We start from the raw sequence: 57,521 nt of genomic DNA, 5'->3' as shown, positions 1-57,521 counted from the left end.
CGGACATCGGCGATGTGCACGCCGTCCTGGTTGGTCACACGCGATTCCATGACCACGAATTGCAGGGCCCCGCCCTTTTTCTCGTAGACATCGGTGATGGCGGCATCGAACGTCAGCACGTCACCGGCGTAGGCCATGGCGTGATAGACGAAGGATTGTTCGGCGTGCAGGATCCGGCCGAGGTCGAAATCGACCAGTTTCAGGAACGTGGTCAAGTCACGACCTTCACCTTCCAGGCATTTGAGAAACGTCGGTGGCACCGGCAGGGTTTTGTGGCCAGCGGCAACAGCAGCCGCTTCGTTGGTGTAGACCGGGTCGGTCTCGCCGATTGCCTTGGCGAAGAAGCGCAAACGGCCCTTCTCCACATCGACGCTGAATTTATCGAGCTTGTGCCCGATCAGACTCTTGTCTGCCATTTGCCTCACTCCTCTTGTTGTTATGCGTGCCGGTCCAGGCACGCGCTTGGAAAGACTCAGTTGCGCCCGTACATCGTGACTACGCAGGCGCCGCCCAGGCCGAGGTTGTGTTGCAGGGCGATGTTCAGGCCTTCGACCTGGCGCTTGTCGGCGGTGCCGCGCAGTTGCTGGGTCAGCTCGTAGCACTGCGCCAGACCGGTGGCGCCCAATGGGTGGCCCTTGGAAAGCAGGCCGCCGGACGGATTGGTCACCACCTGACCGCCGTAGGTGTTGTCACCATCGAGTACGAACTGCTCGCCACCGCCGACACCGCACAAGCCCAGGCCTTCGTAGGTGAGCAATTCGTTGTGGGCGAAGCAGTCGTGCAGTTCTACCGCGCGAACGTCCTGCGGACCGACGCCCGCCTGCTCGTAGACCAATTGCGCGGCGCGCTGGGTCATGTGGAAACCGGCGTAGGCAATCATCGACGGCGGATCGAACGACTCGACCGGGTCGGTGACCATCGATTGGGCAAGAATCACCACGTCACTGCGCAGGCCATGCTTCTTGGCGAAGGCTGGCGAACAGATAATTGCAGCCGCCGCACCGCAAGTCGGCGGGCAGGCCATCAGGCGAGTCATCACACCCGGCCACAGCACCTGGTCGTTCATCACGTCCTCGGTGGTCAGGACGTTCTTGAACAGTGCCAGTGGGTTGTTCGCAGCGTGGCGGCTGGCCTTGGCGCGGATGGCGGCGAAGGTTTCCATGCGGGTGCCGTACTTCTGCATGTGTTCGCGACCAGCACCGCCGAAGGTTTTCAGCGCGCGCGGCAGGTCGACGTCGCGGGTCAGGCCTTCCATCACGTGAACCACACTGGCGCGGGTCTGCGGACGGTCATCCCAATGCGACTTGAGGGCGCCGGCCTGCATCTGCTCGAAACCCAGCGCCAGCACACACTCGGCCTGGCCGCTCTGCACCGCGGCGCGGGCCAGGTACAAGGCGGTGGAACCGGTGGAGCAATTGTTATTGACGTTGACGATCGGGATGCCCGTGCGGCCGACTTCGTAGAGGGCGGTCTGCCCGCAAGTGGAGTCGCCGTAGACATAGCCGGTGAACGCCATTTGCACCTTGTCGTAGCCGATGCCGGCGTCCTTCAGTGCAAGGCGTACAGCTTCGGCGCCCATGTCGGTGTAACTGGGGCTTTTGCCCGGCTTGGAGAAGGGAATCATCCCGACCCCGGCGACGACGACTTTTTCACTCATGGATGAATTTCCTTAGGCATACACGTTCGGTTGTCGTACCTGCCGGCCGGCGGGTTCTTGTGGGATTCATCCTAGGTTTGCCCATCGGCACGCTTCGACCGTCGAAGGGATGAAGTTGCGGAGGTAGTGGGAGGCGTTCCAAGGAACGATTGGAGGGAGTAATGCCGAGGTAGTCAGGCGGGGTCAGCCACAAATCCTTGTGGGATCGAGCAAGCTCGCCCCCACAGAAAAGCAAAGGCAAACAGGTGTACTCCCCCACGGCATCCTTTCGAACGATCCCGCACCTACTCCGCAGCATCATCCCTTCGGCGCTCGCTGAAAATCTTCACCACGCCCAGCATTGCAAGAGTCCCTGTCCCCTGACCTACCGAGGATTGAAATGAGCGAATACAGACCCGCGTGGCTAACTGAAGACCTGGCGATCTTCCAGGAATCGGTTCGCCGTTTTGCCGCCGAAGAATTGGTACCCCACGAGGAACGCTGGGCGCAGCAGAAGCATGTCGACCGAGAGACGTGGCTGAAGGCTGGCGCAATGGGCTTGCTGTGCCCCGCCATTCCTGAAGAGTACGGCGGCAGCGGCGGCAGCCACGCCCATAACGCAATCATTGGCTATGAGCTGGCCCGCGCGATCGCGACCAGCCTGGGCACCAATGTGCACAGCGCGATCTGTGCTCACTACATCCTGCGTTATGCCTCTGAAGAGCAGAAACTGCGTTGGCTGCCTAAGATGGCCACAGGCGAAATGGTTGCCGCCATCGCCATGACCGAACCGGGCGCAGGCACCGACCTGCAGAGCGTCAAGACCAAGGCCATCCGTGACGGTGATCAATACGTGATCAACGGTTCCAAGACCTTCATCACCAACGGATCCCAAGCCGACCTGGTACTGCTGGTGTGCAAGACCGATCCGAGCCTGGGTGCCAAGGGCATGTCGATCATCGTGCTGGAGGTCAACGATCTTCCGGGCTTCCGGCGTGGTCGGATCCTCGACAAGATCGGCCAGAAAGGCCAGGACACCTCGGAGTTGTTCTTTGATGACGTGCGCGTGCCGGTGGCCAATTTGCTTGGCCCGGAGGAAGGCAAGGGCTTCGTCCAGCTGATGCAGCAATTGCCCGAAGAGCGCATGTTCATCACCATGAACGCCCTGGGGTCCATGGAGCGCGCGGTCGAAGAGACCATCAAGTACACCAATGACCGCAAGCTGTTCGGCAAGCCATTGCTGGACATGCAGAACACTCGTTTCAAACTGGCGGAAATGCAAACCACCGTGACCATTGCGCGCACATTTGTCTTCGATTGCCTGGACAAAATGGTCAAGCACGAACTCGACCCGACCACTGCCGCCATGGCCAAGTGGTGGTCCTCGACTCAAGCCTGCCAGATCATCGATGAATGCCTGCAGCTGCATGGCGGGTACGGCTACATGATGGAGTATCCGATCGCCCGCCTGTACGTCAACACCCGACCGATGCGCATCTATGGCGGCTCCAACGAAGTCATGAAAGAGCTGATTGCCCGCACCCTGTAACTATCCCCAATCCCTGTGGGAGCGGGCTTGCCCGCGATGACGGAATCGCTTTCGACATTACTGTTGACTGACACACCGCTATCGCGAGCAAGCTCGCTCCCACAGGTTTTTTTTGCGCCTGTGAAAACGAGCACATGCCCATGAACTCAATCCCCGAACCCTTTGCAGCGGCCACCCACGAGGACCGGCCACCCGCCGGCTTCCTGCCAATGGGCCGCGTCGGTTTCGTCGTACATTGCACCGGCCTGTATGTCCACGAAGAACGCTCGGTGCTGGCCGCACGCATCCGCCCCGAGCACCTCAACCCGCTGGGCATTGCCCACGGCGGTTTCCTCGCTACCCTGGCAGACACGGCATTCGGCCGGGCACTGAGACTGGCCACGGCCAGCGAACTGCCGCCAGCGACCATCAACCTGAGCATGGACTACTTGAGCCCGGCCAATCTAGGCGCTTGGGTCGAGGCCCACGTTCAGGTGCATCGGGTCGGCCGCTCGTTGTCTCACGCCAGCCTGGACCTGCTCGATGGCGAGCGTCTGGTCGCCCGGGGCAAGGCGACGTTTATCGCCAACACCCCAAGCCTGCACGGCAAGCGCCGCCAGGACTGATCAAGGCTGCGGGTTGCCAGGGAGTTGCAGTTCCAGGTCGCGGACTTTGGCGATGGCCTCGTCACGCCCGGTGACGCCCAGCTTGTAGAAGATGTTCTTCATGTGCCATTTCACCGTTTCCGGTGACAGGTTCAGTACCCGGGCGATCTTTTTGTTCGGCAGTGCCTGGGCTACCAGGCTGAGCACATCCAGTTCGCGAACGCTGAGTACGTTTGCGGTGCCTGCTGCAGGGGCCTGCTGGTCGTTGCCGTCGCTGGCGCAGGCAATGTCGAGCAGGCGTTGTGCGTAAAACGTCAGCACCGGATCCAGGACCTTTTCGGCCATCAACGCTTCAAGCATCGATGGCACTCCTGGCCATGCATCCAGCAAGCTGCGAACCAGTCCAAGTCGATGTCCCTGGCGCAACGCCTCGATAAGCTGCTCGCGGGCCTCGGTTGGCCGTCCCCTGCCCTGTTCGATCACGGCCATCTGCACGCGCATGGCCACGACCCGACGCCAACGGCGGTTGCTCTGTGAGACATCGATAAGGTCCGGCAAGCGCTCAGCCGCCGACGAGAAGTCTGCGCGGTGCAGGTGCCGCTCAATCTCGGCCCGACGGGCGATGATCCGCACTTCCAGTGGTGTGCCTGATTGCAGCTCACTCTGATGCTGCGCCGTTTGCAGGATCCGCTGCAGTGCACTTTCAGCGCCGGGCTCATCCGCCGTCAGTTGCAACCAACGCATGCGCACCAGCAACGCACAGACCAGCAAGCGGTCCAGGTCATAACGGCTGGCGTATTGTTCCAGGCGATCGAGCCAGCTCAGTGCTTCGGTCTGTCGCCCGGCCAGCCAGTGCGCCATGGCCAGCGTCTGCATGCACTGCAACACCGTGTCGGGGATCGCCACCTGTTCCAGCAGCTTCATCCGCCGCTCAAGTAACAGGCAGGCAGCGTCGAAATCGCCTTGTTCATACAATGCGGTGCCGAGCAAACCTGCGGCCATGGTGCTGACCACGAGGTAAGCCACCCCGTGCTTCTCAGCTTCTTCCAGCACTTCACGGTAAAGATGCTCGGCCTGGGTCGCGCGGCCTTCGAGGGCCAGGCTCATGCCGCTCATGCATCGCCCCAGCAGGCTGCGGCGCGGCGACCCAAGGCGCTCGCCACCCTCGAGAATCTCGCGGGCCTTCTCGAACTCGCCCTGGTACATGTACAGCCAGGCCAGGGTGTTACTGCGTCCGGACCAGGCAAAATCGTCGGCATTGGCAGGGATTGCCAACAGTTCGGGCAAGATCGCCAGCATCGCGCTCGTGTCGTCCTGATGGATCGCCTGACTGCCCTTGAGCACGGTCAGTGCGTGACGCTGCCTGTGGTCGAGTTTTGCGTGATGGTCTTGCAGATGCTCCAGGGTCTGGTCCAGTGCCTGGAAATTGCGCGAGTACAGTTGCAGGTGAGCCATGACGATCTGCAGCCCGAAACGCTCGGCGGTCTGCTCCGGCGGCAAGCCCTTGAGCAATCCGGAGATCTGGCTGAGGTTGCCTTTGGCGAGCAGGTCATAGGCGCAGGCTTCAACGATATCCGCTGCGGCCTCGGAGTCACCCGCGCGCACCGCGTGGCGTACCGCTTCATCAAGGTGTTCATGCTCGGTGAACCAGCCTCGTGCGACGGCATGCAGGACCTGTTCCTGCTGCGGTCGCGCCGCCAGTCGCGCACGCAATACGCTGCCCAGCAGCGGGTGCAGGCGATACCAGGTTTCGCGGTCGTGGCTCTTGACCTGGGTGATGAACAGATTGTCGGCATCGAGACGTGCCAGCTGGATCATCATGCCGGCGATGGCGTGCGGCTGGCCGAGCAGCGTCGCGCACAACGAGGCGCAGAAACGTTCACAGATCGAGACGCAGGTGAGCAGGCGCAAATCTTCAGGCTCAAGGCGCACCAGCACTTCACGTTCGAAATAGTCGGCAAACCCGACCGCATCGCGAATCTGTACCCGGTCAAAGCGCGTCATCTGTTTGGCTTTCAGATCAACCGCAAACAGCTGTAGACCAGCGACCCAGCCATCGGTCAGTTCATGCAGCGTCGCGGCATCACGGGCGTCGATAGCGCCCAGGTGCTCCTGGAGGAAGCGTTCTGATTCGGCGCGTGTGAAGCGCAGGTCGCGCAGATCGAATTCACTGACCTGGTCTTTTGCCCGCAAGCGTGCCAGCGGAAACGGCAAGGCGATCCGTGTGCCGAACACCAGGTGCAGGTTGGGGGGGGCGTAGTCGATCAACCATTGCAACGCCTGGATAATTCGCGGCGCCTGCAAGTGCTGCATGTCATCGAGCATCAGCAGCACTTCACGCGAGTGCTGGGCGATGCCTTGAACCAGGGTGATGACCCAGTGTTCCACGGCCATTTGCTGATTGTCGCGACCGAGCAACACACCTGCGTCGCGAACCTGCTCGGGCACCACTTCAGCCAGGCTGGCTTGCAGGCAATGGCAGAAGCGCCCGATTTCGTCGTCCTCGGCCGCCAGTGACAGCCAGGCGACCTCGAAATTCATCGCCAGCAGTTCCCGGCGCCAGGCCAGCAAGGTGCTGGTTTTGCCACTGCCGGCCGGCCCCTGGATCACCACGCAGCGCTGTCGCCGAACGTCCTGCAGTCGCGCCATCAACCCCTCGCGAGGCACCAGCCGACGAGCCCCGCGTGGCGGGACGAGCTTGGTGTCGGCAATCGACTGATCGGCGTCGATCGAGGAACGAAGATCGGTGTCTTGGGTAGGAGGTAACGACATTGGAGAACGCTTCCGGAATGGCGAGCCAGGCGACAAACGATGCGGGACAGACGGTGTCACGACTGCATGATATTTCGCAGTGCATTGTAGGGCTTCAGCGCGTTGGCTGCGATCTTTTGATCTGGGGATTGTGGGCTTATCCGTTGGTGGGGTTGTGGCGGGTAATGGTTCCGCCCTTACGGCGGGTCACTTGGAAAAGCCCCAAGTAACCAAGGGCTCTTTCCCCAGGCGTACGGCCCCTCGCTTAGGCTCGGGGTACCTTCGCTACGGTATCCATCCGGGGGCATCGCCTCCGGTTTGCTGCGCTGCACCTCCTCTCGATGTGTGCGGCTTCGCCGCACGGCGCTGCGCGCCTCCCCCCAGATGGATACCTTCGCTCAGCCTGCCGATGGGCGTGTGGATCAAGATCAAAAGCAAGAGCACGGCGACCTGACAGTCGGCCTGAGTGGTAAAAGCGGGCGAGGCGACCTGACAGTCGGCCTGGCTTTTCCTGGTGTACGAGTTTCCCCTGTGGGAGCGAGCTTGCTCGCGATGGGGGCGGCACAGCCAACATTTATGGTCCCTGACACACCGCCATCCAGAGCAAGCCCAGTTCACAGGGGTGCTGGCCGTACGCAAAATTTACGGGCAGCCAGATTCACTGTGTAGCGAACCTGCTAGCAATAAAGTCAGGCGCGCCGCAGTTATCCAGGATCGCAGATCAGGCCTCGGGCAAGCCCTGTGGCCACAGCAGCCGAACGGCATCGCCATCTTCGCGATAGGCATGGCAGGTGCCAATGACCCACGAGCGCACGGCGACGACCTGTTCGGTGCTTGTGGCCCTGCGGCGGGCTGCCTCGGCCCGGTAGGTTGAAAACATCGTCTGCATGGCGGTGGAAGCCATGCGTTCGAGTAGTTCGGTCATGTGCGTGCAACCGTTCACGCCACCGACGATGGCCTTCATTTTCTGTTTGAAACCCGCGGCGATTTTCAACCCGGTCAGCCGCGAATACGCCGCTGCGGCTTCGCCACAAAACTGGCTGGCACCGGTGGCCGTTATCGCTGCGATGTGCTGGATCACTAGATCGGCATCAAGGGTCATCACCAGGCGCATGTCATGGATCGCGCCACCGCTGGGAACCCGGTGAAACGGCAGGTCGGTGGGCTCGTTGGTCAAGTCCTGCAAGCGCCCTTCGATGTCGAACAGGCCATCGCTGCGTTGGTAGCCCTTACAGGTGATTTCACGGGTATGCAGCAAAGTCCGGGTAGGCGAATCAGGGGGCGTGGTGGTCATCGATGAAATCCTTCTTTGAACTACTCGATACGCTCAAGAGAACACCGCGCCAGGCGCGGCGCTGCAGATCACTCAGTTTTTGCCATAAAGCGTGACGACGCAGGCCCCACCGAGCCCGAGGTTGTGCTGCAACGCGTGTTGCAGGCCGTCGACCTGACGCGCACCGGCCGAGCCGCGCAGTTGGTGGGTCAGCTCATAGCACTGCGCCAATCCCGTGGCACCCAGCGGATGGCCTTTGCACAACAGGCCGCCGGACGGGTTGGTCACGACCCGGCCGCCGTAGGTGTTGTCGCCATCGAGGACGAATTTTTCCGCTTCGCCGACCGGGCACAGGCCAAGGGCTTCATAGGTCAGCAATTCGTTGTGGGCGAAGCAGTCGTGCAGCTCCACCACACGAATGTCCTGCGGGTCGACGCCAGCTTTCTCGTACACCGCACCGGCGGCGCGTTCGGCCATGTGCGCGCCGACGAAACCGATCATGGTTTTCGGTTCGAACGACTCCACGGGATCTGTCACCAGTGACTGGGCGAGGATCGCCACGTCGGTGCGCAGACCATGTTTTTTGGCAAACGCCGGCGAGCAAATGATCGCCGCTGCTGCGCCGCAAGTCGGCGGGCACGCCATCATGCGGGTCATCACGCCGTCCCACATCAACTGGTCGTTCATCACCTCTTCAGTGCTGACGATTTTCTTGAACAAGGCCAGCGGGTTGTTGGCCGCGTGACGGCTGGCCTTGGCGCGGATCGCGGCGAAGGTGCTCATCTGCGTGCCGTACTTGCGCATGTGCTCGCGGCCGGCACCGCCGAAGGTGATCAGGTTGCGCGGGATGTCGCCGGCGTCGCCACACAGCTCATCCTGAATCGGCAAGTAATCGCCACGGGGCAATGGTCGATCATCGAAGTTGGAACGGGTCGGGCCTGGGCGCATCTGTTCGAAACCGACGGCCAGCGCGCATTCGACCTGCCCGCTTTCTACTGCAGCACGCGCCAGGAACAAAGCGCTGGAGCCGGTGGCGCAGGCGTTATTGACGTTGAACACCGGAATCCCGGTGCGCCCGACCCGATACAGCACGGCCTGGCCGCAGGTGGTGTCGCCGTAGACGTAACCGGCGAATGCCATCTGCACCTTGTCATAGCTCAGGCCGGCGTCGGCCAGCGCCTGGCGCACCGCTTGGGCGCCCATGTCGATGTAGCTTGGGCTCGCGCCTGGCTTGGTGAAAGGGATCATGCCGACCCCGGCTACTAATGCGTTCTGACTCATGGCTAGGTCCTTACTGGTTTGAGGAGTGTCACAGTGCTTGCGCGATGATTTCGTGCATGGCCTTGCCGGTTACCCCGTGATCAAGCGTGGCGTAGGCAATGGAATGAGTGCGTAAACGGCCTTGGGCGGCGCGCAATCGCGAGAGTTCGTCAGCGCATTTGCGCAGGGCTTTACTGGCGTACAGATTGGCGATTGCCGCGTGTTCGGCGCTCAACGGGTGGCGCATGCGCCGGTCCAGGTAGTGATCGACCAGTACGCGCAACGCGACGGCGCGAGCCTTGATGTCGGCGATTTTTTTGCGGGTGTGCGCCAGCTCCCACGAACAATGGCCGCTGGCATCGGGTTGCCGCAGATGAATCAAGGTCAGGTCCAGCAGGTGTTCGAGGCGACTCGCGGCAGAAATCGCTGCCAACAGGCGCTCCTCGTCGCCTGCCCGGTTCAGGTAGTGAAGGCCCCTGCCCGCTTCACCCAGCAGATTGCTCACCGGCACACGTACGTTGTCGAAGGACAATTGAGCGGCACTCGGTTGCAGACTACTTTGCGGGCTGCGGCTGCGTTGCACGCCAGGGCGGTCGGTTTCGACGATGATCAGGCTGATGCCCGTCTCGCCGTCAGTGTCTTCGGTGCGGCAAGCGAGCAGGACCAGGTTGCCGGTCATGCCATTGCCGACCGCGCTTTTACTGCCGTTGATCAGGTAACCGTCGCCGTCGCGCACGGCCTGGGTTTGGATTCTTTTGAGCCCGCCACCAGGTTCGTCGACCGCCAGGGCCAGGACCACCCCGCCGCTGCAGATGCCCGGTAGCCAGCGACGCTTCTGCTCATCGGTAGCCAACTGGGCAATGCACGGTGCGATGATGTCCGAGTGCAACGATAACGCCCGGTCGCAGACCCCGACCCGGGCAAATTCTTCACGCAGCACCGCAGCGTGGCCAAAGTCACCTCCGCCACCGAATTGCGCCGGTAGCGTTACACACAACAACCCTTCACGGCCGGCCTTCAACCAGACCCACCGTTCCACATCTGCGGCATGTTCCCGACCATTGAGCTGAGGCAGGTGTTCGCGCTCGAGAAAGCGTCGCACGGCGCTGCGAAACATTTCATGGTCTTCACGGTAGAGAGTGCGCTCAACGTCCATCCGGAACCTTTGGCCATCGCCCGATTGCATAGGGAAAACGGGATAGCCCGCTCCAATTTGTCGAGGCAATCGTTGCATGGGACCGGGTGGATCGAGAGCCACCCTCACAGGGGGGGCGGGTTTGCAAGACACGGTGCGCGCACCATAATCGGCCGAGCTCATTGCATGACGCTGCGGCTCAACGGTGCGCCTTGAGGGTTGCGTTAGACCATAGTCTCGGGCAAAGGCCAAACGTGGCACTATGGTCGGATTTACAAGAATAAAAAGGTCACGTTGCCATGCGCTAGCGTAAGGCGAGTGGTCCGTAGGGAGGTACTTTCAATGCCAGTTCACTGGGACTACTCAACGGTCGGATCTGCCGGCCCTGGTCTCTCTGCCACCTCGGGTGAGCCGTCAGCCTCAAGAAGTGGCTCCATCAAGTTCGCCAGTCCGAAGTCGGCCGACAGCCACTTGTCGCGTTCGCGCCTGCTAGAGCAAATGGCCAACGCCGATGCGGCCCGCCTGGTCCTGATTCGCGCCGCCGCCGGCTTCGGTAAAACCACGCTCATGCAGCAATACCGCGAGCATTGCCTGACCCGCGGCAAGCAAGTGCTGTGGATCAACCTGGAACCCGCCGATAACGACCTGCAACGGTTCATCAACCTGTTGGACAAGGGCATCGGCGGCCTACTGCCCATGGCTGGCGAGCAGACGCTGCGCAACGATCCACCCAGCGCCGAGGAAATGCTTGAACAACTGGTCAGCAGCGTTTCGCCATTTGCGATCCTGCTCGATGAAGTCGAAGTCATCCAGAATCCCGAGGTGCTCGATTTTCTCCAGCAATTGGTAGAACAACTGCCTTCGGGCAGCGTTGTGGTGATGGCCTCGCGTTCCACTCCGGGTATCGGTCTGGGGCGTATTCGGGCTCGTGGGCAATTGCTGGAAATCCGCCCAGGCGACCTGCGTTTCACCCCTGAAGAAGCCATGGAATTCATTCGCGGCAAGCGGCAAATCCCGCTGCATGACGACGAACTGGCCACGCTGTACCGACGCACCGAGGGCTGGATCGCCGGGCTCTACCTGGCCAGTCTGTCGCTCAAGGACCGGGACGATCACAGCGCCTTTATTGCTTCTTTTTCCGGTTCCAATCTGGAACTGGCCGAATACCTCACCGAAGACATCCTGGCGCGACAAACCGAGGACTGCCGGGTGTTTCTGATGCAAACCAGCATCCTCGAGCAGTTTTGCGTGCCGCTTTGCGAAACGGTGACTGGGCGCAAGGACAGCCGCGCGATGATTGATCACCTCGACCGCACCAACCTGTTCCTGGTGCCGGTCGACAGCCAGCAACAGTGGTTTCGTTATCACCACCTGTTTGCCAGCTTCTTGCGCCACGCCCTGGATCGCCTTTACCCCGGCATGGCGCAAACGCTCCATGAAACCGCCGCACAATGGTTTTTCGACGCTGGGCAACCGATCCCCGGAGTCGAGCACCTGTTCAGCGCCGGGCTTCTCGATGAAGCCGCCGAAGGACTCAATCGCCACCTCGATACCCTGATCGACAGTGGCCGCACGCGCTTGCTGCTGCGTTGGCTGGACCGAATCCCAGAGGCCACTCGCGACCGCTATCCGTCGCTCAATCAAGCCTACGCGTGGCTGCTGGCGAGCACGACCCGCCTCAAGGACGCGATGCAGGTGGCCGAACGTCTGGAGCAACAGTCGGGACCCGACTATGCCTATGTTCCCCAGGTCGTTCAATGCCTGCGCCTTGGGGTGACCGATCAGGCCGAAGACTGTTGCCGCAGGGGCGTCGAATTGCTCGCGCGCATGCCTGCCGACGAAGTGAATTTGTACATAGTGCTGGCCAACTCGGTCGCGATGAACATGGTTGCCAGCGGTCGCTACGATGAGGCGCGTAACCTGTTGTCCAGCGCGTTGCAACGCGACTCACGGGTTCATTCGAGTTTTCTGCGCCACATCTTCCGCGTCAACGAGAGCACCCTGGACTTGATCCAGGGCCGCTTGAGCAGTGCCCTCGTGCGTATGCAAAGCACGCCGGAGCGCCCGCAAACCAACGGCCAACGCAAACCGCACGAAGCCAAGCTGTCGATGGATATCCTGCATGGCTTGCTGTTGTACGAAAACGGCAACTTTGAACAGGCGCAAAGTCATCTCTCACGCTGCCTGTTTTTTGCCAAGCAAGTCAGTTCCCCCGAGAACCAGATCGTCACTCACGTACTGACTGCGCGCATCGCTTACAGCCAGGGCGACCGCACCACCTGGACCCGATGCCTGGTGGAACTCGAACAGATTGGCCGCCAGGTTGGCTCGCGGCGTGTCGAGTGCTCGGCATGGCTGGAGCGAGTCCGCGTAGCGCTGCTCGAGCAGCGCCTGGACACTGCGACGCAAGCCCTGCATTCGGCGGACCTGGCCGGCGATTGGGACCGCCCCGACTTCATCCGGCTCGCCAACGACGTAGATACCCCCAGCATCGCGCGACAACGCTTGCGGATTTTCCAGGGTGAAGGCGCGGCGGCAGCCAAGGCCTTGCGCACGGCAATCGAGCAGGCGCGGCACTGGCAACATCACCGCCGTGAACTGAAGCTGCAAATACTTCTGGCATTGGCATTGGACAGCATTCAGCAGCCGCAAGAGGCCTTTCAGGCACTCAACGAAGCACTGCGCCTGGCCAGCCAGGACGGCTTCCTGGCCACGTTCATTGAAGAAGGCGAGCGGATGGCCGGCCTCCTGCAACGCTGGGCCACGACCGGCAAGGCACGCTGTAAAGAGCTGGGGATCGAGTGCAGATTCGTCGACACGCTGATGCAACATTTGGGGGTCAGCGACGGCAACATGGAAGATGCCCGTACTGACAACGGTGCCCACGAAGTGCTGACCGTGCGCGAGTATCAGATCCTGCAATTACTAGCTGCCGGGCATCGTAACCGCGAAATCGCCGAGAAAGTGTTCCTCTCCGAGTTCACGGTCAAATCCCACCTGCAAAAGATCTACGCGAAACTGGAGACCAACGGACGCACCGAAACCCTGGCCATTGCCCGCTCGCGGGGTTGGATTACCTGAAAGCAGCGCTCATCGCGCGATCCCCCCGCGATGAGCTGGCCAGCATGACTACGGCTTCGCGCGTTCCTTCAAGTGACTGGCCGGAATGGCTACCAGCAACACCACTGCGCCCAGCACCAACACACCGGCGATCACATCGAATGCCAGGTACAAGTCCCCGGTTGCCGATTTGATCGCACCCACTACGACCTGGCTGATGACCCCGGCCATACCACCGATGCAACTGATCACCGCGATGCCCACCGCCGCTGCCGAGGGGGACAGCAAGGCTGGCGGAATGCTCCAGAACAGCGAGAGCGCGGACATTGCGGCGGCGGCCCCGATGCTCATGAACACCACGGATAACAGCAGATGGTCCTGAACCGGCCCCAGCAGCAAGAAGCAGGTGGCGCTGAGCAAAAGGGTCAGGCTCACATGCCAGCGCCTTTCCAGGCGTTTGTCTGAACTGCGGGCCAGCAAGTACATGCCGATCAAGGCGCACATATACGGCACGCTGGCCAGCAGGCCGATGGTTTTAAGGTCATGCACGCCAAATCCGCGAATCAATGTCGGCATCCAGTAAGACACCGTATTGGAACCGCTGTAGATGCAAAAAAACACCAGGCCGGCCACGTACACCCGGGGATTACGCAGCACTTGGGCCAGGGTTGCATGGGCTGTGTCCGCCGGGCGCCCCTGTGCCAGGCCGGCTGCCAGCAGGCTTTTTTCCTGCGCGGTGAGCCAGCGCGCATCGTCCGGTTTGTCCACCAGCCAGAACCAGCCGAACAGCCCCAGCAGTATGGCCGGGATGCCTTCCAGTACAAACAGCACCTGCCAGTCGCGCAGCCCCAGCCAGCCATGGAAGTGACTCATGATGGTCCCGGCGAGTGGCCCGCTGATGATGCCGGCGACCATGGCTGACATCAGGAACACAGCGGTGATGCGTGCACGCAGGGCGGCTGGAAACCAGTACGTCAGGTACAGGATGACGCCAGGGAAAAAACCGGCCTCGGCCACGCCGAGCAGGAACCGCGCGACAATCAACTGATTCGCCGTGGTAACAAACGCCGTGGCCACCGTGACCAGGCCCCACAGCACCATGATGCGAGTCAGCGTGGCGCGAGCGCCTATGCGTTGCAGATAGATATTGCTGGGGACTTCGAACAGGATGTAACCCAGGTAAAAAATGCCGGCACCAATGCCATAGGCAGCATCCGTCAGCCCGATGTCTTCGGCCATGCGCAACTTGGCGAAAGACACGTTCAGCCGGTCGATGGTGTTGATGGCATAGGCCAGCACCAGGTAAGGCAACAAGCGCAGGATGACCTTGCGATAAACCGCGCGGGTTTGTTCGACGGACGCCGGCAGGTAGTGCTCAGCAGCATGACTCATGCGGCTCTCCTTTCTTATGGGTGATCCCCATCCACTGTAGGAGCGAGCGCCCGCTTGCGGCTTGCTCGCGATGGACTCAAGGACAACGCGTTAAACCAGAACAAACGCGTCATCGTTGACGTCCATCGCGAGCAAGCTCGCTCCTACAGTGGATGTGGTGTTTGTTAGAGGGCCCGTTCCAGTTCCGGGACTGCCTCGAACAGGTCAGCCACCAGGCCGTAGTCCGCCACCTGGAAGATCGGGGCCTCTTCGTCCTTGTTGATGGCGACGATGATTTTCGAGTCCTTCATGCCGGCCAGGTGCTGGATCGCACCGGAGATACCGACGGCGATGTACAACTGTGGTGCGACGATCTTGCCGGTCTGGCCGACCTGCATGTCGTTGGGTACAAAACCGGCATCGACAGCAGCGCGCGAAGCACCGACACCCGCGCCGAGCTTGTCGGCCAGCGAATACAGGTATTGGAAGTTGTCGCCGTTCTGCATGCCACGCCCGCCAGATACCACTATTTTCGCAGCGGTCAGCTCAGGGCGATCGGACTTGGCCAGTGCTTCGCTGACGAAACTGGAAATACCGCCATCGTGAACAGCGGCCAAGGCTTCAATGGCGGCCGCCCCACCAACAGCCGCTACCGGGTCGAAACCGGTGGCACGCACGGTGATCACCTTGACCGCAGCGTTCGACTGAACGGTGGCAATGGCATTCCCGGCATAAATCGGCCGCTTGAACGTATCCGGGCTTTGAACCGCGATGATCTCGGAGATCTGGTCGACGTCCAGCGCAGCGGCAACGCGTGGCAGAACGTTTTTGCCATTGGACGTGGCCGACGCCAGAACGTGGCTATAGATGGTCTGCTGCGCGATCACCAGGTTGCTGACCAACGGGGCCACGTTTTCCGGCAGTTGGTGAGCGTAGGCGAGGTTGTCGGCCAGCAGCACCTTGGCCACACCAGGGATTTTTGTGGCGGCTTCAGCCACGGCGCCAGCGTCAAGACCTGCGACCAGCAGGTGGATCTCACCACCGATTTTCGTCGCAGCCGCAACGGTATTCAGCGTGGCCGTGGCCAGCGAGCGGTTGTCGTGCTCAACGATTACCAAAATAGCCATCAGATCACCTTCGCTTGGTTTTTCAGTTTGTCGACCAGTTCTGCCACCGACTTGACCATGATCCCCGCGCTGCGCGTAGCCGGGGCTTGGACGTTGAGGATCTTGTTGGTGGAGCCCGTAGCAATGCCCAGCGCGGCCGGAGTCAGCACTTCAAGAGGCTTTTTCTTGGCTTTCATGATGTTCGGCAAGGATGCATAACGCGGTTCGTTCAAACGCAGGTCAGTGGTCACGATGGCCGGCAGTTGCAGGGATACGGTCTGCATGCCGCTGTCGACTTCGCGCGCAACGATCACCTTGTCACCGGCAATCTCGACTTTCGAGGCGAAGGTGCCCTGCGCGAACCCGGTCAGCGCGGCGAGCATCTGGCCGGTCTGGTTGTTGTCACTGTCGATGGCTTGCTTGCCGAGGATCACCAGTTGCGGTTGCTCCTGATCGACCACGGCCTTGAGCAGCTTGGCCACCGGCAACGAGCTCAGCTCTTCATTGCACTCGATCAGGATGGCGCGGTCGGCACCCAGTGCCAGCGCGGTGCGCAGTTGCTCCTGAGCGGTGCTCGGACCGACGCTTACCACCACGACTTCAGTGGCAATGCCCTGCTCTTTCAGGCGTACGGCTTCTTCCACGGCAATTTCGCAGAAGGGGTTGAGGGCCATTTTGACGTTGGCCAGGTCGATGCCGGATTGGTCCGCCTTGACGCGAACCTTGACGTTAAAATCGACCACGCGCTTGACGGCTACGAGGACTTTCATCAGAGCACTCCAGAAAATATGGGAATCAGCTGTTTTTTGTAGGAGCGAGCTTGCTCGCGAAAAACCTGAGCGCGACGGGTTTATCCAGACAGTACGCGTCATCGTTTACGCCCATCGTCGGAACGCCGCGCGGAGCAGGCTCGCTCCCACAGTTTTTTGTGCAATGGCTGCAATACCTGCGAACCCCTCGCCCACTTGCTCCCTGTGTAACCGAATTGTCCTTGAGTCGTTCGCAAGCAGGCCCCCCCCGCAGTGGGTAGCGGCAATCAGTTCGCCGGTGCAGGTTTCTGCAAGCCCATCAGCGCTTTCTTCACTGCCAGGCTCTGGTAGTTGATGTTGCCGGGGTTCAGGCTGACGCCTTCCTGGAACGGGTATTGACTCAGCGTTGCGAGGAACGTCTTGACCTTGTCCTGGACCGGGACCAGTAACCACGCCTGGTCAGCGGCCCAGCGCTTGGCCATCGGCGATTCCTTGCGCGCGGTCTGGAACGGGTCGGCCAACAGATTGGTCAACACCGGCACATTGGTGACCTTGCGTGACGCGCTGGCGAAATCCCCGGTCATTTGCGCAAACGCCAGCCGCCACTCCCGCCAGCGGATCGCATCGAGATCGCCGCCCATGCTGAAATAGAAATACTCCTCGCGCGGACTTTCCTTGACCTCGCCCTTGAAGAACGGCAGGAAGTTATAGCCGTCCAGATGCACGCGGAACTGCTTGCCGTTGAGTTGGGTGCCCTTGGCTAGGTCCGCCACCAGATTCGGTGCGCCCGCCGCGGCAGCCAGTGTCGGCATCCAGTCGTTGTGGGCAATCAGGTTGTTGGCGTGAGTGCCGGGTTTGAGCACCTTGGGCCACTTCACCAGCAACGGAACGCGATGCCCGCCTTCATTGGAAGTACCCTTCTCCCCCGCGAACGGTGACGTGCCGCCATCAGGCCAGGAGAATTTCTCCGCGCCGTTGTCGGTGGTGTAGATCACGATGGTGTTGTCGGCGATGCCCAGGTCATCCAGTTTCTTCAGCAACTGACCAACCTGCCCGTCATGCTCGACCATGCCGTCCGGATACAGGCCGACGCCGGTCTTGCCATCGGACTCAGGCTTGAGGTGGGTCCAGATGTGCATGCGGGTGGCGTTGAACCAGACAAAAAACGGCTTGTCGGCCTTGTGCGCCTTGTCGATGAAGTTGCCGGTGGCCTGCACCAGTTCATCATCGATGGTTTCCATGCGCTTGCGTGTCAGCGGACCGGTGTCTTCGATCTTGCCGTCGGCGTAGGAATGGATCACGCCGCGCGGTCCGTACTGTTTACGGAACGCTGGGTCCTTGGGGTAGTAGTAGGTTTCCGGTTCTTCCTCGGCGTTCATGTGGTACAGGTTGCCGAAGAATTCATCGAAACCATGGTTGGTCGGCAGGTGCTTGTCGCGGTCTCCCAAATGGTTCTTGCCGAACTGGCCGGTGGTATAGCCCTGCTGCTTCATCGCGTCGCCGATGGTCGGTGCCCAATCGGGTATCCCGTGTTCCGAACCGGGCATGCCGATGGTCAGCAGACCGGTGCGAAACGGGTGTTCGCCCAACGCAAAAGCAGCGCGGCCGGCGGTACAGGACTGTTCGCCGTAGGCATGGGTAAACAGCACACCTTCCTTGGCGATGCGGTCGATGCTCGGCGTTTCATAGCCCATCATGCCCTGGTTGTAGGCGCTGATATTGAAGATGCCGATGTCATCGCCAAAGATGACCAGCACGTTCGGTTTGTCGGCGGCAGAACTGCACAGTGATACGGCCAGCAAGGCACTCGCGACGCTCAGGTCGCGCAGCCGCTGGCATAGCAAACCCCATGATGTAGCCATGACATTGTCTCCCTTATTGTTGTGTGATCAGGTTCGACGAACCTAGGCTTCCTGCATGAGCTCGCTGTACGCCTGCAAATGATGATCATCGTCACCAAACTGGCGGGCGATCATCAGCAGGTGCTTGGCGTGGTGCGACAGCACGTATTCCCAGGTCAGGCCGATACCGCCGTGTAGCTGGATGCCCTGATCGGCGACAAAACGCGCCGCACGGCAAACAACATACTTGGCGGCGGCCAATGTGCGACTACGTTCCAGGCTGTCCGGCTCGTCGGCGACACACGCGGCAAGCAGGGTCATTGAGGTCGCCTGATCGAGTTCGATGTGCATGTCGACCATGCGGTGCTGCAAGGCCTGGAATTTGCCGATGACCTGGCCGAATTGCTTGCGGGTTTTCAGGTAATCAAGGGTCAACGCGCACGTCGCTTCCAGGCTGCCGACCGCTTCTGCGCACTGCGCGGCGATGGCTCGGCCCTGCTGATAGCGCAATGCACCAAGCGCCTTGCCGTGTTCGCCGAGCACCGCGGCGCTGCTGACAAACACCTGGTCCAGGAACACGTCGCAGGCCCGGCGGCCGTCCATGGTCGGGTATTCGCGGACGCTCACGCCCGGAGTCGCCGGATCGACCAGGAACAGACTGATGCCCGCCTCGGCACGGTCATCACCGGACACCCGCGCCGAAACCAGTAGCAAACCGGCGCTCTGCCCGCCCATCACCATCGACTTGCGGCCGCTGAGCGACCAGCCATTACTGACCGCTTGGGCGCGGGTCTGCACATCGTGCAATTGGTAGTGGCTCTGCGGCTCCTCGACGGCTACTGCCAGTTGCAGGCCGGCACTGGCCACTTGCGGCAGCAGTTCGCTTTTTTGCGCAGCGCTGCCGAGTTGATCGATCAAGCCACCGGCGAAAATCACCGATTGCAGCCAAGGCTCCAGGCACAAACCACGGCCGAACTCCTGGGCTACCAGCATCACCTCCACGCCGTTGCCACCGAAACCGCCGAAGTCCTCGGCAAACGGCACCGACGTCAGGCCCAGGTCACCGAGCTGTTGCCAGAACTCGCCACTGAAACCCTTGGCGCTGTCACGAAACTGTTCGCGCTGCTCGAAGCCATAGGCATCACGCACCAGTCGGGCAGCAGTGTCTTGCAGCATTTGCTGCTCTTCTGAAAGTTTGAAGTCCATGATCTGCCCCTTAGAGTTCGAGAATCATCTTGGCGATGATGTTCTTCTGGATTTCAGTGGAGCCGCCGTAAACCGAGGCTTTGCGCATATCCAGGTACTGACAGGTCGACGAGTTGCTGAACTCGCTGTGCAGCAGCTCTCCTTCATAGTCGTAGCCCAACTCCTCCTTGAGGAACGGGTTGGCATAGGCCCCGACCGCCTTGCTCAGCAAATAAGTAATCGCCTGGCGGATCTCGGTGCCCTTGATCTTCAGGATCGAGCTTTCCGAACCCGGCACTCCGCCGTCACGGGCAGAGGCAAGGATGTGCAGGTTGCTCATGCCGATGGCCATCAACTGGATTTCCACGTCGGCGATCTGCGCCCGGAACTGCGGGTCTTCAAGCAACGGCTTGCCGTTGCGTTGTTCAGTACGTGCGACCTGCTTGAGACGCGTGAGCATGGCCTTGGCGATGCCGATCCCGGCGATCGTCGTACGTTCGTGGGTCAACAGGTACTTGGCGCAGGTCCAGCCCTCGTTTTCACGGCCGACCAGGTTGCTGACCGGTACGCGCACGTTATCGAGGAACACTTCGTTGACGTAGTGACCGCCGTCGAGGGTGATGATCGGCCGTACGGTGATACCAGGGGTCTTCATGTCGATCAGCAGGAAAGAGATGCCCCGCTGCTGCTGCGCTTCGGCATCGGTACGCACCAGGCAGAATATCCAGTCCGCCATGTGTCCGGTGGAGGTCCAGGTCTTCTGCCCATTGACCACGTACTCGTCGCCTTCACGCACCGCGCGGGTGCGCAGGCTCGCCAGGTCGGAACCGGCACCCGGCTCGGAATAGCCCTGGCACCACCAATCGTCGCAGTTGAGAATGCGCGGCAGGTAATGCGCCTTTTGCTCTTCGGTGCCGAACTTGATGATCACCGGCCCGACCATGTTCACGCCGAACGGCACGATTCGTGGGGCGCCGGCAACCGCGCACTCTTCATCGAAGATGTGCTTTTGCACAGCACTCCAGCCTGTGCCGCAGTGCTCCACCGGCCAGCTTGCCGCCAGCCAGCCTTTTTCGTTCAAGGTGCGCATCCACAGCACCTGGTCGGCTTTGCACACCGACTTGCCCTGATTGATCCTGGCCGCGATGTCTTGCGGCAGGTGGGCCTTGAGAAATGCCCTGACTTCCTCGCGGAACGCCACTTCCTCGGCACTGAAATGAATATCCATCTGCTACCTCAATGATGAGTCGCCGGCCTGAGGCCGGTCTTGTTTGGGAACGGACGACAGGCCACAGTCACTGGTCGAAAAGAATGACCGAGCGTGCCAGCTCACCACGGCGCAGTTCGTCGAAGGCCTCGTTGATCTGTTCCAGCTTGATGCGCTGCGAGATCATTTCGTCGAGCTTGAGCCGGCCCTGCATGTAGAAGTCGGTCAGGCGCGGCAAGTCCACCGGGAAGCGGTTGGAGCCCATGAACGAGCCCTGGATACGCCGCTCGTGCAGCATGGCCATCGGGTCCAGCTCCAGTTTTACCCCGGGCTTGATCATGCCGATGATCGTCGCGGTGCCGCCGCGGGCCAGCATGCCGAAAGCCTGCTCGGCGGTTTGCTTGAGGCCGATGCACTCGAACGCGTGATGCACGCCGCCTCGGGTCAACTCCAGTACCTGGGCGACGGCGCTGCCGTCCTTGGCGTTGACCACATCGGTGGCGCCAAACTGCTTGGCCAGTTCCAGCTTCGAATCCAGCATGTCGATGGCAATGATCCGCCCGGCACCGGCCAGCGCCGCACCGTTGATGGTCGAAAGGCCGATACCGCCGCAGCCGATCACCGCCACCGTTTCCCCCGGACGCACCTTGGCGGTATTGAACACCGCACCAGTGCCGGTGGTAACCGCACAACCGAGCAGCGCCGCGCGGTCGAGTGGCATGTCACGACGAATCGCTACCAGCGCGTTTTCGTGCACCAGCATCTGCTCGGCATAGGCCGACAGGTTGATGAACTGGGTCATCGGTTTCTGGACGTAGGTCAGTCGCGACTCTTCATCCGCGCGACGCTTGGTGTCCGGCGACACGCACAACGACAGGTGCCCGGTGACGCAATGCTCGCAGTGGCCGCAATAGGCCGACAGGCACGTCACCACGTGATCGCCTGGCTTGACCGTGCGCACCTCTGAGCCCACTTGCTCGACAATGCCGGACGCTTCGTGACCCAGCACCACCGGCATCGGGTACGGATAGGCCCCATCGACGAAGTGCAGGTCGGAGTGGCAAACGCCCACCGCAACGGTGCGCACCAGCACTTCCCGTGGACCGGGTTTGCTGATACCGACTTCTTCAATGGTCATTGGCGAGCCAGGGGCGTGCAGAACGGCAGCTTTCATATTGTTATTCTCTTGTTAAGCAAGATGTGGAGGACGAAGGCGCACGCAGCCAGCGCGTGCGCTATGCCGGTGGGTATCTCAGCGCTTGATCATCGAACCGACAAACTGGCGTACCTGCTCGCTGTACGGCGGGCGCATCGCATCCGGTCCGTCGACCGAGCGCAGCACCGATTTGCCGTGGCTGAAGGTGCGGAAACCGTCGATCCCGTGGTAGCAACCCATGCCGCTGTTGCCGACTCCACCGAAAGGCAAGGTCTCGACGCCGCCGTGGCGCAACACGTCATTGAGGGTGACCCCGCCGCAGGTGGTGCGATTGAGCACGAACGACTCTTCCCCGGCATCGTTGCCGAAGTAGTACAAGCCCAGCGGACGCGGGTGCGAGTTGATGTAGCTGACCACTTCGGCGAAAGACTGGTAGGTTTTGAACGGCAGCAGCGGACCGAAGATTTCGTCCTGCATCACCTGCAATTCGTCACCGGGATTGCGCAACAGGCTCGGCGCCATTTTATGGTGTGGCTGAGCGCTGAAATCTTCATCGGCCGGGTTCAGTTCGATCAGCTCGACGCCGGCGTCGCGTGCCTCATTCAGGTAACCGTGCAGGCGCTCGAAGTGACGAGCGTTGATCAGCGAGGTGTAGTCGGGATTTTCCAGCAGAGTCGGGTACAACGTGGCGACCACTTCGCGAGCCGCTGCAACAAACGCTGCTTGTTGCTCCTCGGGGACGAACACATAGTCCGGCGCCAGGCAGATCTGCCCAGCGTTGTGCAACTTGCCGGTGAGGATTTTAGTGACCGCGACTTTAAGGTCGGCGGTGCGCGAAATGATGGTCGGCGACTTGCCGCCCAGTTCCAGGGTCACCGGCACCAGGTTCTCGGCAGCAGCGCGCATGACGTGCTTGCCGATGCTGCTGGCGCCGGTGAACAACAGATGGTCGAACGGTTGCTGGCTGAACGCATGGCCGATGTCCGGGCCACCGGTGATGATCGCGACTTCGTCCTCGGCATAGACCTCGCGGAAGATCCGCGCCAGCAAGGCGGAGGTTTTCGGGTTGTATTCAGACACCTTGATCATCACTCGGTTGCCTGCCGCCAGAGCCCCCGCCAGACCATTGAAGACCATGTTGCCGGGGAAATTCCAGGCGGTGAGAATGCCCACCACGCCCAGTGGCTGATACTGCACCCAGGCCTCGCCACGGTCGGTGGCCCTGTGGTCAGGCTGCATCCATTCGGCAATTTTCGCCTTGGTATACTTCAACGACGCCAATGGCCCCAGGACATCGACCATGCGCGAGAAGTCATGGCTGCGATGACCGAAGTCCGCCGACAGCGCTTCGATGATTTCATGCTGATAGTCGACCAGCAGGCCGATGGCCCGGTCGATCAGTTCGCAGCGCTGTTCAGCCGTCCATGGCTCGCTGGCGAGGAACGCGGCACGTTGCTTGTCCAGGATCACGCGAATATCGGCGGCATTCAGATTTTCGTTGGCACTCATGGTGTTCGGACTTCCATTCAAGGGTTGGCGGTCGGGGAGCTGCCAATCCGGTGTCGGCCCGTTACACTGGCGGGCTCGAACCATGAATCGGGTGTCGCTCATGACAGGCGATACTAGAAAGGGCCGCACCGGCGCGACGACAACCAAAGGTAGGATGCATGGAAGGTTTCGAACGTAGTTCCAACGAACCAGCCCAGGGAGTAAAGCCGCCCATTCGTGCGGGTAAATTCCTGGCGCCGGCCAGCCTGCCGGGTCAATTGGAACGTTCGCCTTTGCTTGCCCAACTGCAACCGCGCGATGGCTTGCGGCTGATCCTGATCAGTGCCTGCCCCGGCTACGGCAAGACCACGCTGTTGCAGCAGTACCGCGAACGGTGCCTGGCCGAAGGCCGACGGGTGTTGTGGTGCAACCTCGATGTCCTGGACAACGATCCGCAGCGCTTGAGTCAGGTGCTGCTCAGCGGCTTGCGCGATATCGACCTGATCGATGCCGGCGATAACCCCGTTGCGCACAGTAGTCCCGCGCAATGGGAGGATTGGTTGTTTGAGCGCATCGCCGCTTGCAATGAGACGTTCACCCTGCTGATGGACGAATTTGAAGTCATCGATCAGTCGCCGGCCCTCGAATTTATCCAGCGCCTGCTCAAGGCGTTGCCGATGGGTGTGACGCTGGCCATCGCTTCGCGCACGACCCCGGATATCAATCTGGGTCGCTTGCGCGCGCGTGGCGAACTGTTGGAAATCAATACCGAGTCGCTGGGCCTGAGCCTCGACGAGACTGCCACCTACATCTTGCAAAAGCGCCAGTTGCCTTTGGACCTGAGCGATATCGAGAGCCTGCACGAGCGCACCGAAGGCTGGGTTACCGGGGTTTACCTGGCCAGCCTGTCGCTGCAAAGACACAGCGACCCGGCCGCGTTCATTGGCTCATTCAACGGTTCCAACCCGGCGCTGGCGGAGTACTTCGCCGAAGACGTGCTGGCCCGGCAGACCGCGCAATGCCAGCAATTCCTGTTGCAGACCAGCGTCTTGTCACGATTGTGTCCGGCCTTGTGCGATGCCGTCACGGGGCGCAGCGATAGCCAGGCCATGATCGAGGCACTGGAGCGGGCCAATCTGTTCGTGATTGCAATGGACGACCAGCGCCAATGGTTTCGCTATCACCCGCTGTTCGCCGACTTCCTCCTGCAAACCCTCAAGCGACACCCGGAGCAGTTCGAGCAGCAGCATCAACAGGCTTCGGGCTGGTATTTCGCCAACGCCCAGCCGGTCGAGGCCCTTGAGCACCTGTTTGCTGCGCACGCCGTCGACGATGCCGCCACGCAACTGGTATTGCACATCGACGAGTTGGTGGAAAACGGCCATGCCAGCCTGCTGATGCGCTGGCTCTCGCGCATTCCGGTGCAGATACGTGATTTGCATCCCCGGCTGGGCATTGCCTATGCGTGGGCACTGCTGCATGCGCGTCGTCACAAGGATGCCTTGCACGTACTGGAAAACCCGGCGTTGGCGGGAGAACACCACTACGTTCATCCGCTGTTGCTGCTGATCGGCGACCGCGTCGATGAAGCCCTGGTAGCCGCTACCGAGTTGCTGTTGCAGCTCGGCCCTCAGGACAAAATGCAGTATCGGGTCACGGCTTTTGTAGAAATCAGCTCGCTGTTCTATACCGGCCGCTTCGACGAAGCGCGGAAAAAACTTGCCAGCGCCGGAGTCCGTGAGGCGCAACAAGAGTCGGCCTACCTGCGCGACGTCACCGATGCGCTGGAAGCGATGCTCGACCTGACTCAAGGGCAACTCGACAGCGCCCTGACCCGCGCGGAGACGGCCATGCGCCGCAGCCGCGAGACATTGGCGGGTACGCCACCGGTAGGTTATCCGGTTTTGCAGACCATTCATTGCGTGGTGCTCTACGAAACGGACGCGGTGGACGAAGCACGGCGACGCCTCACTGAGCTGCTGCCCTATGCCAGGGAGCACGCGGCACCGGACTCGCTGATCAGCACCCATGTGCTGTTGGCTCGCCTCGCCTACCTGCACGCAGATCGCCCGGCCTGGATGCGTTACCTGGCAGATCTCGATCAACTGGGCCAAGTGTCCGGTTCTACCCGCATCCTCTGCTCCGCCTGGCTGGAGCGAGCGCGTGTCGCCACCCTGGAAAAACGGCTGGACACCGCCGATCACGCGATGCGCGCCGCCGAGCAACTGAGCGACTGGGAGCAACCGGGCGTGACATTGAGCGCCAATGACGTCGACACGCCCTTCATCGCTCGCCAGCGCCTGCGTATTGCGCAAGGTGAACAAGGTTGCGTCGAACCACTGCGTCAGGCCATGGATCAGGCGCTGCAACAACATCAGCATCGCCGGGCTTTGAAACTGCGTTTATTGCTGATCCTCGCACTCGATGGTGCGAAGCAGCACAAAGAAGCCCTGGAACACCTGACGGCGGCTTTGCGCTTTGCCAGCCACGTCGGGTTTGTCCGCACCTTCCTCGATGAGGGCGCGCCGCTGAGGGCTGTGCTGGAGCGCTGGTCGGTGACGTTCCACGGCCAGGAGCAAGCGTTGGGCATTCACGCAGGATTCAGCGCCCGGTTGCTGCGTGGTGAGAGCAGCAGCAAGAAGGCCGAACCCAAGCGCGAAGACCAGGCACCGACCAATCTCTCGGCCCGAGAGCTGCAAGTGGTGCGCTTGCTGGCACTGGGTTACCGCAACCGCGAAATAGCGGACAAGATGTTCCTCTCGGAACTGACGGTGAAATCACACTTGCGCAAGATCAACAGCAAACTCGGTGCCGGGGGGCGCACTGAGGCGGTGTCCATTGCAAGGGCTCAGGGTCTACTGGACTGAACGAGCCCCACTGTAGGAGCGGGCTTGCCCGCGATGAGGCCGGTCCATTCAACATCGATAGTGCCTGACCCACCGCCATCGCGGGCAAGCTGCTCCTACAAGCTCCGTGTTGACGACAGTGCGTTTTCAATGAAGGCCAGCATCTGCGTGTGCACCAACTCCAGGTCGACGGCCGAAGGGTTCAGCAGCACCTGCAACATCATGCCGCGCAACGTTCCAAGGAATAGCAGCGCGCCCATCAGCGGGTCCACATCCGCGCGGATTTCGCCGCTGTCGATCCCCTGGCGGATATAGCGCGCCAGATGCTTTTGCACCGAAGAATTGTACTCGGCAAGGATTTCCACCGTTTCCGAATCCTGGGTCACGGCTTCGGCCATCAGCGTCAGCAATGCGCGGGTATTGACCCAGTCGCCGTCAGGACGCGCCAGGTATACGCTGACAAAGCCCTTGAGTGCGTCCATCCCCGGGCGCCATTGCGGTGACCGGGCTTGCACCAGCTCCATGAAGGTTGCATTGACGAAACCCGCCAGGGCACGCAGCAGACCGGCCTTGTTGCCGAAGTGATGCGTCGCCAGGCCACGGCTGTAGCCCGCCTCCTCGCCCACCTCCGATAGCGTCATGCCGACCCAGCCCTTGCGTGCGACGATCTGCCGGGCAGCGATCAGCAGACGTTGTTCGGCCTCGGCGCGCCGCTCCAGCTGAGTGCGCCGCGAAGTCGACTGGGAGGTTTTTTCAACGGGTTCCATCGAGCAATTCCTTAGTGTCCTGTAAAAACCGGCGTGCGACGTTCAGCCATGGCGCGAGTGCCTTCGGCAAAATCGGCGCTGACGATCTGCCACTCCTGCTCGGACGCCTCGCGGTCGATGATCCGGTCAACCGCATCGGCCAGCCCCATGCGCAGGGTTTCCCGACTGGACATGACCGCGCCGGGTGCAGACGCGGCGATCTCCTCGGCCAACTCACGGGCTTTGTGGCGCTCCGTGCCCGGTTCTGCCAGTACATCCGCCAAACCGATACGCACCGCTTCACGGCCATCGATGCGCCGTCCGGTGGCGATCAGTAGCGAGGCCATTTGCGGGCCGACCAAACGCGGCATGGTAACCGAAATCCCGAAGCCCTGATGAATCCCCAGCCGGTTGAAATTGGCTGAAAACCGCGCTTTTTCACTGGTCACCCGAAAGTCCGCGACCAGCGCCAAGCCCAGGCCGCCACCAATCGCGGCACCTTCCACCACACAGATCAGCGGCTTGCGATTGCGAAACAGGCGCACCGCAGATTTATAGACACGGCGCGGAAATTGCGGGTCGTGCTGATCGTCACCAGAGAAGTCGGCACCGGCACAAAACACCTTGCCTTCCGCCTGCAGGATGACCACGCGGCACTGCGGCAAGTCATCGAGGTATTGCAGTGCATCAGCCAGGTCTTTGATCAGTTCGGCATCAAAGAAATTCAGCGGCGGACGACTGAAAACGAGGGTCGCGACATGGCCTTCAAGGCCCAGCGCAAGGCCGCGGCCGGGGGAAAAACAGGTGTGGGTCGACATGGTAGCTCCGGGGCTTTGGCGTTTTTCAAGAGTGGCAGCGGCTTGATCCGTTGCCAAGGTTGCTGGTAGCTTATTTACTTGTTGGGCGTTCAGCAAGTTAGAAAAACAACTCAATCACCCACTCTTCACATGAGCAAATGCCATGCAGGCACTCGATATCCGCCCCTGTCAATTGGACCCCAAGACCCAGGCTTTACGGGCCGAAGTGCGCGAATTCGTCGCCGAGGCATTAAAGGACTACCCGGCCCACGAACGTGCGAAAAACTGGAACGGCGCCGACCCGCAATTCAGCCGCAAGCTGGGCGAGCGCGGCTGGCTGGGCATGACCTGGCCCAAGCGCTACGGCGGACACGAGCGCAGCGCCCTGGAGCGCTACGTCGTGCTCGAAGAACTGCTGGCCGCTGGCGCACCGGTCAATGCGCACTGGATCGCCGAGCGTCAATCCGGCCCGCTGCTGATGAAATTCTCTCCCGATGTACTTGCGCCACGGTTGATGCCTGCCATCGCACGCGGTGAGCTGCTGTTCTGCATTGGCATGAGCGAGCCGAATGTTGGTTCTGACTTGGCCTCAGTGCAGACCCGCGCGGTGCAGACCGAGGGCGGCTGGATCGTCAATGGCAGCAAGGTCTGGACCACCGGCGCCCACCGCTGCCACTACATGGTCACCCTGCTGCGCACCGGGCCGAAGGACGCCAGCAACCGCCACGCCGGTCTGTCGCAACTGTTGATCGACATGCACGCCACTGGCGTCACGGTACGCCCGATCTACAACATGCTCGGCGAGCACGACTTCAATGAAGTGTTCCTCGACGACGTGTTCGTTCCCGACGACTTTGTCATCGGCCAGCCCGGTGATGGCTGGAAGCAAGTCGGCGCGGAACTGGCACTGGAACGCAGCGGCCCGGAACGCTACTTGAGCAGCACCCAGTTGTACCTGGAAATGCTCGACGCGGCTGACCCACAGAACGCTCGTCACAGTGTCAGCCTCGGTCGCGTTGCCGCCCGCTACGCAGTGCTGCGCCAGATGTCCCTGGGTGTCGCCGGCATGCTCGCGCGCGGCGACAACCCGGCAACCCCGGCAGCGCTGGTCAAGGATCAAGGCGCCCTGCTCGAACAATCCCTGCCTGACCTCGCCCACGACCTGTTTGGCGGCACCCGCGAGCCCGGTTCCCCACTCGACCAGGTGATGCGTTACCTGACCCAGACCGCCCCGTCGTTTTCCCTGCGTGGCGGCACCCGCGAAATTCTTCGCGGCATCATTGCCAGAGGATTAGGACTGCGATGAACCAGGCCACCCACTATCAAGCGATGGACGACAGCGCGCCATCCGAGTTGCAATCGATCATCGCCGACAGCGTCGAGCGCCTGTTCGCCGAGCAGATCAGCCCTCAGTTGCTGGCACATTTCGATGCTGGTCATCGCGCGACAGCCTTGTGGCAACAGGTGGTCGAGCAAGGTCTGCCCGGCGCCCTGATGGCCGAGGAAGCCGGCGGCAGTGCGGCCAGTTGGCTGGAAGCCAGCCCGGTGTTGCGCGCCGTTGGGTACTGGAGTGCACCGCTGCCGTTGAGCGAGACCATGCTCGCTTCGCTGTTGCTGGCACGCGCCGGCCTGGAGGTACCGGATGAGCCGATTACGCTGATTCAGGCCGGCCGTCTCGGTGACCTTACGTTGACCGCTGACGGCCAACTACACGGCCGTGCATTCAATGTGCCGTGGGCGCGCAGCAGTCAATGGGCGGTGGTAGCCGACGGCACTGGTCACGTGGCGTTGGTGGATCTGCGCCAGGCCACTGTCAGCCTGGAGGCCGGCAGTAATTTTGCTGGCGAGGAACGCGACAGCCTGCACTTCGTCAATGCTCGTGCTCACGCCATCGGCCACCTGCAGATAGCCGATGTGCAGGAGCCTGTCTGGCTGTTCGGGGCGCTGATCCGTGCCTGCATGCTGGTCGGTGCGCTGGAGTCGAGCCTGGACAAGGCCGTCAACTACGCGAACGAGCGTGCCCAGTTCGGCAAGGCAATCGGTAAATTCCAGGCGGTGCAGCAGCAACTGGCGCAAATGGCCGGCGCCATCGGTGCCGCGCGCATGGCGACGCAAGTCGCATTGCGCAGCGCCTGCGACGCCCAGCAGGCCGAGGCAGGCGCGCGCAGCACGCTGGCGTTCGACGTAGCCGTGGCCAAAATCTGCGCCGGCGAGGCCGCGACCCTGGCCACGTCGGTGGCGCACCAGGTTCACGGGGCGATCGGCTTCACCCACGAACACACCCTGCATTTCACCACCCGCCGCTTGTGGTCGTGGCGCGATGAATTCGGCAGTGATTCCCAGTGGGCCGAAGTGCTTGGGCAGGCGGCAATTGCGGCTGGCGGCAAAGGCTTCTGGGCAGGTTTGACGCAACGCCAATTCTGACACCACAGGCATGAGCCCACAAAAAGGCTCATGCCCCTTCGTAAGGGTCTTTCGAATGTCGCTACCTGCTGTGTTATCCAACCGCCTGCGGCTACCGCTGGTTGCCGCACCGCTGTTCCTGGCTTCCACGCCCAGACTGGTAGAAGCGCAATGCCACGCCGGTATCGTCGGCTCCATGCCGGCACTCAACGCGCGCAGCGCCGAGATGCTCGACGACTGGCTGGCGCAGTTGAGCGAGCGCTTGCGCACTCCCCTCGCGGCGCCGTTTGCGATCAACCAGATTGTCAGTCGCTCCAACCGACGGCAGGAGCAGGACCTGGCGCTGTTGGTCAAGCACAAGGTGCCGGTGGTGATCACCAGTGTCGGGGCTCCGGGGGAAGTGGTCGATGCCGTTCACGGCTACGGCGGCATTGTCTTTCACGACGTGATCAGCGTACGGCATGCCGAAAAAGCCGTTGCAGCCGGGGTCGATGGCATTGTCGCCGTGTGCGCGGGTGCCGGCGGCCACGGCGGCACATTAAATCCACTGGCGTTCGTCAACGAGATCCGCCGTTTCTACACCGGCACCGTATTGCTCTCCGGCGGCCTGACCACCGGCAAGGACCTGGTGGCCGCGCAGATCATGGGCGCTGACCTGGGTTACGTCGGCACGCGCTTTCTCGCCACACAGGAATGTGAAATCGACGAGGCCTACAAACAGATGCTGCTCGCGTCCAACGCCGATCAGATCGTCAACACCGCATTATTCAGTGGCCTGCGGGCCAACTACCTCAAGCAAAGCATCACGCGTGCGGGGCTGGACCCGGACAACCTGCCGCCACCACCGGCGCAGGGCGGTACGGGCGGACACAAAGGCGCGAGGTTATGGAAAGACATCTGGGCTGCGGGCCAAGGCGTCGGGAACATCGATGACATTCCCACCGTGGCGCAATTGATTGCACGTTTCGAAGACGAGTACCACGCCGTGCGGTTGCCCGCACAGCGTGCTGCTGCGGTCTGATCGGGTCGGATTCAGCTCACTTTGCGACCGGCCATTGATACAGCGCCGGTTCTTTGCGCAGGAACCGCGCAGTGGCTTGCTCGACATACGAGGAACTCATTGCCACGGCCTGGGCGCTGGCTTCGCAATCGAGTTACGCCACCATATGCCAGCCAATGAAGTGCCATCCCACGGTAAGGATCGAACGCCTCGTGCAGTACTCCCTGAAACGGGGGGCAAGCCGGATTTTTTCCAATAAAACGGCTCAAGATTGCAGGTTCGGGCCGCTGCTTCTCGCATTGTCCAGTCGCAGGCAATTTCCCCCAACTTGGGGTAGCTACTGCCCTTGCTGACATGTAGTCATTGACGTTGTCCAGCCGTGACCTTTCAGCGTGCGCGCAACATAACGGCAGCGCGAACGCGCTGAACGCCAAACACCGTCATCCGGAGGAATTCTTCATGACTGACTGGCAAGTGTTGGCAGTCAAGGCTGCGCTTGAGCTTGCTGTGGTCGATATCCGGATCGTGCAGGTAGACAAACTCTTCATCGCATCCAGTGATGAGCACCCAGTGAGGCGCCTTCAAGCGGGTGAACCGGTAGCTGCTAATCAGCACCACTGGTTTGAAACCTGCTTCCAAGGCAGCACGGATGTTCAGAGTAGACGAGAGAACCTGGTGAACCCTCGTTTCAGACAATTGCTTGGCAAAGCCCTCCTCCACCAGCCTCATGATGGCTTTCTTTTCCGGACTGCGTACACCGTGCAGAAAAAGCGAACCCTCGTGGCTGACCTCCAGACGCACATCAAAACCACGCTGCCACGCCGCCAATGCCATCCCTTGGGGACTGCAACCACCGTGTCCTGCTGTCATGAAAACGGTGGTCGCCTCCCGCCACAGTTGAATCTCCTCAGAGCGAGTCATAGAGCGGTTCGGGTCGATCGCGGCCATTGCCATGAGCAGGCACGCCGCCCCACAGGTGAACTCGGTGGTCTGCTGGTAATAGGGCACCTGGCGCGCGGGCGCAGGTGCATCACGCAAGATGCGCTTCTCGTAGCGCGCCGCCTCGGCGTGATCTTCGTAATAGTCGTCAACGGTTGCGAAACGATGATACCCATTAGCTTCGTAGAGGCGAATGGCGGCCGCATTGTCAGAACGCACCTCCAATCGCAGCCATGCGCAATTTCGCGCTAGCGCACAGGCCTGAGCTTCATCCAGCAGGCTTTGCCCCAGACTATGCCCTCGCCACGCCCGGCTCACGGCAATCGAATACAACCGCGCAAGCGAAGTGCCACGGTGGAAAAGCAACAGGGCATAACCGGCGAGATTTCCGTCTGATGTCGCAACGAGTAGAGAAGCATTTGCTCGACTGAGCATCCAGCTAAAGTTGCGCTGGTTCAACCGATCAAGCGTAAAGCACTCATGCTCCAACTCGACCAAATCATCGACATCGTCCATCGATGCAAAGCGAAAATCAAAAGACATGGCAACACCGTAATTTTTGAGTAACGAACCGGGACAGACAGGGATGCCCGTGATTTATTGAAGCGGCGTCTTCTTCAACAGGGATCAATTACTCATGTCAGCGGTGCAAGCCAACGTGAACGAAGTATTAGATAAATTCGAGTGTTCTACAATCGCCTTCAACGAGGAACCTCCCAGTATCAAGTCCTCTGGGAGTCGGTTGCTGATACTCGTCGAGCGCAAGGATGATTGGGCCGATTATCTGCCCAGTGAGAGTCTTATGCTCGCTCAGGATTACCTTGAGCACAGCGACGACTTTCCTCACCGCACCCAAGTCATCAACCTTTGCAGGAACTACAAATATCTCGGCCAGGGCTACTACTGCTCGTTGCTTGCCGAGGCGCGCGGTCACAAGGTTTTCCCCTCTGTGCGCACCGTAAGCGAGCTGGCACGCAAAGCGCTTTACGGGGTTGGACTGAACGATCTCGAGCGCACCCTGGAACGAGCGCTGGCGAACCACCCCTACGGCGAAACCGAAGGGTTCACGCTCTCGTTGTACTTCGGCAAGGCGTCGATTGAGTCGCTGCAAGAGATCGGTCGCCAGCTTTTTGAGGCTTTCCCTTGCCCGATTTTGTTGGTGGAGTTCCGCCGTGGTGAGACTTGGCAAATCGCCGGTATCAAGGCCGGGGCACTGCACAAGCTTCGAGACGAACAACAACATGTATTCGCTAATGCCCTGGATACCTTCAATCGCAGGACTTGGCGCCAGCCTGCATCTAAACGGGTTGCCCGATACGACTTGGCCATTCTGCACGACCCTGAGGAAGCTCTGCCGCCCTCCAATCCGGTGGCGCTGGAGCGTTTTATCGACGCGGGCAAACAGCTGGGCATCGACGTCGAACTGATCGAAAAGAAGGACTATGCGCGTCTCGCCGAATTCGATGCACTCTTCATCAGGGAAACCACACGAGTGGACGACCACACCTATCGATTTGCCAAAAAGGCTGAGAGTGAAGGCCTGGTGGTCATCGACGATCCGTCGTCGATTCTTCGCTGCACCAACAAGGTTTACCTGACTGACCTGCTGAAACGGCGGGGGCTGGGCATGCCTGCTACGGAGATTCTCTATAAGGATCGTCCCCAGGAGCTCGAACACGTAGGGCGTCGTCTGGGTTTTCCGTTGGTACTGAAGATCCCCGATGGCTGTTTCTCGCAGGGGGTAATCAAAGTCACCGATGCGCAAGCGTTGGCCACTGCTGCCCAGGAACTGTTCGAGCACTCGGTGCTGCTGCTTGCCCAGGAGTATTGCTACACCGAGTACGACTGGCGAGTGGGCGTGCTCAATGGTGAAGCGCTTTACGCCTGTAGATACTTCATGTCCAAAGGACATTGGCAAATTTACAACCATAAGGCGGTTCCCGGAGAAATCAACGGGATGTGTGAAGCCGTACCCGTGGATCAGGCCCCGGCCGAGGTTGTGCAACTTGCCGTGCAAACAGCTCGGCTCATCGGTGATGGCCTCTACGGCGTTGACCTTAAACAGGCCGGCGAACGGGTATTAGTCATCGAAGTTAATGACAACCCTAATCTGGACGCCGGTATCGAAGATGCGGTGCTAGGAGACGAACTGTATCGCCGTGTTTTGCAGGCGTTCATCCAGAGGCTTGAACTCAAACACCGCGGTCAGGCTGAACGCGATCCAGAGTAACGGCGCCGTACTGACTCTGCTACGCAACCATGGTCAACGACATGGCTTCAGTCACGGACAATTGGATTCACCAATGGTGGTCGCGTTGCGGCGCATGGCCTGAAGAACCCACAAGGACGCGCGCCTAGTTACATCTCAACTTGCGTACCTAGTTCAATCACCCTGTTCAGGGGCAGCTTGAAGTACTTAAGGTTGCTGTTTGCGTTTTTCAGCAAAAACGCAAACAGACTTTCTCGCCAGCGCGCCATACCCATGCGTTTAGTTGGGATAACGGTCTCCCGGCTAAGGAAATAGGTCGTGCGCATTGGACTGAAGTCGAGTTCATTCAAATGACAATGACTCAAGGCGTTGGGGACATCGGGTTCCTCCATGAAACCGAAGTGAAGATTGACCCGGAAAAATCCTTCGCCATACGCTTGCACCTCAGACCGTCTATCGGCAGGTACCCGCGGACGGTCTTCAGACACCACTGTCAGCAGTACTACCTGTTCGTGCAAAACCTGGTTATGCAGCAAATTGTGCAAAAGAGCATGAGGTACGGCATCAGTCCTGGCCGTTAGAAAAACCGCTGTGCCTTGTACACGATGGGGAGGTTGTGAACGGATACTGCTGATGAACAACGGTAGAGGCAGCGCAGTTTCATCCAGTCGCTCAACAATGATCTTCCTGCCTCGCTTCCAGGTCGTCATCAATATGAACAGAGCAATACCGGCGATTACCGGGAAAGCTCCGCCCTGAAAAATCTTCGGTGCATTGGCCGCAAAGTACAGGCTGTCCACCAGCAGAAAACCCAGCAACATCGGAATCGCCAACCAGCGCGGTGTCTTCCAAAGGAGCAGGACGACAGCCGAAGACAGGATAGTTGTGATCAACATGGTGCCTGTCACCGCAACCCCATAAGCAGCAGCCAGGGCACTGGAAGACTCAAAGCCAATGACCAGTAACACGACGCCAACCATCAATGCCCAGTTAACTGTGCCGATGTAAATCTGCCCCTGCTCCTGGCTGGAGGTGTGCTGGATAAACATACGAGGGACATACCCAAGCTGAATCGCCTGGCGCGTCAGTGAGAAAGCGCCGGAGATCACCGCTTGAGAAGCAATGATGGTGGCCAGCGTGGAGAGTGCAACCATCGGCAGCAGCGCCCAGCTCGGCGCGAGCAGATAGAACGGATTGCGTACAGCCTCCGGGGTCTCGAGGATCAAAGCACCCTGGCCAAAATAATTGAGGACTAATCCTGGCAGTACCAGGATGAACCAGGCACGGGAAATAGGCTTGCGACCGAAATGCCCCATGTCGGCATACAGGGCTTCGGCACCGGTCAATGCCAACACCACCGCCCCCAGAATTGCTACGCCTATTCCCGGATGAACTACAAAGAATTGCACTGCCCAAGCGGGGTTGAGCGCTTGCAGCACCTCCGGGCGCTGCAAAATCCCATAGATACCGAGCGCACCCAAGACCACAAACCACAGCACCATTACCGGGCCAAACAGAATGCCGATTCGAGCCGTACCATGTTTCTGAATAAGGAACAGCCCCACCAGCACGACGACTGAAATCGGCACGACCCAGTGCTCGATCCCGTCAAATGCCAGCTGTAGTCCTTCCACTGCAGACAGTACCGAAATAGCCGGGGTAATCATGCTATCGCCATAAAAAAGTGCTGCTCCGAACAAACCGAGCAGTACCAGTACTTTACTCATGTGCGGATAGGGTGCTGCCGCGCGGCGGGCTAACGCCGTCAACGCCATGATGCCGCCCTCCCCTTGGTTGTTCGCCCGAAGAATGAACAACACGTACTTGATCGAGACGACCCAGATCAAAGACCAAAAGATCAGCGACAAAATGCCAAGCACCCCGTCGTGATTTACCTGGACGCCATAGTGGCCGGAAAAAACTTCTTTCAGCGTGTACAACGGGCTGGTGCCAATGTCCCCGTATACCACTCCGACAGCAGCAACAAGCAAGCCCACACCTGAGGATTTGGCTGCTGAGTTTTCGTCCGCATGGGTAATTGCTTCGCTCAAAGGGGCATCTCTTAATGGCGTGATAAGAAAGTAACTGCCCTTCCTTGAGCAAGACGTTTTGCCGGCTCCGCGCGTAAGTGTCTCGGTTACGCTATCTGAAGTTGGTTAGACGCATCAAAATTAGCCCGTGCGGTATCCATAGATGCGACATCCGGCGTAACGAGCCGATCAAAAACCCGGCCAGTATCGGTGCGAAGGGGTACGCCCACCGTAAAGAAAGCGTAAAAAATCACATTCTGAACGCGCATACTCAGGCAGTCAGCCTTCAAGCGTGCGCATGCGCAGATGGCCGGGGTTGCAGTGCTCTTTGGGTTTCTTCATCGCCGTCCCACAGCGTCCTACCCAAGCCTTCGGCGTATCGGCCTGGCGGATGATCCAGCATGGATTGATCGGTGCTTATTCCTCACCGCGCTCCACCAGATGATGATGCATTGCTCGCTCGGCACCCGCTGGGTCATTTGATTTGATAAAACCAAGAATGGTCCCGTGCTCCTTGAGCGTCATCTCGCGGCCTTTGAAACGCAACATGTCCTCGCGGTAGTCGGCCATCCACTCCAGGATTGCGTGAGAAATCGCAATGTAGATCGGGTTCCCGGAGATGCGTGCGATTTCGGCATGAAACTCCATGTCGGCGGGAATAAACTCATCGCTGTCTCGGTACTTGTGCATCTTCGCCAAGGCCGCTTCGAGCCTGACAACATCGGCGGGCGTGGCCTGCTGCGCGGCGATCTTGACCAGCCCGGTCTCAAAAAACTCGCGAGCCTGACGCAGGTGGTCGACGTTTTTCGCCGAGCTGGAAAGCAGATGGCGAGCGGCCAGGTCGATCTGGTTGATCATGGAGTGCATGTCCACACGCCCGACCTTGGCGCGTTCCCCATGCTGAATGGTGATCATGCCCATGCCAGCCAGCCGCTGCATTGCTTCGCGGACTACAGGGCGACCCACGCCGAAGGTTTCCATCAGCTCGCGTTCCGCCGGCATTTGATCGCCGGGCTGCAGGTTTTCCTCTTGGATGAGTCCGATCAGTTGCTCAAAGACGATGTCAGAAAGCTTCTTGCGTTGAATAGTGCGTTTCTTGATCTCTGACATTAATCGACATCTCTATCGTGAAAGCGTAAATAGCGGCAACGTTAACGTGATTATAAGCCACTCTCAACATTACATTGGCAGTCCAGAACGAGCACGCCATAAGGCGCAATGACAGGCAGGCCGTAGCCAGGGCTGAATCTTCGGTGAATGAAGCCCGGATCGTTCTGTGCGCTGCGACAGGTATCGGCATCCAGGCGAGTGATGCCATCAATGCCCATCCCGGTCAACTCGATGGCCTGCTCACGGCCTGTCAGGTTGGCCACCCATACCTCAATCCCTTTCTCCTCTCGCCAGGCCAGCACGGAAACGGCCGCCGAAGAAGCGCCAATATCCAAGGCGGTTTTACCTCGGCCTCGGTTCAACCCTCGCAAGGCATGAAAGATCGGCCACAACTCGCCGGACTCTGCGACCGCAAAAGGCTGATTGACGGCCCACAGCGCGATGGCGTCGACGCCTGCACGCTGGACGGCGGCGTAGTGCGCCACCGTCCAGGCAGCCGCAAACTGGCCTCGCTGACGTGGATCCTGGTCGCTGAGGGTCACACGCTCGCGCCGTGGATTGGGCGTCAGCTGGCCGCCGTACGGGTTACGCCAGGCACCGATGGCCGTGGTGGTCAGGCGATAGGGTTTGCCGTGGGCCAGTTGCCGCGCCGAGCGGGCGATATCGCCCAGTGATTGCAGGGACTCCATGACCGACAGGTCATCGGCTGCATGCACAATGGGCGAAGTCGCGTGGGTCAGATAATCGAATCGCTCGGCAGCCGGGCGACAGCGATTCAATTCAGTGAAGTAGGTTGGAACGCCGCCACCGATCAGGTAGCCAGGCAGCAGCTCGGCGGTAAGCGCGGCAATTTCGTCGGGGGTTGGGCCGTCGGGCCACTGGCCGTTGGGCTGGTAACTCTCCAGATAGGCTGCCGGCGTGGCCAGAATGCCTCGCGGGACACAGGGCGCGGTTGCCAGCATCCGGGCCAGGTCGCGTATTTGTTTCTCTGGCGTCTGGTCACTGACAATCACCAACAACCAGGCCTCGGTCTGGGTACGCTGACACACCGATAAAGCGTCGCGCAGCTGTTCAAGACTGCCGGCTTGGCGAAGATCGACCAGCAACTCCAGGTGCGCACCACCGAGTTGCTCGATCAGCGTTTGAACGGCGTCCACGTCTTCCAGGTGGTTGACCCACAGACCATGGCCCAGTGCAGGCAACGGATGTGCGGATGTACCTTCGATGGCGATGCGGATGGTGCTCATGGCCGGTAGTCCTGATTGCGTAGCACGGTCAGTTCGATGCGCTGTTCGACGCGCTGACCTGCCTCAATGACGTACGGGCAAGGCAACGCCAGCGGCCGGTTATAAGTCTTGAACGAGGCATCGGACCAATTGCGCTGGTCCTCCATTTCAAACACATCGCCACTCAGGCGCCAGTCCAGCACCAGGCCGGGCGCAGGTGAATGCACCAGGCCGGCGATATCGAAAAAAGGCTGACTCGCACTGATCAGGTCAGGGAAGACGCCCTCTTCTTGCTGGTTATCGCTATGGATCACAGACACCGGTGCTCCGACGACTCCGTCGAGTGGGTGCAGCAGCATCAACCCGGCGCGGCAGGTGGAAAAATCCCGGCGCGCGCTCAACTCGGCCTTGATCGATAGCCTGTCGCCACGGATGTCCATCTCCAATCGCCAGTCCAGCACCGGCTTGTCGTCGTTAGAAGCCACTATCCCCTCGACCTTCCTCCACCATTGTCGATGCTCCGAGCGGGTTTCCAGGTGTTGCTGGAGCAGGTGATGCGTCCCCCAGAATTCATCACGTATCACCAGGCCGACACTGCGCATGATCTCCCGTTGGTCGACACAAAAGCGCCGTAACTGCGCACCTTCGGCAACAAAGGTCAGGTCCAGCATCGCTACGTGCTGCCCCTCGGCAGGCGGCTGCGAAGTGCCGTAAAGACGGTAATCCTGGGCTTGCGATGAGCTCATCGACGAGATTCCTGCTCTGGTTATGGTTGGCATCAAGGTAGGACCCAATGCGCACAAGCTTAGGAAAAAGACTCTACCTTGAACTGGTATGATGATGATATATAGTGATGACTGAACCTCCTAACAAGTACAAAAAAATCGCCTTGAGGCGAGGAGATCTGCATGGGCTTGACTGTATCCGGTAAACCTTCGGGGTTTTCCCGAGGCGTCCCAGCTGTTGCGATAGTGGCTGTCGTGGCTGCAGCGCTGGTGGCCACGACGTTGATTGGCGGCCCGCTCGTCAGCCTGCGCCCCCTTGATCCGGCCACCGGCCGAGTCGTACTCAACACGGCGCAGAGCGCCAACGCCCAAGGGCTCAACCAGAAATTCGCGATCAACAGTTTTAATCCCGAGCAGTTTGTCGAGCAGCAATGGGCCAGCGACGTGCAACCGGTGCTGGACAAGGACGCCGTCGACCTGCCAACCGTGCTCGCTGCCATCGCCGCAAACCCTGCTGATGCAGCCACACGTTTCGCCGTTCCCCATCCAGGCGCGACAAAAAACTTCGTGGTCAGCGGCACCGCGCGCGTTGCCGAGGCCAACCTGAAGTCACCCTTGGGGCTGCTCACGCTGGAGTTCCCCGACAACCCTGAGCTGGTCGGGCAAAAGATTCAACTGCTGACCGGCCCGTTAGTCATCAGCACTGCACTGCGCGATGTCGCCAGCAATATGTCGTTGAACGCATTTACCAACCAGACCCAATACGCCGACGTGGCCGCCGCCCTCAACAAGCAAGCATTGGCCCGTGCCTACGGGCAGGTTCCGGCCGCCAGCCTGGCAGGCAAGACGGTCACGTTCAGTGGTGTGTTCAACCTGCAATCGCCCACCACAATCCGCATCGTGCCCGTCAGCCTGATGGTGGAGGAGTAGCCGATGAACGCGCACTCCCCCGCCCTTACGCTAGCCATGCGCCTGAGGCAGATACGCAAGGTGTACCAGGGCACTACCGCGCTCAAAGGCGTGGATTTTGATGTGGTGCATGGCAAGGTCAATGTGCTGATTGGCGAGAACGGCGCCGGCAAATCGACGTTGATGAAAATCCTCGCGGGGATCGAGCAGCCGACTTCCGGGCAGATGTTCGCCGGCGAACAGGCATTGACGCTGAACAGTCCCCGCGAAGCCATGGCCCGTGGCATCGGTATCGTGCATCAGGAGCTCAACCTGTGCCCGAACCTCAGCGTTGCCGAGAACATGTTCATCGGCAAAGAGCGACGCACCCGCTTTGGCCGGGTCTTGCACGGCGAGCAGCGCCAATTGGCGCACGCCACCCTGCAGCGCATGGGCCAAGACATCGACGTCGATGCGCTGGTGCAGGATCTGAGCATCGGTAAGCGGCAGATCGTCGAGATCGCCAAAGTGCTGGTAAGTGATGTGCGGGTGCTGATCCTCGACGAACCCACCTCTTCGCTGAGCGAAGCCGAGGTCGGTATTCTGTTTTCGCTGATCACCGACCTCAAGCGTCAGGGCGTCTCGATCATCTACATCTCCCATCGCCTGGATGAACTGATCGAGATCGGCGACCACTTCACCGTCCTGCGCGACGGCCATCTGGTGGGCACTGGTGTGCGCGACGCCGTCACCATCGACTGGCTGGTGGAACGCATGATCGGCAGCCAGATGAACAGCCAATTGCGCACTGGCACCGACCCTGCGGTGCATCAACTGGCACCTGTCGTACTGCGGGTTTGCGACCTGGAAGTGGCGAGCGATCAAGGTTCGCTGTTATTGAACAAGGTTTCGTTCAGCATACGACGCGGCGAGATCGTCGCGTTCTACGGACTGATGGGCGCAGGCCGCACCGAACTGTTCGAAACCCTGATCGGTCTGCGACACGCCATCGGCGGACGCATCGAGATCAACGGCCAAACCCTGCCATTGGCGCAGGATATCGCCGGTCGCATACGCGCCGGTATTGCCCTGGTGCCCGAGGACCGGCAGAAGCTAGGGCTGGTTGCCAATGCCAGCGTGCGCGACAACTTGTTGCTGGCCAATCTAACCCGCTACAGCCGCGTCGACGGACTGGCCCGTCAGCCGATGGATGACGACGTGGCACGGATGATTCGCGAACTGCACATCAAGGCCGAGCATGCCGACGTCGCGATTTCTTCGCTGTCCGGCGGCAACCAGCAGAAAGTCGTGGTGGGCAAGAACCTGCTTACAGAACCCCATGTGCTGCTGCTCGACGAGCCGACCCGCGGGATCGACATCAAGGCCCGGCGGGAGCTGTTCGAGGTGCTGGATCGCCTGGCGAAGAACGGCCTGACAATTCTCTATGCCTCCAGCGACCTGACCGAAATTATCGGTGGCGCAGACCGGGCACTGGTGATGTGTCAGGGCCGCATCACCGCCAATCTAACCCGCCAGCAACTGGACGAACCCACACTGGTGGGCTGGTCGCAAGTCTCGCGCAAGGACTCGACAGCCTTGGCGCCCACTGAAAAGGAAACTGCATGATGGCCGATTCTCTTTCCATGCCTGCCCGAAAATCTACCGCGTTGAACATGCGCTCCCTACCGTTGTTGCTGCTCCGATTGCGCGCCTACCTGGCGCTGGCGCTGCTGGTGGTGCTGTTCTCCTCCATTGCGCCGTCGTTCCTGTCGGCCCGTAACCTGGTCATCGTGACCGAGCAGGTGGCGGTGTTCGCAATCCTGGGTATCGGCATGACGTTCGTCATCCTTGCGGCCGGCATCGACCTGTCCGTTGGCGCAGTGGCGGGACTGGCGGCGATGGTCGCCGGCTACTTGATCACCGAGGGGCTGCGCCTGCCATGGCTTGGCGTCTCGGCGTTTTTCAGCATTCCGGTCGTGTGTATTCTGAGCCTTGCGCTGGGGACCCTGGTGGGCGCGGTCAACGGCTGGTTCATCACGCGCCTGAAAGTCACGCCGTTCATCATGACCCTGGGCATGCTGTACATGGCCCGTGGCGCGGCGCAACTGGTGTCCGGTGGAGCCACGTATGGCGACCTCACGGGCCAGGCCGAACTGAACAACAGCGGTTTCCTGCTGCTGGGCACTGCGCGGCTGTTGTCCGTGCCGGTGTCAATCTGGCTGATGATCCTGTTGACCCTGGTGGCCGTGTACATCAGCCGCAAGACCGTTTTTGGTCGCCAGGTGTTCGCCATTGGCGGCAACGAACGCACCGCCGAGCTGTCGGGTGTGCGGGTCAGTCGGGTGAAGATTGGCACCTACGCTATCTCCGGCTTCTGCGCCGCCCTGGCGGGGCTGATCATTGCCTCGCGCCTGGGCGCCGCCAACCCGGCCATCGCCACCTCCTACGAACTCAACGCTATCGCCGTGGTGGTGCTGGGCGGCGCCTCGCTGTTCGGGGGCGTAGGTACCATTGGCGGCACGATCATCGGCGCCTTTGTCCTCGGGGTGCTAAGCAACGGGATGGTACTGGTGGGTATTTCCGACTTCTGGCAGACCGTTATTACCGGCGCGGTGATCGTACTGGCCGTGGTCGTCGACCAATTGCAACGCCGTGTCGAAAAATCAAGCGCAGAACGCCAGGCCAAAGCCCAGGAAGACCGGGGTACGCCGAGCACCACTGCGTGACTTTCAATCACATAAAGGGATGACTACAACAATGAAAAAACTCTTCTCCCGTCAGTTGCTTTCCCTGGCCATCTTGTCCGCGTCGATGTTGCCGCTGGCGGCCACCGCCGCAGAATTCAAAACCTCGGATCATCTGATCGTGGTCATCACGCCGTCGCACAGCAATGCGTTTTACAAGGCCGAATCCGATACTGCCGTAGCGGCGGCCAAGAAGCTCGGTTATCGCACCAACGCGCTGGTGCATCAGGACGATCCGGACATCCAATTACGCCTGGTGCAGACCGCCATCGGCGACAACGCCTCTGCGATCATTCTCGACAACGCCGGTTCCGACGCCTCCATCGCAGCGGTGAAGCGCGCACAGGAAGCGAAGATTCCGGTGTTCCTGATCGATCGGGAAGTCAACGCCAACGGCATTGCCACGGCGCAGATCGTTTCCAACAACTCACAATGCGCGACGTCAGTTGCGGAATACTTCGCCGAGCAGGTCGGGTTCAAGGGTGAATATGTGGAGCTGATCGGGCGCACTTCCGATGTCAACGCCCATGTCCGCTCGGAAGGTTTCCATCGCGTGCTCGACCAGATCCCGGATTTGAAAATGGTCTCGCAGCAGTCAGCCAACTGGGACCAGACCCAGGGCTACAACGTCATGCAATCGATCATCCAGGCTCACCCGAACATCGTCGGCGTCCTGGCCGGCAACGACACCATGGCACTGGGCGCCGCCGCGGCGTTGAAGAACGCCGGCAAGGGTGAAGTGAAAGTCGTCGGCATCGATGGCAACCCCGATGTCGTCCGGCAGATTGCCGGTGACGGCCCGATCATCGCCACCGGCCTGCAACAGGCGACGCAAATGGCGGCGATGGCCATGGAACAGGCCGATCAACTTCTGCGCACCGGCAAGACCGACAAACCCGAGAAGCAATCGGTGGATTGCGTAATGGTCTCCAGAGACAACAGCAAGCAAGTGCGTGAGGGCGGATTCGGCATGCGCTGAGTGGCCAATGTCCCCACGCGCTGCGTGGGGACATCCCTGTTCAAGCAGCTACAAACCTGGCGGGCACCACCGTGGTTCCTCTGCTCGCAGATTCATACGCAGCCTCCACCAACGCCTGGGTGTTGAAGTTATCCGCACCCGAGGTCTCCGACTCCCGGTTGCCACGTCGATCAGCCAACCACTCACGCTGCAAGCGCAGCACGCTTTCCTGTATCGGCTGCCAGGGGGCATCACTCCAGGTAGGCGCATCCGGCGAGACATCCAGTGTTTCGACATTCCCCTGGGCGTCGTGGATCTGCAAGCGAAAGTCCGCCAGCAGGCGCAACGAGCCGCGATCGCCGTCCACCTCGAGCAGACTCTGCGGGAACGGGTCACTGGCCAGTTGGGTCGCATAGCTGAAGTCCACCACGCTGGTCGCCCCCTGCTCGTGCGCCAGAAGCACCGTCGCGACGTCCTCGCCTGCTATTGCGCCATTGACCCGACGGGTCTCGCAAGTCAGTCGCGAGACATCGCCAAACAACGCCCGGGCGATGTCCAGCACATGCACGCCGAGGTCCTCGATGATGAAGCGCGGAGCCTTCGCCAGATACGGTTGCAAGCGATAGACATCGAAGCCGCTGCGAAAGCTCACGCGGCCAAAAAAGGCGGTGCCGATCACCCCGCTGCGCAGCTGTTCGATCGCTGCCCGAACCGGCGCCTGCCACCGGAAATTCTCATGCACGGTCAGGCTCACACCCAGGGCCGCACAGGTGTCGATCATCAACCGGGCATCGTCCAGCGTTGCCGCAAACGGCTTCTGGCAGATGATATCGACACCCGCCTCGGCGCCCATCAGCACCAGCGCCTTGTGCGCCGAGGTCGGTGTCGCGATGTCGACAAAATCCAGTTCCAACTCGCCCAGCATGGCCTGCGCATCGGTATAGGTCGCCGCGTCCGGCGCATGTTCGGCGAAGGCCGCTAGCCGTTGCGGGTCGCTGTCGCACAGGGCGACGATCTGCACGCCACTGAGGTCCTGCCAGGCGCGCAGCTGATTGAGGGCGAAAAAGCCACAACCGATCAACGCACCACGCAACGGTGGACGGTCCATTGTTCATCTCCTTGGCTGCAGATAAAAAAAGACGCCCGGAGGTGTTCACCGCCCGGACGTCAAAAAGTACTTGGTTTTCAGTATGGATCAAGCCGCATCGGCTTTGCGCACTGCATCGATTTTCAACATACGGGCAATGATCAGGTCGAGTTCTTTCTCGTCGAAGATCTTCTTCCAGTCCGGCTTGATGATCTTCTCGCGGCCATATTCCATGGCAATCATGCAGGCATCGGAGAATGGGTTGGTGCTGCGGAAGGACACCGCCAGCGCAATCTGGATATGGCCATAGAGCATGGCCTTGGCCGCCGCTTCAGGGACACCGATGCGGTTGATGGTCTCGTCCAGCGCTTCTTTCATGAAACTACCGACCATGCAGGCGACGGTTTCCACCAGCGTTGGCTCCAGATAGGCCAGTTGCTTGACGGTTACCCAATGCACTTCGCCAACCGGGCCGTACATTACCGCGATGATGTTGGCCAGTTCCGAGCGCTGCTTGTCATTGCCGGTTTCAAACGCGGCGCAGACATCCTGCACCGCCGCGTTACCGCCGAAGGCATCGGCGTGTTCTTCCTTGGTGTAGCGCTCCAGAAATACCGAGGGATGGCAAGGGTGCGCCACGGCCTGGTGAATGCCATCGCGCTGGGCCAGCAGCCCGGCATAGGACGCCGCCGGGTCGAGGGTCAGCAGGATCGCGCCGCTCTTCATCTGTGGCACGACCTGTGCCGACACGGCTTCGAGGGCCACGTCGGGCACGGCCAAAATCACCACATCGGCCTGCGGCACGACATCGTTGGTGGCCGACAGGCTGCGCCCCGCCGCGACAATCTGCTCCTGAGCCTTGGGCGAGTTTTCGCAGTAGGCAACACTGTAATGGCTGCCTTGCAGGTTTTGCGAGATGCGCATGCCCATCTTGCCGCCGGCACCCACAATCGCAATTTTGTTGAGTTCGTATGTCATGGGGTCATTCCTCGGTTTGCTTTGCATTCAGGTAGTTCAGGTTATGTCGGGTCCACTGGTCTTCGAGCGCGCAGGTGGTGGCCGCGTCGAGTTGCCAGGGGAGCCAGTGTTCGATGATCTGGTTGATGTGCCGGCTGTTCGGTCGAACCTTGCCGCGCATGTAGGCGTAGTCCAGCAGGCCCTCGCCCATTGGGCATCCTGCGAAGGTAAAACCGACCCAGCCATCGCGCCGGGAAAAGGCGAAATCCTTGACGTGCAGGTTCAGTACCCGCTCCGCGGTCATGTCGATGACCTCGCGCGGATTTTCCAGTGCTGCCACGCAATTGCCGGGGTCCAGGCAGATACCCAGCCACGGGCTGTCGATACGTTCGACGACATCCAGTACGGTGCGCGTCGGCACTTGCTCGTAGGTCTCCAGGGCCAGCTTGACGTCCTGCTCGACGAACTGCGGCATTACCCTTTGCAGCAGTTCGAAGGCCTGTTCGGGCGTCGGTTTCAGGCTGTTGCTGTTGAACATACTGCGCAACACGCGCACATCCAGGGCCTCGGCGATACTCAGGTACTTGCGCAGGTGTTCGGTGTCCAGGCCACGAGTACCCAGTTCCAGCACCAGTCCGAGGTCGTCGGCCTGGCGCCTGAGGTCGCCCAGCTCGCTGGCACTCAATGCTTCAAGCGCCTTGTAGTCGCAGATCTGGAATACCCCGGCGCCCAGCTCAGCGGTCTGCTGCAGCATTTGTGGCAGATACAGCGGTTGCGGGACGCGCTCGCTGGCACGCCAGAAGAACGAATAGGTACTCAGGCCGATTGCCATGATGCGCCCTCCATTTCACGGGCAGACGTAGGGCCGCAGAGCTTTGCCGCCTCGTCGAGAATCGATTGAAAAGCGCCTGGATCATGGGCGAAGCGCCCCAGGAACAGGCCGTCGACCTGGCCACCCAACTGGCTCAGTAATCCGGGGCCGGCGCTGCCGCCATAAATCACCCGAGTGCCGCTCCCGGCCACGGCATTGCGCAACGCCTGGCACACTTGACCGATGTACTCGGCGGACGCTGGTTGAGCCGCGCCGATGGCCCATTGCGGTTCGTAAGCGAGGATCAGCTCGCCGCTCAGACCGGCCTGGCGGGCCGAGGCCAATGCAGCATCGAGCTGTTGCAGACACACCTGCACCGCATCCTGCACCCGACCGTGACGTTCCTCGCCCAGACACAGCACCGGGGTCAGGTCATTGCGCCAGGCCGCGGCGGTCTTGTCGGCAATCTGCCGATCGGTCTCGGAGAAGTACCGACGTCGCTCGGCGTGCCCTATCTCGGCGACGCTGCAGCCCATCTCACGCAGCATCAGCGGACTGACTTCACCGGTGTAGGCGCCCTGATCTTCCCAGAACAGATTCTGCGCACCAACCCGGGCCAACCCGTCGAAGATCTCCAGCACAGGCGCCAACGTCGGGTGGCTGGGAATCACGAATACCTCGATCGCTGCGCTGCGCACATCGGCATGGGCGCTCAGTTGCCGGGCAATGGCCTGGCACCATTCCAGGGTTTGGCGATAGCCGAAATACATCTTCAGGCTGACACCGAGCGTGATGACGGGTGTGCTCATCGTGCGCTGACCCGCTCGTAATCGGTCAGGGTCTGGACCTTCTGCGCAGACGCCGAATGCTCGTCGAAGCGATAGGTCAGCCACTCCTTGAGCAGGCGCCGAGCCAACTCCAGGCCAATCACTCGTTGACCGAGCGTCAGCACCTGGGAGTTGTTGCTCAACACCGCGCGCTCCACCGAAAAACTGTCATGGGCGGTCACTGCGCGAACCCCCGGCACCTTGTTGGCGGAGATGGCCATGCCCAGCCCGGTGCCACAGATCAGCAGCGCACGGTCAGCCGCACCGGATGCGACCTTTTCCGCGGCCGCGATGGCCACCAGCGGATACGCGGTGTGGCTCTGGCTGTCGACGCCGACGTCTTCGATCAACTCGACATCCGGGTTGGCAAGCAGGTCGCGCTTGAGCGCTTCCTTGTATTCATAACCGGCGTCATCCGAGCCGATGACGATGCGCAGTGGGTTATTCATGAACTGTCTCCTCGATACGACGGGGCGCCAGCGTGCCGGCCCGCAGGACGGGCTCGATGGCATTGATGATCAGGGAAAGCGACACGGCGCCGGCATCCGGCGTGCCGAGGCTTTTTTCCGCCAGAGGGCGGGCGCGGCCGATACGTGGGCGCAAGTTGGCGGTGGCAGCTGCTGCCTCGGCGGCCACCTGGGCAGCCAGTTGCCAGGCGTGATGCAACTCCAGGCCGCGGGCGGCGGCGTCGCTCAGCGCTGAACTGAACGGCACCAGGACGTCGACCATGGTCTTGTCGCCCACCTGCGCCTTGCCAAAGTGCTGAATGCCGTCGCTCGCCTGGCGAATCCCTTGGGCCACTAACCTCGCGTCTGGATCCAGGCAATCCCCGAGCGAGGTGCCAAGCGCGGTCAGCAGTACGCCCCAGATCGCCCCCGACGTCCCACCGGCCTGATCGGCCCAGGCATCGGCGGCCATGCGCAACAAGGTCCCGGCACCCGCGTCCATGGCCAGGACTTCGCGCGCCCTGCCGACGGCGGCGATGATTCCACGCTGCATGCCGATGCCATGATCACCGTCGCCGGCCACCGCATCGATACGGCCGAGTTCATCGACCTGTTCGATCAGCACTTTTTGCGCTGCCTCCAGCGCCTGCATGACGCAATGCGCCGAGCGCCGAGACTTGGTGCTGGAGGGTGGAATCACCGTTACCGCTACCACGGGCGCGTGCTCCTCGCTCAAGCGTTCGGCAACGCTGGTCACGCCCTTGCGATAAGCCGGGGTCGATGTCGGTGCGCACCAAAAGCCTTCCAGCTCCTCGTCCAGCCAGCACAGGGTCAGCGACAAACCTGCCATGTCGAAACTGGTGACCAGTTCACCCACTTCAGGCTCGACCACGGTCAGCCCGCTGGCTTCGAGTAGTTGCGCGACCCGCCGATAGAGCACGAACAGCTCTTCGTACTTGACGCTGCCAAGACCGTTGAGGATGACCGCGACACGCTGCCCGGCCACCTCGGCGATACCTTGCGGCAGCTCCTTGAGCAGCGACGAGACTAAAATCTCGGCTAGTTCATCGGCACTTGGCACCGGGCCTTCGCTAATCCCGGGTTCACCATGAATGCCCATGCCCAGCGCCATCTGGCCCTGCGGCACGTCGAATAACGGATGGTCGGCGCCCGGCAACGTGCAGCCAGAGAACGCCACACCCAGCGAGCGGGTGCGAGCATTGGCATGCCGCGCAACGCGCACCACAGCATCGAAGTCATATCCCGCCTCGGACGCCGCGGCCGCCGCCTTGAACACCACCAGGTCACCGGCAATGCCACGACGCTTGTGCAGCTCGTCACTGGAAGCGCTGGAGATATCGTCCGTGACCGCGATCACCTCGCAGCGGATGCCTTCGGCGTTAAGTCGATCCTTGGCCAGGCCGAAATGCAGCACGTCCCCGGCATAGTTGCCATACCCCAGCAACACCCCACCGCCGGTCTGCGCGGCACGAGCGACAGCGTAGATCTGCTGCGCGGAGGGCGAGGCGAACAGGTTGCCCATCACTGCCGCGTGGGCCAGGCCCTGGCCAACCAGTCCCGCGAACGCCGGGTAATGCCCCGAGCCACCACCGATCACCACGGCAACCGAACCCTCTTGAGATCGGGTGCAGCGCATCACTCCGCCCGGCACCTGGCGTACTTTGTCGCGGTGCGCGGCGACAAACCCCTCCACCAGCTCACTGGCGAAGGCTGAAGGTTCATTGAACAAACGGGTCATTTCTTATTCTCCCTGGAGGACCTGTTGCGTAGCGGCCAGCGGTGCTGCATCGACAACCCGCCGCCGCGTGCCGAGCGCCACCATCAGCACCGCGGACATCAGCATCAGTGCGCCGACCACCATCATCGGAACCGCGTAGGTACCGGTGTAATCCTTGAGGGCGCCAGTGATGAAGCCCGCAGAGAAGCCCGCGACGTTGCCGACGGTGTTGATCAGTGCCACAGCAGCCGCAGCCGAGGCCCCGGTGAGGAACTGGGTCGGCAGCGTCCAGAAGTTGGGCAGCGCAGCGAAGATCGAGCAGGCGGTAATCGTCACCACGGCCACGGTGGCTGTCGGCGAGCCCATGGCCATGGCCAGCGGAATGCTCACTGCGCCGGTCAATGCGGGCAGCGCGATGTGCCAGGTGCGGCAGCCACGACGGGTCGCATCACGGGACCAGAGGTAGAGCACCAGAGCCGCCGGCAGATACGGAATCGCGGTGATCAGGCCCTTCTCGAATACCGTGAACGTGGTGCCGAACTGAGCCTGGAAACCGCCGATGATGGTGGGCAGGAAGAACGACAGCGCATACAGCCCGTAGATAAAGCCGAAATAGATCAGGCACAGCATCCAGACTCGCCCGTTGAGCATTGCCGCGCGGACACCCATGTGGTGTGGGCTGCGACGAACATCGACGCGCTCGCGGTCGAGTTCGCCGACCAGCCAGGTTTTTTCATCGGCGTTCAGCCACTTGGCCTGGGACGGGTGATCGACCAGATAGAACCAGGCAATCAAGCCCACCACGATGGCCGGCAGCGACACCCCCAGGAACATTACCCGCCAGCCGGACAGACCGAACAGACCGTCATGGCCGATCAACCACGCGGCCAACGGTGCGCCGATGACGATGGTCAGCGGCTGGGCGAGATAGAACAGCGAGAGGATCTTGCTGCGATAGCGGGCAGGCACCCACAGGCTGAGGAACAGGATCGCTCCAGGGAAGAAGCCCGCTTCCGCGATCCCCAGTAAAAAGCGCAGGGTGTACAAGCCCTCGATACTGCTCACCCAGGTGAACAACAGCGAAACGATGCCCCACGACACCATGATCCGCGCCAGCCACTTACGCGCGCCGAACTTGTGCAGTGCGAGGTTGCTTGGCACTTCCAGCAGGATGTAACCGATGAAAAAGATCCCCGATGCCAGGCCGTACTGGATGACGCTCAGACCAAGGTCCTGATTCATGCCATTGGGTCCGGCGAAGGAAATCGCCGTGCGGTCGAGGAAGTTGATGAAAAACATCAGTGCCACGAAAGGCACCAGGCGCAGCGAGATCTTACGGATAGCCGATTGCTCGGCCGGAGATGCGGAGATGTTCTGCATTGCGGTTCTCCGGCTCATCTACAGGTCCTTTGGCAGGACTGGTGTGATGAGATGACGTTCTTATTAGGACCGCTCAAAGGCGGCGATCCAAACCTGGGCCTGGCTTCATCAACGAAGCTCAAGGGCTTGGGCTAATTTCTAACACGGGGATTTTCATTTGTATACTGTGATGATGGTATGATCTCTATACCAGGCCAAAAAAAAGGCCTCATCGGCGCCCTAAGCGTGAGCAGCCAGCGCTATTTTCCGAGCCTTTTGCCATTCATCGGAACAGAGTCAACACGCAACGCCGAGGGTTCGCGCTGACAAAGCAAGCATCTGCCCAGGTGCTATGCACTAGCGTCTACAGAGCCTTGAAGGACCCTAAGGATCTGCGCAACCACCTGCATCGTTGCGTCTTCGATCGTTCCTTCATTGCGGCACAAAACCCAGTCGTGATCTGCAATCGCGCGCTCGAACGCCTGGGTACAAGCGACATGTTCTTCCAGCTTATGGATCACGGTACTGCTCAGCCCACGCTGGCGTGCCGCGGCCCTCGCCCATGAAACCTCTGGGTCGGTAACAACCCCGACATGCAGGTCTGGCACTTGCACGTTTCGATCAATGTTCAACTGCAGGATCTCTGCAAACGGGATCTGCCGGCGAAACGCGGCATCGGACGGGTACCAGCGATCGATCAGGATGATGCTGTCCAGTGGCTGTTTGGTCACCACCTGCTGGGAAATCCAGCGGCGACTATCGGCAAAGCGCTGACAAATCTCCCATTCCAGATCCCGTATGGGATTTCTGACGAACTGGTTTACCAAGGCCATTGTTTCACCCCGATAGGGATCGCTTTTACTCTCGCAAAGTCGGATCACCTTTTTGTTGTCTGCCCGCAGTACTTTCGTAACGGCCTCCAACAGTGTGGTTTTACCGGTTCCCTTGGGCCCATCTAGAGAAACAAACAGCGGACGATTCATTCTTCACTAACGATTGATATACGGTTGTTTTGCCCGGTTCGTTCGCTGGAAGCGCTTGGCGCGACTATGGGAATCGAATGGCGGGAGCTTGTGAACAGGCATGGATCAACACTCTAAACTGATTGCTGGCTAACGGGCCTGAAAATCCAGGGTGTCTGATAGGTTCGCCTCCACCCCCCCAATCGACTACCATGCCGCCGCCGGTTTCCACTTGGGAATAATAGGGAATCCGTGATGCGCGCAACGCATCAAACGGAACTGCCCCCGCAACTGTAGGTGCTGAGCCTGCTCCTTAACTGCCACTGGGATCACCCGGGAAGGCTGGAGCACGCCATGACGCATCAGTCAGGAGACCTGCCGGCGACGCAACAATCACTAACCGGCGGGGTGTCCGGGAGGGGCATCCTTGCGCGTGCGTCACTTTGGTGATCGACCCCTGCCCGGCTTTTCGGCAGCGCTCGTTGATGTGTTTCCAGGCCCTACACCCCTGCTCCGTGTACGGTTCAAATGGAGATTGCATCATGCTGCTGCCCCGCGTTGTCGCCCTCGCCACGGGCCTGGGTCTTTGTTCACTGGCCCAGGCTGCGCCCACTCAGTACCCGCTGACGCTGCAAAACTGTGGCAGCACACAGATCTTCGCCCACGCCCCGGCTCGGGCCGTGACGATTGGCCAGGCCGGGACCGAAATGCTCTTTGCCCTGGGGCTGGGAGACAAACTGGTCGGCACTTCCCTGTGGTTCAACGATGTGTTGCCCCAGTACCAGGCGCAAAACGCCGGGATCGAACGCCTGGCCGATAACGACCCGAGTTTCGAGTCGGTAATCGGCAAGCGCCCGGAGTTGGTCGCCGTCGAGCTGGAGTGGATGGTAGGTCCGCAAGGGGTGGTGGGTACACGGGAGCAGTTTGACGAGCTGAAGATTGCGACCTACCTGATGCCCTCGGACTGTGAGTCCAAGGACAACCTGGTGGGGGCCGACGGTACTCGCCTGGCGCCGTTCCGGGTCGACAGTCTCTATAAGAGCATCAGCCAGCTAGGGGAGATTTTTGATGTCCAGGAGCGTGCGCAGCAGTTGAACGCGCAGCTCAAAGCCAGCCTGGCCAAATCGGTGGCCACGGTGCAGAACCAAGACCTGAAGCACACCAGCGCGCTGGTCTGGTTCTCCAGCGCCAGCCTGGATATCGATCCCTATGTCGCCGGACACAAGGGTATTCCCGACTTCATGCTCAATACCCTGGGCGTGCGCAACGTGGTGGAGTCCGACGAAGAGTGGCCAAGCGTCGGCTGGGAAACCATCGCCAAGGCGAACCCGACCTTCCTGGTCATCGCGCGCATGGATCGTCGGCGTTTTCCGGCTGACGACTATCAAAAGAAACTGCAATTCCTGCGCAGCGACCCGGTGACCCGCAACATGGACGCGGTCAAACACAACCGCATCATTATCCTCGACGCCATGGCCATGCAGGCCAGCGTGCGGATGTTCGACGGCCTTGAAACTCTGGCTACCGCCCTCAACAGCTACGACCTGGCGCAATGACGGCGATGCTACTGCGTACCTCATTGGCACTGGCGACCCTGCTGATCGCGCTGATTGCCGGTGTGACCATCGGCGAAACCAGCATTGAACCGACGGTGGTGTTCCAGGTGCTGGCCAACAAGCTGTGGGCCGCCGGTTATGCCCTGGACCCCATCGACGAAGGCATCGTCTGGAACTACCGCTTGACCCGCGCACTGGTGGCGGCGGCGTGCGGTGCGGGGCTGGCGACTTGCGGGGTGATCCTGCAATCGCTGTTGCGCAACCCATTGGCCGATCCCTACTTGTTGGGGATTTCCGCGGGGGCGTCGACAGGCGCAGTGCTGGTGGCGTTGCTGGGCCTGGGCGGCGGGGCGATCTCAATGTCGGCCGGGGCGTTTGCCGGCGCCGTGCTGGCCTTCGCCGTGGTGGTTTTGCTCGGCCGTGCCAGCGGCGCACCGGGCACTACCGGGCAGATCATCCTGGCCGGGATCGCCGGGTCACAACTGTTCAACGCACTCACGGCGTTTTTGATCACCAAGTCGGCCAGCTCCGAACAGGCACGCGGCATCATGTTCTGGTTGCTGGGCAATCTCAGTGGCGTGCGCTGGCCATCCGTGTGGCTGGCCGTGCCGGTGGCGCTGGCCGGTCTTGCGGTGTGCCTGTGGCACCGCCGCGCGCTGGATGCCTTCACCTTTGGCGCCGACTCCGCGGCCTCCCTCGGCATTGCGGTGCGTCCGGTGCAGTTGCTGTTGATCAGCTGCGCGGCGTTGGTCACGGCGGTGATGGTGTCGATTGTCGGCTCGATCGGTTTTGTTGGGCTGGTGATTCCCCACGCCGCCAGGCTGTTGCTCGGGACTGGCCATACCCGTCTGCTGCCAGCCAGTGCGCTGGGCGGGGCGGTGTTTCTGATTGCCGCCGATGTGCTGTCCCGCACGCTGATCAAGGACCAGGTAATTCCGGTCGGCGTGGTCACGGCGCTGGTCGGGGCGCCGGTGTTCGCGCTGATCCTGGTGGGACGGAGGAATGCCCGATGACTGCAGCTGTGTCTGTTTCTCAACCCTGTGTATTGAGTTGTTCCGGTATCGGCTTTGCCATTCGCGATGCGCAGTTGCTGCACGACATTCACCTGGCCATTCACCGTGGCGAGACCCTGGGGCTGGTCGGTCCCAATGGCTCCGGCAAATCCACCCTGCTCAAGCTGCTTGCGGGGGTGCGTGCGCCCAGCCAGGGCGCCATCCATCTCAACGGCCAAAACCTCAAGACCCTGTCGCGGCGCACCATCGCGCAAACCCTGGCGGTGGTCGAGCAGCAGGCTGACACCCTCGATGCAATCAGCGTATTCGATGCGGTGGCCTTGGGCCGAACGCCCTGGCTGTCGGCCTTGAGTCCGTGGTCGGCGGCGGACGCGGCGATCGTCGAGCAAGCGCTGCGTGACGTCGATGCGGCTCACCTGAGCAGCCGCACCTGGCGCAGTCTCTCCGGCGGCGAACGCCAGCGCGTGCATATCGCGCGCTCCCTGGCGCAACGCCCGCAGATCCTGTTACTGGACGAACCGACCAATCACCTGGATATCCAGCATCAACTGGCGATTCTGAATGTGGTTCACGCATTGCCCGTGACCACCGTGATTGCCCTGCACGACCTTAACCAGGCCCTGGGCTGTGATCGGTTGGCGGTGCTCGAACGCGGAAGCCTGGTCACCCTTGGCAAACCGCTTGAAGTGCTGACCCCAGAACGCTTGCTACACACCTTCGGGGTCCACGCGCATTACCTCACTGACCCCTTTGACGGCACGCAGATCCTGCGATTACGCGCCTCCTGACTCGTCTATGGATAGCCCACCATGCGTATAGTTTCCCGCTCCTTGCTGCTCGCTGCAGTGTTGCTGTGCCCCACGGCATACGCCGAAGTCCATGAAGTAAAAATGCTCACCCGAGGCGCTGCGGGCAGCATGGTCTATGAGCCGGATTACCTGCAGGTGGCGCCTGGCGACACGGTCCGGTTCATCCCTGCCCAGAGTGGTCATAACGCCGCCTCGGTCAGCGAATTGCTGCCGGCCGGCGCGCAGGCATTCCAGGGCAAGATCAACCAGGTAGTGGAACAGGTATTTCAGGTCCCTGGCCTCTACGGCATCCAGTGCACCCCGCACCTGGCAATGGGCATGGTGATGTTGATCCAGGTGGGCGAGCCTGCAGCCCAACCGCCGGAGTTGCCAAGCGCCCTGCCCCCACGTGCGCTCGAGCGATTGAACAGCATCCTGCAGCGCTGAGCTTTCAGCCGGTCGGCAAACGACATTCCATGTGGGTGGTCTGCCATACCGGGTCGGCGTCCACCTGGATCACGTTGAAACCGCGCTTGAGCCAGAAGTCGATGGCGCCCGGCAAGAACGGATGGGTGTGCAGATAGATCACCTCGACCCCGGCTTCCACGGCCGATGCCGCCAAGGCGCGGTACAACTGGCTGGCCAAGCCCGCGCGGCGAAACTGCGGGAGGATGAACAGACGTACGACTTCCACCACCTTCAGCCCGGGATAATCGATGTGCGCAAAGCGCCGGTCATAGGGCAGATAGCCGATTGAGGCGACGATTCGCCCGGCATGACGGGCCACCAGGAAGCGTCCCGCACCGCGCAGGTAAACCTGCTCAAAATTCGCCAGGTCATCCGGCGTGCCGGCTTGCCGCAGTTTCGGGAACAGCTCGGAGCGCGCCGCCAGGACGAACCCCAGAACCTGGGGAATGTCTGCGGCCACCACGGCCTCGATAGCTGTTTGATGCACATGCGCTCCGTAATTTTCGGGGGTGATTGCCATGGAAGACCGGGATAGACTGCGTTCGGCTCACTTACGCGAGACATCCAGCGTGGATCGCCAGCAAAGGATAAACAGGCCAACAGGTTACCGCACCCTGTTGGGCAAAAGGAGGATCATCAATGCCGGTGTCCATCAACCACGAAGACTTTTCGCTGACCACGCCCTACGGTCAGGTATTCGCACGCTGCTGGTACCCCAACAAGCAAGCCCAGGCTCAGCAACTGGCCCCGATCATCCTGCTCCATGATTCGCTCGGCTGCGTGGCGTTGTGGCGCGACTTCCCTGCCCTGCTGGCAAGCGCCACCCAGCGCAATGTCGTGGCCTACGACCGCTTGGGATTTGGTCGTTCAGACCCCCATCCTGGCGATTGGTCCAACGACTTCATCCACCAGGAAGCCCAGCGCTACGTGCCGCTCGTGCGGGCAGGACTGGGCATCGAGCGTTTTATCGCCTTTGGTCATAGCGTCGGTGGTGCCATGGCCACCCACTGCGCCGCGTTGTTTCCCGAGCACTGCCTGGCTCTGGTGACCGAGTCGTCCCAGGCCTTTGTCGAGGAACGCACGGTTCTGGGCGTGCAGCTTGCTAAAGAGCAGTTCGAGCAACCGGGACAGATCGAGCGTCTGCGCAAATACCACGGCGAAAAGGCTCAATGGGTGCTGAATGCCTGGACGCAAACCTGGCTTAGTCCGACTTACGCTGACTGGACCATCGAGCAAGGACTGCCGGCGATTGGATGCCCGCACCTGGTGATCCACGGCGCAGACGACGAGTTTGGTTCGACCCAACATGCCCATCGATATGCCGGCCTGACTGACGGGAGCAGTGAGGTGCTGCTGATCAGCGATTGCATGCATGTGCCCCACCGTGAACAGCCGCAAACCGTGATTGATGCGGTTTGCCGTCAGCTGTCGTGCGTGAGCTAGACCGGCCCCATCGCGGCATAGGCATCTACACAACTGTGTGTGCGACGTTGCACCTGTGGGCCGGCCAGGGGGTTGAATTAGGCCGAGTACATAT

Annotated in this window: 47 protein-coding genes and 1 riboswitch (1 of these 48 running past the window's edge); of the genes, 17 read left to right on the top strand and 30 right to left on the bottom strand. The window is 60.9% G+C overall.

The features are described from left to right. Positions 1–416: the 5' portion of a MaoC family dehydratase N-terminal domain-containing protein gene (locus tag ACM6IP_RS05470; protein ID WP_095170070.1), read on the bottom strand. It extends 22 nt beyond the left edge of the window; the window shows 416 of its 438 coding nt (coding positions 1–416); its start codon is at positions 414–416; its stop codon lies off the left edge, out of view. 56 nt (positions 417–472) lie between these two features. After that, positions 473–1,657: a lipid-transfer protein gene (locus ACM6IP_RS05465; RefSeq protein ID WP_095170069.1), complete on the bottom strand. Its 1,185-nt coding sequence runs from the start codon at positions 1,655–1,657 to the stop codon at positions 473–475. A gap of 379 nt (positions 1,658–2,036) precedes the next feature. On the opposite strand from ACM6IP_RS05465, the gene ACM6IP_RS05460 reads away from it, so the two are divergent. Continuing rightward, positions 2,037–3,185 (top strand): acyl-CoA dehydrogenase family protein, encoded by a 1,149-nt coding sequence (locus tag ACM6IP_RS05460; RefSeq protein ID WP_095170068.1) that lies wholly within the window; start codon positions 2,037–2,039, stop codon positions 3,183–3,185. A 140-nt stretch (positions 3,186–3,325) separates the two neighbouring features. Beyond that, complete coding sequence (locus tag ACM6IP_RS05455) at positions 3,326–3,790, top strand: PaaI family thioesterase (RefSeq protein ID WP_414861115.1); 465 nt, start codon at positions 3,326–3,328, stop codon at positions 3,788–3,790. Here ACM6IP_RS05455 and ACM6IP_RS05450 read toward each other — a convergent pair whose 3' ends face one another. From ACM6IP_RS05450 to ACM6IP_RS05435, 4 genes are all read right to left on the bottom strand, one after another. Next, positions 3,791–6,541, bottom strand: coding sequence for a LuxR C-terminal-related transcriptional regulator (locus tag ACM6IP_RS05450; RefSeq protein WP_414861114.1), 2,751 nt, complete (start codon positions 6,539–6,541; stop codon positions 3,791–3,793). It lies immediately after the preceding gene. A gap of 700 nt (positions 6,542–7,241) precedes the next feature. Then, positions 7,242–7,814, bottom strand: coding sequence for a DUF2889 domain-containing protein (locus ACM6IP_RS05445; protein ID WP_401129874.1), 573 nt, complete (start codon positions 7,812–7,814; stop codon positions 7,242–7,244). Between the two features lie 72 nt (positions 7,815–7,886). Continuing rightward, positions 7,887–9,074 (bottom strand): lipid-transfer protein, encoded by a 1,188-nt coding sequence (locus ACM6IP_RS05440; protein ID WP_414861113.1) that lies wholly within the window; start codon positions 9,072–9,074, stop codon positions 7,887–7,889. Between the two features lie 28 nt (positions 9,075–9,102). Next, positions 9,103–10,209, bottom strand: a complete 1,107-nt coding sequence (locus ACM6IP_RS05435) for an acyl-CoA dehydrogenase family protein (protein WP_414861112.1) — start codon at positions 10,207–10,209, stop codon at positions 9,103–9,105. Positions 10,210–10,530: 321 nt separating this feature from the next. Here ACM6IP_RS05435 and ACM6IP_RS05430 point away from each other — a divergent pair, with 321 nt between their 5' ends. Beyond that, positions 10,531–13,269 carry a LuxR C-terminal-related transcriptional regulator gene (locus tag ACM6IP_RS05430; RefSeq protein ID WP_414861111.1) on the top strand — a complete coding sequence of 913 codons (2,739 nt, stop codon included), beginning with the start codon at positions 10,531–10,533 and terminating at the stop codon, positions 13,267–13,269. Positions 13,270–13,317: 48 nt separating this feature from the next. Here the strand turns inward: ACM6IP_RS05430 and ACM6IP_RS05425 are convergent, their stop codons facing one another. From ACM6IP_RS05425 to ACM6IP_RS05390, 8 genes are all read right to left on the bottom strand, one after another. Next, a complete protein-coding gene (locus tag ACM6IP_RS05425; protein ID WP_095170060.1) occupies positions 13,318–14,640 on the bottom strand; it encodes an MFS transporter in 1,323 nt (440 codons plus the stop codon). Positions 14,641–14,804: 164 nt separating this feature from the next. Beyond that, positions 14,805–15,746, bottom strand: coding sequence for an electron transfer flavoprotein subunit alpha/FixB family protein (locus ACM6IP_RS05420; protein ID WP_414861110.1), 942 nt, complete (start codon positions 15,744–15,746; stop codon positions 14,805–14,807). Continuing rightward, complete coding sequence (locus ACM6IP_RS05415) at positions 15,746–16,495, bottom strand: electron transfer flavoprotein subunit beta/FixA family protein (protein WP_095170058.1); 750 nt, start codon at positions 16,493–16,495, stop codon at positions 15,746–15,748. Before ACM6IP_RS05415 ends, ACM6IP_RS05420 begins: the two co-directional genes overlap by 1 nt. Before the next feature lie 266 nt (positions 16,496–16,761). Continuing rightward, positions 16,762–18,336 carry an arylsulfatase gene (locus ACM6IP_RS05410; protein WP_095170057.1) on the bottom strand — a complete coding sequence of 525 codons (1,575 nt, stop codon included), beginning with the start codon at positions 18,334–18,336 and terminating at the stop codon, positions 16,762–16,764. Positions 18,337–18,378: 42 nt separating this feature from the next. Beyond that, complete coding sequence (locus ACM6IP_RS05405) at positions 18,379–19,521, bottom strand: acyl-CoA dehydrogenase family protein (RefSeq protein WP_414861109.1); 1,143 nt, start codon at positions 19,519–19,521, stop codon at positions 18,379–18,381. A gap of 10 nt (positions 19,522–19,531) precedes the next feature. Continuing rightward, positions 19,532–20,728 carry an acyl-CoA dehydrogenase family protein gene (locus ACM6IP_RS05400; RefSeq protein ID WP_414861108.1) on the bottom strand — a complete coding sequence of 399 codons (1,197 nt, stop codon included), beginning with the start codon at positions 20,726–20,728 and terminating at the stop codon, positions 19,532–19,534. 67 nt (positions 20,729–20,795) lie between these two features. Continuing rightward, entirely contained in the window at positions 20,796–21,881 is a 1,086-nt protein-coding gene (locus ACM6IP_RS05395; RefSeq protein ID WP_095170054.1) for a Zn-dependent alcohol dehydrogenase, read from the bottom strand. Positions 21,882–21,959: 78 nt separating this feature from the next. Further along, positions 21,960–23,372: a coniferyl aldehyde dehydrogenase gene (locus ACM6IP_RS05390; protein WP_414861107.1), complete on the bottom strand. Its 1,413-nt coding sequence runs from the start codon at positions 23,370–23,372 to the stop codon at positions 21,960–21,962. A 158-nt stretch (positions 23,373–23,530) separates the two neighbouring features. Between ACM6IP_RS05390 and ACM6IP_RS05385 the strand changes: the two genes are divergently transcribed. Next, the gene (locus ACM6IP_RS05385) at positions 23,531–26,218 is read left to right on the top strand and encodes a LuxR C-terminal-related transcriptional regulator (protein WP_414861106.1); all 2,688 of its coding nucleotides are present in this window, start codon (positions 23,531–23,533) and stop codon (positions 26,216–26,218) included. Between the two features lie 95 nt (positions 26,219–26,313). Here ACM6IP_RS05385 and ACM6IP_RS05380 read toward each other — a convergent pair whose 3' ends face one another. Then, a complete protein-coding gene (locus ACM6IP_RS05380; protein WP_095170051.1) occupies positions 26,314–26,964 on the bottom strand; it encodes a TetR/AcrR family transcriptional regulator in 651 nt (216 codons plus the stop codon). An 11-nt stretch (positions 26,965–26,975) separates the two neighbouring features. Then, complete coding sequence (locus ACM6IP_RS05375) at positions 26,976–27,761, bottom strand: enoyl-CoA hydratase/isomerase family protein (RefSeq protein ID WP_159996023.1); 786 nt, start codon at positions 27,759–27,761, stop codon at positions 26,976–26,978. 142 nt (positions 27,762–27,903) lie between these two features. Here ACM6IP_RS05375 and ACM6IP_RS05370 point away from each other — a divergent pair, with 142 nt between their 5' ends. The 3 genes from ACM6IP_RS05370 to ACM6IP_RS05360 are packed head-to-tail and all read left to right on the top strand — an operon-like array spanning position 27,904 to position 31,164. Further along, positions 27,904–29,046, top strand: a complete 1,143-nt coding sequence (locus ACM6IP_RS05370; protein WP_095170049.1) for an acyl-CoA dehydrogenase family protein — start codon at positions 27,904–27,906, stop codon at positions 29,044–29,046. Then, positions 29,043–30,164: an acyl-CoA dehydrogenase family protein gene (locus ACM6IP_RS05365; RefSeq protein WP_414861105.1), complete on the top strand. Its 1,122-nt coding sequence runs from the start codon at positions 29,043–29,045 to the stop codon at positions 30,162–30,164. The genes ACM6IP_RS05370 and ACM6IP_RS05365 overlap by 4 nt, the downstream gene beginning before the upstream one ends. Positions 30,165–30,219: 55 nt before the next feature. Next, the gene (locus ACM6IP_RS05360; RefSeq protein ID WP_414861104.1) at positions 30,220–31,164 is read left to right on the top strand and encodes an NAD(P)H-dependent flavin oxidoreductase; all 945 of its coding nucleotides are present in this window, start codon (positions 30,220–30,222) and stop codon (positions 31,162–31,164) included. A gap of 366 nt (positions 31,165–31,530) precedes the next feature. Here the strand turns inward: ACM6IP_RS05360 and ACM6IP_RS05355 are convergent, their stop codons facing one another. After that, positions 31,531–32,625 (bottom strand): GNAT family N-acetyltransferase/peptidase C39 family protein, encoded by a 1,095-nt coding sequence (locus ACM6IP_RS05355; RefSeq protein WP_414861103.1) that lies wholly within the window; start codon positions 32,623–32,625, stop codon positions 31,531–31,533. Positions 32,626–32,719: 94 nt separating this feature from the next. On the opposite strand from ACM6IP_RS05355, the gene ACM6IP_RS05350 reads away from it, so the two are divergent. Next, positions 32,720–34,312, top strand: a complete 1,593-nt coding sequence (locus tag ACM6IP_RS05350; protein WP_414861102.1) for a RimK family protein — start codon at positions 32,720–32,722, stop codon at positions 34,310–34,312. A 128-nt stretch (positions 34,313–34,440) separates the two neighbouring features. On the opposite strand, the gene ACM6IP_RS05345 is transcribed toward ACM6IP_RS05350, so the two are convergent. From ACM6IP_RS05345 to ACM6IP_RS05330, 4 genes are all read right to left on the bottom strand, one after another. Continuing rightward, a complete protein-coding gene (locus ACM6IP_RS05345; RefSeq protein WP_414861101.1) occupies positions 34,441–36,342 on the bottom strand; it encodes a potassium transporter Kup in 1,902 nt (633 codons plus the stop codon). Positions 36,343–36,738: 396 nt separating this feature from the next. Beyond that, positions 36,739–37,431 carry a transcriptional regulator NanR gene (gene nanR / locus ACM6IP_RS05340; protein WP_095170045.1) on the bottom strand — a complete coding sequence of 231 codons (693 nt, stop codon included), beginning with the start codon at positions 37,429–37,431 and terminating at the stop codon, positions 36,739–36,741. A gap of 50 nt (positions 37,432–37,481) precedes the next feature. Continuing rightward, a complete protein-coding gene (locus ACM6IP_RS05335; protein ID WP_414861100.1) occupies positions 37,482–38,678 on the bottom strand; it encodes a hypothetical protein in 1,197 nt (398 codons plus the stop codon). Further along, entirely contained in the window at positions 38,675–39,403 is a 729-nt protein-coding gene (locus tag ACM6IP_RS05330) for a hypothetical protein (protein ID WP_095170043.1), read from the bottom strand. Before ACM6IP_RS05330 ends, ACM6IP_RS05335 begins: the two co-directional genes overlap by 4 nt. A gap of 162 nt (positions 39,404–39,565) precedes the next feature. Between ACM6IP_RS05330 and ACM6IP_RS05325 the strand changes: the two genes are divergently transcribed. Genes ACM6IP_RS05325 through ACM6IP_RS05310 form a run of 4 tightly spaced genes read left to right on the top strand, consistent with a single transcriptional unit; the run spans position 39,566 to position 43,993 of the window. Next, entirely contained in the window at positions 39,566–40,312 is a 747-nt protein-coding gene (locus tag ACM6IP_RS05325) for a DUF2291 family protein (protein WP_414861099.1), read from the top strand. 3 nt (positions 40,313–40,315) lie between these two features. Beyond that, positions 40,316–41,896: a sugar ABC transporter ATP-binding protein gene (locus ACM6IP_RS05320; RefSeq protein WP_414861098.1), complete on the top strand. Its 1,581-nt coding sequence runs from the start codon at positions 40,316–40,318 to the stop codon at positions 41,894–41,896. Next, complete coding sequence (locus tag ACM6IP_RS05315; RefSeq protein ID WP_177440686.1) at positions 41,896–42,996, top strand: ABC transporter permease; 1,101 nt, start codon at positions 41,896–41,898, stop codon at positions 42,994–42,996. Before ACM6IP_RS05320 ends, ACM6IP_RS05315 begins: the two co-directional genes overlap by 1 nt. A gap of 31 nt (positions 42,997–43,027) precedes the next feature. After that, positions 43,028–43,993 carry a D-ribose ABC transporter substrate-binding protein gene (locus ACM6IP_RS05310; RefSeq protein WP_414861097.1) on the top strand — a complete coding sequence of 322 codons (966 nt, stop codon included), beginning with the start codon at positions 43,028–43,030 and terminating at the stop codon, positions 43,991–43,993. A gap of 40 nt (positions 43,994–44,033) precedes the next feature. Here the strand turns inward: ACM6IP_RS05310 and ACM6IP_RS05305 are convergent, their stop codons facing one another. The 8 genes from ACM6IP_RS05305 to ACM6IP_RS05270 all read right to left on the bottom strand — a co-directional run bounded on the left by ACM6IP_RS05305 (position 44,034) and on the right by ACM6IP_RS05270 (position 52,180). Beyond that, the gene (locus ACM6IP_RS05305; protein ID WP_159996043.1) at positions 44,034–45,080 is read right to left on the bottom strand and encodes a Gfo/Idh/MocA family protein; all 1,047 of its coding nucleotides are present in this window, start codon (positions 45,078–45,080) and stop codon (positions 44,034–44,036) included. Positions 45,081–45,167: 87 nt separating this feature from the next. Continuing rightward, positions 45,168–46,037 carry a phosphogluconate dehydrogenase C-terminal domain-containing protein gene (locus ACM6IP_RS05300; RefSeq protein WP_159996045.1) on the bottom strand — a complete coding sequence of 290 codons (870 nt, stop codon included), beginning with the start codon at positions 46,035–46,037 and terminating at the stop codon, positions 45,168–45,170. Between the two features lie 4 nt (positions 46,038–46,041). Beyond that, positions 46,042–46,848, bottom strand: a complete 807-nt coding sequence (locus ACM6IP_RS05295) for a sugar phosphate isomerase/epimerase family protein (RefSeq protein WP_414861096.1) — start codon at positions 46,846–46,848, stop codon at positions 46,042–46,044. Beyond that, positions 46,833–47,636, bottom strand: coding sequence for a triose-phosphate isomerase family protein (locus ACM6IP_RS05290; protein ID WP_414861095.1), 804 nt, complete (start codon positions 47,634–47,636; stop codon positions 46,833–46,835). The genes ACM6IP_RS05295 and ACM6IP_RS05290 overlap by 16 nt, the downstream gene beginning before the upstream one ends. After that, positions 47,633–48,103 carry a ribose-5-phosphate isomerase gene (locus ACM6IP_RS05285; RefSeq protein ID WP_095170034.1) on the bottom strand — a complete coding sequence of 157 codons (471 nt, stop codon included), beginning with the start codon at positions 48,101–48,103 and terminating at the stop codon, positions 47,633–47,635. The genes ACM6IP_RS05290 and ACM6IP_RS05285 overlap by 4 nt, the downstream gene beginning before the upstream one ends. After that, entirely contained in the window at positions 48,096–49,859 is a 1,764-nt protein-coding gene (locus tag ACM6IP_RS05280) for a dihydroxyacetone kinase family protein (protein ID WP_414861094.1), read from the bottom strand. The genes ACM6IP_RS05285 and ACM6IP_RS05280 overlap by 8 nt, the downstream gene beginning before the upstream one ends. 3 nt (positions 49,860–49,862) lie before the next feature. Beyond that, positions 49,863–51,236: an MFS transporter gene (locus ACM6IP_RS05275; RefSeq protein WP_237234912.1), complete on the bottom strand. Its 1,374-nt coding sequence runs from the start codon at positions 51,234–51,236 to the stop codon at positions 49,863–49,865. 311 nt (positions 51,237–51,547) lie between these two features. Continuing rightward, entirely contained in the window at positions 51,548–52,180 is a 633-nt protein-coding gene (locus ACM6IP_RS05270) for a dTMP kinase (RefSeq protein WP_414861093.1), read from the bottom strand. A 184-nt stretch (positions 52,181–52,364) separates the two neighbouring features. Continuing rightward, a riboswitch (cobalamin riboswitch) is annotated at positions 52,365–52,557 on the top strand. Between the two features lie 144 nt (positions 52,558–52,701). Between ACM6IP_RS05270 and ACM6IP_RS05265 the strand changes: the two genes are divergently transcribed. Genes ACM6IP_RS05265 through ACM6IP_RS05250 form a run of 4 tightly spaced genes read left to right on the top strand, consistent with a single transcriptional unit; the run spans position 52,702 to position 55,963 of the window. Then, a complete protein-coding gene (locus ACM6IP_RS05265) occupies positions 52,702–53,715 on the top strand; it encodes an ABC transporter substrate-binding protein (RefSeq protein WP_414861092.1) in 1,014 nt (337 codons plus the stop codon). Then, the gene (locus tag ACM6IP_RS05260) at positions 53,712–54,728 is read left to right on the top strand and encodes a FecCD family ABC transporter permease (protein WP_414861091.1); all 1,017 of its coding nucleotides are present in this window, start codon (positions 53,712–53,714) and stop codon (positions 54,726–54,728) included. Before ACM6IP_RS05265 ends, ACM6IP_RS05260 begins: the two co-directional genes overlap by 4 nt. Continuing rightward, complete coding sequence (locus ACM6IP_RS05255; RefSeq protein ID WP_414861090.1) at positions 54,725–55,516, top strand: ABC transporter ATP-binding protein; 792 nt, start codon at positions 54,725–54,727, stop codon at positions 55,514–55,516. The genes ACM6IP_RS05260 and ACM6IP_RS05255 overlap by 4 nt, the downstream gene beginning before the upstream one ends. A 21-nt stretch (positions 55,517–55,537) precedes the next feature. Continuing rightward, the gene (locus ACM6IP_RS05250) at positions 55,538–55,963 is read left to right on the top strand and encodes a pseudoazurin (RefSeq protein ID WP_401129921.1); all 426 of its coding nucleotides are present in this window, start codon (positions 55,538–55,540) and stop codon (positions 55,961–55,963) included. Positions 55,964–55,967: 4 nt separating this feature from the next. On the opposite strand, the gene ACM6IP_RS05245 is transcribed toward ACM6IP_RS05250, so the two are convergent. Then, the gene (locus tag ACM6IP_RS05245) at positions 55,968–56,471 is read right to left on the bottom strand and encodes a GNAT family N-acetyltransferase (protein ID WP_414861089.1); all 504 of its coding nucleotides are present in this window, start codon (positions 56,469–56,471) and stop codon (positions 55,968–55,970) included. A 152-nt stretch (positions 56,472–56,623) separates the two neighbouring features. On the opposite strand from ACM6IP_RS05245, the gene ACM6IP_RS05240 reads away from it, so the two are divergent. Beyond that, positions 56,624–57,427 carry an alpha/beta fold hydrolase gene (locus ACM6IP_RS05240; protein ID WP_414861088.1) on the top strand — a complete coding sequence of 268 codons (804 nt, stop codon included), beginning with the start codon at positions 56,624–56,626 and terminating at the stop codon, positions 57,425–57,427. Positions 57,428–57,521: the final 94 nt, after the last annotated feature.

This window comes from Pseudomonas sp. IT-P176, from assembly GCF_949767245.1.
Classification (GTDB): Bacteria; Pseudomonadota; Gammaproteobacteria; order Pseudomonadales; family Pseudomonadaceae; genus Aquipseudomonas.
This window is presented reverse-complemented; position numbering and strand designations above follow the sequence as displayed.

What these genes read in the sequence shown, in the direction of transcription:
- ACM6IP_RS05465 (WP_095170069.1), bottom strand. Translation starts at nt 1,657, where the DNA reads ATGAGTGAAAAAGTCGTCGTCGCCGGGGTCGGGATGATTCCCTTCTCC.
- ACM6IP_RS05460 (WP_095170068.1), top strand. Translation starts at nt 2,037, where the DNA reads ATGAGCGAATACAGACCCGCGTGGCTAACTGAAGACCTGGCGATCTTC.
- ACM6IP_RS05455 (WP_414861115.1), top strand. Translation starts at nt 3,326, where the DNA reads ATGAACTCAATCCCCGAACCCTTTGCAGCGGCCACCCACGAGGACCGG.
- ACM6IP_RS05450 (WP_414861114.1), bottom strand. Translation starts at nt 6,541, where the DNA reads ATGTCGTTACCTCCTACCCAAGACACCGATCTTCGTTCCTCGATCGAC.
- ACM6IP_RS05445 (WP_401129874.1), bottom strand. Translation starts at nt 7,814, where the DNA reads ATGACCACCACGCCCCCTGATTCGCCTACCCGGACTTTGCTGCATACC.
- ACM6IP_RS05440 (WP_414861113.1), bottom strand. Translation starts at nt 9,074, where the DNA reads ATGAGTCAGAACGCATTAGTAGCCGGGGTCGGCATGATCCCTTTCACC.
- ACM6IP_RS05435 (WP_414861112.1), bottom strand. Translation starts at nt 10,209, where the DNA reads ATGGACGTTGAGCGCACTCTCTACCGTGAAGACCATGAAATGTTTCGC.
- ACM6IP_RS05430 (WP_414861111.1), top strand. Translation starts at nt 10,531, where the DNA reads ATGCCAGTTCACTGGGACTACTCAACGGTCGGATCTGCCGGCCCTGGT.
- ACM6IP_RS05425 (WP_095170060.1), bottom strand. Translation starts at nt 14,640, where the DNA reads ATGAGTCATGCTGCTGAGCACTACCTGCCGGCGTCCGTCGAACAAACC.
- ACM6IP_RS05420 (WP_414861110.1), bottom strand. Translation starts at nt 15,746, where the DNA reads ATGGCTATTTTGGTAATCGTTGAGCACGACAACCGCTCGCTGGCCACG.
- ACM6IP_RS05415 (WP_095170058.1), bottom strand. Translation starts at nt 16,495, where the DNA reads ATGAAAGTCCTCGTAGCCGTCAAGCGCGTGGTCGATTTTAACGTCAAG.
- ACM6IP_RS05410 (WP_095170057.1), bottom strand. Translation starts at nt 18,336, where the DNA reads ATGGCTACATCATGGGGTTTGCTATGCCAGCGGCTGCGCGACCTGAGC.
- ACM6IP_RS05405 (WP_414861109.1), bottom strand. Translation starts at nt 19,521, where the DNA reads ATGGACTTCAAACTTTCAGAAGAGCAGCAAATGCTGCAAGACACTGCT.
- ACM6IP_RS05400 (WP_414861108.1), bottom strand. Translation starts at nt 20,728, where the DNA reads ATGGATATTCATTTCAGTGCCGAGGAAGTGGCGTTCCGCGAGGAAGTC.
- ACM6IP_RS05395 (WP_095170054.1), bottom strand. Translation starts at nt 21,881, where the DNA reads ATGAAAGCTGCCGTTCTGCACGCCCCTGGCTCGCCAATGACCATTGAA.
- ACM6IP_RS05390 (WP_414861107.1), bottom strand. Translation starts at nt 23,372, where the DNA reads ATGAGTGCCAACGAAAATCTGAATGCCGCCGATATTCGCGTGATCCTG.
- ACM6IP_RS05385 (WP_414861106.1), top strand. Translation starts at nt 23,531, where the DNA reads ATGGAAGGTTTCGAACGTAGTTCCAACGAACCAGCCCAGGGAGTAAAG.
- ACM6IP_RS05380 (WP_095170051.1), bottom strand. Translation starts at nt 26,964, where the DNA reads ATGGAACCCGTTGAAAAAACCTCCCAGTCGACTTCGCGGCGCACTCAG.
- ACM6IP_RS05375 (WP_159996023.1), bottom strand. Translation starts at nt 27,761, where the DNA reads ATGTCGACCCACACCTGTTTTTCCCCCGGCCGCGGCCTTGCGCTGGGC.
- ACM6IP_RS05370 (WP_095170049.1), top strand. Translation starts at nt 27,904, where the DNA reads ATGCAGGCACTCGATATCCGCCCCTGTCAATTGGACCCCAAGACCCAG.
- ACM6IP_RS05365 (WP_414861105.1), top strand. Translation starts at nt 29,043, where the DNA reads ATGAACCAGGCCACCCACTATCAAGCGATGGACGACAGCGCGCCATCC.
- ACM6IP_RS05360 (WP_414861104.1), top strand. Translation starts at nt 30,220, where the DNA reads ATGTCGCTACCTGCTGTGTTATCCAACCGCCTGCGGCTACCGCTGGTT.
- ACM6IP_RS05355 (WP_414861103.1), bottom strand. Translation starts at nt 32,625, where the DNA reads ATGTCTTTTGATTTTCGCTTTGCATCGATGGACGATGTCGATGATTTG.
- ACM6IP_RS05350 (WP_414861102.1), top strand. Translation starts at nt 32,720, where the DNA reads ATGTCAGCGGTGCAAGCCAACGTGAACGAAGTATTAGATAAATTCGAG.
- nanR (WP_095170045.1), bottom strand. Translation starts at nt 37,431, where the DNA reads ATGTCAGAGATCAAGAAACGCACTATTCAACGCAAGAAGCTTTCTGAC.
- ACM6IP_RS05335 (WP_414861100.1), bottom strand. Translation starts at nt 38,678, where the DNA reads ATGAGCACCATCCGCATCGCCATCGAAGGTACATCCGCACATCCGTTG.
- ACM6IP_RS05330 (WP_095170043.1), bottom strand. Translation starts at nt 39,403, where the DNA reads ATGAGCTCATCGCAAGCCCAGGATTACCGTCTTTACGGCACTTCGCAG.
- ACM6IP_RS05325 (WP_414861099.1), top strand. Translation starts at nt 39,566, where the DNA reads ATGGGCTTGACTGTATCCGGTAAACCTTCGGGGTTTTCCCGAGGCGTC.
- ACM6IP_RS05320 (WP_414861098.1), top strand. Translation starts at nt 40,316, where the DNA reads ATGAACGCGCACTCCCCCGCCCTTACGCTAGCCATGCGCCTGAGGCAG.
- ACM6IP_RS05315 (WP_177440686.1), top strand. Translation starts at nt 41,896, where the DNA reads ATGGCCGATTCTCTTTCCATGCCTGCCCGAAAATCTACCGCGTTGAAC.
- ACM6IP_RS05310 (WP_414861097.1), top strand. Translation starts at nt 43,028, where the DNA reads ATGAAAAAACTCTTCTCCCGTCAGTTGCTTTCCCTGGCCATCTTGTCC.
- ACM6IP_RS05305 (WP_159996043.1), bottom strand. Translation starts at nt 45,080, where the DNA reads ATGGACCGTCCACCGTTGCGTGGTGCGTTGATCGGTTGTGGCTTTTTC.
- ACM6IP_RS05300 (WP_159996045.1), bottom strand. Translation starts at nt 46,037, where the DNA reads ATGACATACGAACTCAACAAAATTGCGATTGTGGGTGCCGGCGGCAAG.
- ACM6IP_RS05295 (WP_414861096.1), bottom strand. Translation starts at nt 46,848, where the DNA reads ATGGCAATCGGCCTGAGTACCTATTCGTTCTTCTGGCGTGCCAGCGAG.
- ACM6IP_RS05290 (WP_414861095.1), bottom strand. Translation starts at nt 47,636, where the DNA reads ATGAGCACACCCGTCATCACGCTCGGTGTCAGCCTGAAGATGTATTTC.
- ACM6IP_RS05285 (WP_095170034.1), bottom strand. Translation starts at nt 48,103, where the DNA reads ATGAATAACCCACTGCGCATCGTCATCGGCTCGGATGACGCCGGTTAT.
- ACM6IP_RS05280 (WP_414861094.1), bottom strand. Translation starts at nt 49,859, where the DNA reads ATGACCCGTTTGTTCAATGAACCTTCAGCCTTCGCCAGTGAGCTGGTG.
- ACM6IP_RS05275 (WP_237234912.1), bottom strand. Translation starts at nt 51,236, where the DNA reads ATGAGCCGGAGAACCGCAATGCAGAACATCTCCGCATCTCCGGCCGAG.
- ACM6IP_RS05270 (WP_414861093.1), bottom strand. Translation starts at nt 52,180, where the DNA reads ATGAATCGTCCGCTGTTTGTTTCTCTAGATGGGCCCAAGGGAACCGGT.
- ACM6IP_RS05265 (WP_414861092.1), top strand. Translation starts at nt 52,702, where the DNA reads ATGCTGCTGCCCCGCGTTGTCGCCCTCGCCACGGGCCTGGGTCTTTGT.
- ACM6IP_RS05260 (WP_414861091.1), top strand. Translation starts at nt 53,712, where the DNA reads ATGACGGCGATGCTACTGCGTACCTCATTGGCACTGGCGACCCTGCTG.
- ACM6IP_RS05255 (WP_414861090.1), top strand. Translation starts at nt 54,725, where the DNA reads ATGACTGCAGCTGTGTCTGTTTCTCAACCCTGTGTATTGAGTTGTTCC.
- ACM6IP_RS05250 (WP_401129921.1), top strand. Translation starts at nt 55,538, where the DNA reads ATGCGTATAGTTTCCCGCTCCTTGCTGCTCGCTGCAGTGTTGCTGTGC.
- ACM6IP_RS05240 (WP_414861088.1), top strand. Translation starts at nt 56,624, where the DNA reads ATGCCGGTGTCCATCAACCACGAAGACTTTTCGCTGACCACGCCCTAC.